Origin of the sequence: Pseudomonas sp. S09G 359 (assembly GCF_002843605.1) — a bacterium.
Lineage (GTDB): Bacteria > Pseudomonadota > Gammaproteobacteria > Pseudomonadales > Pseudomonadaceae > Aquipseudomonas.
In genome coordinates this window covers 4987171-5043634 of record NZ_CP025263.1, presented here as the reverse complement: position 1 = coordinate 5043634, position 56464 = coordinate 4987171, and the positions used below count along the sequence as shown (strand labels likewise).

The 56464-nt window shown below is 60.8% G+C and carries 48 protein-coding genes and 1 pseudogene (2 of these 49 running past the window's edge); 19 read left to right on the top strand and 30 right to left on the bottom strand.

The window, feature by feature from the left end; all coding sequences use genetic code 11:
• Together ccoO and ccoN are read right to left on the bottom strand one after the other, a co-directional pair.
• Window positions 1-388, bottom strand: the 5' portion of a protein-coding gene (ccoO, locus tag CXQ82_RS22975) for a cytochrome-c oxidase, cbb3-type subunit II (protein WP_034108140.1). The gene continues 221 nt to the left of window position 1, outside the view; 388 of the gene's 609 nt are visible here — the first part of the coding sequence; the start codon lies at window positions 386-388; its stop codon lies beyond the left edge, outside the window.
• Window positions 389-398: 10 nt separating this feature from the next.
• Window positions 399-1823 carry a cytochrome-c oxidase, cbb3-type subunit I gene (gene ccoN, locus CXQ82_RS22970; protein ID WP_101272432.1) on the bottom strand — a complete coding sequence of 475 codons (1425 nt, stop codon included), beginning with the start codon at window positions 1821-1823 and terminating at the stop codon, window positions 399-401.
• 79 nt (window positions 1824-1902) lie between these two features.
• On the opposite strand from ccoN, the gene CXQ82_RS22965 reads away from it, so the two are divergent.
• Window positions 1903-2595 (top strand): alpha/beta family hydrolase, encoded by a 693-nt coding sequence (locus CXQ82_RS22965; RefSeq protein ID WP_101272431.1) that lies wholly within the window; start codon window positions 1903-1905, stop codon window positions 2593-2595.
• Window positions 2596-2720: 125 nt separating this feature from the next.
• Here the strand turns inward: CXQ82_RS22965 and CXQ82_RS22960 are convergent, their stop codons facing one another.
• The 8 genes from CXQ82_RS22960 to CXQ82_RS22925 form a co-directional block, all read right to left on the bottom strand.
• Window positions 2721-4286: a PAS domain-containing methyl-accepting chemotaxis protein gene (locus CXQ82_RS22960; RefSeq protein ID WP_101272430.1), complete on the bottom strand. Its 1566-nt coding sequence runs from the start codon at window positions 4284-4286 to the stop codon at window positions 2721-2723.
• A 94-nt stretch (window positions 4287-4380) separates the two neighbouring features.
• Window positions 4381-5562, bottom strand: a complete 1182-nt coding sequence (locus CXQ82_RS22955) for a glycosyltransferase family 4 protein (RefSeq protein WP_371917370.1) — start codon at window positions 5560-5562, stop codon at window positions 4381-4383.
• Window positions 5563-5564: 2 nt separating this feature from the next.
• A complete protein-coding gene (locus tag CXQ82_RS22950; protein WP_101272428.1) occupies window positions 5565-6776 on the bottom strand; it encodes a glycosyltransferase family 4 protein in 1212 nt (403 codons plus the stop codon).
• A gap of 156 nt (window positions 6777-6932) precedes the next feature.
• A complete protein-coding gene (locus tag CXQ82_RS22945) occupies window positions 6933-7550 on the bottom strand; it encodes a hypothetical protein (RefSeq protein WP_157832190.1) in 618 nt (205 codons plus the stop codon).
• A 4-nt stretch (window positions 7551-7554) separates the two neighbouring features.
• Window positions 7555-11925 (bottom strand): methyltransferase domain-containing protein, encoded by a 4371-nt coding sequence (locus tag CXQ82_RS22940; RefSeq protein WP_101272426.1) that lies wholly within the window; start codon window positions 11923-11925, stop codon window positions 7555-7557.
• Between the two features lie 13 nt (window positions 11926-11938).
• Complete coding sequence (wecC, locus tag CXQ82_RS22935) at window positions 11939-13201, bottom strand: UDP-N-acetyl-D-mannosamine dehydrogenase (protein WP_101272425.1); 1263 nt, start codon at window positions 13199-13201, stop codon at window positions 11939-11941.
• Complete coding sequence (gene wecB / locus CXQ82_RS22930) at window positions 13198-14349, bottom strand: non-hydrolyzing UDP-N-acetylglucosamine 2-epimerase (RefSeq protein ID WP_101272424.1); 1152 nt, start codon at window positions 14347-14349, stop codon at window positions 13198-13200. Before wecB ends, wecC begins: the two co-directional genes overlap by 4 nt.
• 258 nt (window positions 14350-14607) lie before the next feature.
• On the bottom strand, window positions 14608-15399 hold the full coding sequence (locus tag CXQ82_RS22925) for a type II CAAX prenyl endopeptidase Rce1 family protein (RefSeq protein ID WP_101272423.1): 792 nt from the start codon (window positions 15397-15399) through the stop codon (window positions 14608-14610).
• 418 nt (window positions 15400-15817) lie between these two features.
• Here CXQ82_RS22925 and CXQ82_RS22920 point away from each other — a divergent pair, with 418 nt between their 5' ends.
• Window positions 15818-16678, top strand: coding sequence for a DMT family transporter (locus CXQ82_RS22920; protein WP_101272422.1), 861 nt, complete (start codon window positions 15818-15820; stop codon window positions 16676-16678).
• A gap of 28 nt (window positions 16679-16706) precedes the next feature.
• On the opposite strand, the gene CXQ82_RS22915 is transcribed toward CXQ82_RS22920, so the two are convergent.
• Complete coding sequence (locus CXQ82_RS22915; RefSeq protein ID WP_101272421.1) at window positions 16707-17591, bottom strand: DMT family transporter; 885 nt, start codon at window positions 17589-17591, stop codon at window positions 16707-16709.
• 64 nt (window positions 17592-17655) lie between these two features.
• A complete protein-coding gene (locus CXQ82_RS22910) occupies window positions 17656-19266 on the bottom strand; it encodes a methyl-accepting chemotaxis protein (protein ID WP_371917369.1) in 1611 nt (536 codons plus the stop codon).
• A gap of 404 nt (window positions 19267-19670) precedes the next feature.
• Here CXQ82_RS22910 and aceK point away from each other — a divergent pair, with 404 nt between their 5' ends.
• The 5 genes from aceK (at window position 19671) to CXQ82_RS22885 (ending at window position 27809) form a co-directional block, all read left to right on the top strand.
• A complete protein-coding gene (gene aceK / locus CXQ82_RS22905) occupies window positions 19671-21386 on the top strand; it encodes a bifunctional isocitrate dehydrogenase kinase/phosphatase (protein ID WP_101272419.1) in 1716 nt (571 codons plus the stop codon).
• Between the two features lie 126 nt (window positions 21387-21512).
• Window positions 21513-25424: an ATP-dependent RNA helicase HrpA gene (gene hrpA / locus CXQ82_RS22900; protein WP_101272418.1), complete on the top strand. Its 3912-nt coding sequence runs from the start codon at window positions 21513-21515 to the stop codon at window positions 25422-25424.
• Between the two features lie 343 nt (window positions 25425-25767).
• Window positions 25768-26889, top strand: coding sequence for a beta-ketoacyl-ACP synthase III (locus CXQ82_RS22895; protein WP_101272417.1), 1122 nt, complete (start codon window positions 25768-25770; stop codon window positions 26887-26889).
• A 66-nt stretch (window positions 26890-26955) separates the two neighbouring features.
• Complete coding sequence (locus tag CXQ82_RS22890) at window positions 26956-27570, top strand: RNA polymerase sigma factor (protein ID WP_101272416.1); 615 nt, start codon at window positions 26956-26958, stop codon at window positions 27568-27570.
• A complete protein-coding gene (locus CXQ82_RS22885; RefSeq protein WP_101272415.1) occupies window positions 27564-27809 on the top strand; it encodes an anti-sigma factor in 246 nt (81 codons plus the stop codon). Before CXQ82_RS22890 ends, CXQ82_RS22885 begins: the two co-directional genes overlap by 7 nt.
• Before the next feature lie 119 nt (window positions 27810-27928).
• Here the strand turns inward: CXQ82_RS22885 and CXQ82_RS22880 are convergent, their stop codons facing one another.
• Window positions 27929-29272, bottom strand: coding sequence for a putative porin (locus CXQ82_RS22880; RefSeq protein WP_101272414.1), 1344 nt, complete (start codon window positions 29270-29272; stop codon window positions 27929-27931).
• A 283-nt stretch (window positions 29273-29555) separates the two neighbouring features.
• Here CXQ82_RS22880 and CXQ82_RS22875 point away from each other — a divergent pair, with 283 nt between their 5' ends.
• Complete coding sequence (locus CXQ82_RS22875) at window positions 29556-30680, top strand: GNAT family N-acetyltransferase (RefSeq protein ID WP_101273855.1); 1125 nt, start codon at window positions 29556-29558, stop codon at window positions 30678-30680.
• An 11-nt stretch (window positions 30681-30691) separates the two neighbouring features.
• Here the strand turns inward: CXQ82_RS22875 and aqpZ are convergent.
• From aqpZ to CXQ82_RS22850, 5 genes and pseudogenes are all read right to left on the bottom strand, one after another.
• Window positions 30692-31392 (bottom strand): annotated as a pseudogene (aqpZ, locus tag CXQ82_RS22870) (aquaporin Z).
• Window positions 31393-31639: 247 nt separating this feature from the next.
• Window positions 31640-33472: an ABC transporter ATP-binding protein gene (locus CXQ82_RS22865; protein ID WP_101272413.1), complete on the bottom strand. Its 1833-nt coding sequence runs from the start codon at window positions 33470-33472 to the stop codon at window positions 31640-31642.
• A gap of 95 nt (window positions 33473-33567) precedes the next feature.
• Window positions 33568-34164, bottom strand: coding sequence for a peptidylprolyl isomerase (locus CXQ82_RS22860; RefSeq protein WP_101272412.1), 597 nt, complete (start codon window positions 34162-34164; stop codon window positions 33568-33570).
• A gap of 3 nt (window positions 34165-34167) precedes the next feature.
• Complete coding sequence (locus tag CXQ82_RS22855) at window positions 34168-34971, bottom strand: alpha/beta fold hydrolase (RefSeq protein WP_101272411.1); 804 nt, start codon at window positions 34969-34971, stop codon at window positions 34168-34170.
• A 14-nt stretch (window positions 34972-34985) separates the two neighbouring features.
• Window positions 34986-35909: a LysR family transcriptional regulator gene (locus tag CXQ82_RS22850; RefSeq protein WP_101272410.1), complete on the bottom strand. Its 924-nt coding sequence runs from the start codon at window positions 35907-35909 to the stop codon at window positions 34986-34988.
• Between the two features lie 49 nt (window positions 35910-35958).
• On the opposite strand from CXQ82_RS22850, the gene CXQ82_RS22845 reads away from it, so the two are divergent.
• The 3 genes from CXQ82_RS22845 to CXQ82_RS22835 all read left to right on the top strand — a co-directional run bounded on the left by CXQ82_RS22845 (window position 35959) and on the right by CXQ82_RS22835 (window position 38108).
• Window positions 35959-36273 (top strand): 3-phosphoglycerate kinase, encoded by a 315-nt coding sequence (locus CXQ82_RS22845; protein ID WP_101272409.1) that lies wholly within the window; start codon window positions 35959-35961, stop codon window positions 36271-36273.
• 151 nt (window positions 36274-36424) lie between these two features.
• Window positions 36425-37024: an FMN-dependent NADH-azoreductase gene (locus CXQ82_RS22840; RefSeq protein WP_101272408.1), complete on the top strand. Its 600-nt coding sequence runs from the start codon at window positions 36425-36427 to the stop codon at window positions 37022-37024.
• A gap of 202 nt (window positions 37025-37226) precedes the next feature.
• Window positions 37227-38108, top strand: a complete 882-nt coding sequence (locus CXQ82_RS22835) for a carboxylate/amino acid/amine transporter (RefSeq protein WP_101272407.1) — start codon at window positions 37227-37229, stop codon at window positions 38106-38108.
• Here the strand turns inward: CXQ82_RS22835 and CXQ82_RS22830 are convergent.
• On the bottom strand, window positions 38053-38958 hold the full coding sequence (locus tag CXQ82_RS22830) for a LysR family transcriptional regulator (protein ID WP_101272406.1): 906 nt from the start codon (window positions 38956-38958) through the stop codon (window positions 38053-38055). The genes CXQ82_RS22835 and CXQ82_RS22830 overlap by 56 nt on opposite strands.
• A gap of 141 nt (window positions 38959-39099) precedes the next feature.
• Between CXQ82_RS22830 and CXQ82_RS22825 the strand changes: the two genes are divergently transcribed.
• On the top strand, window positions 39100-39744 hold the full coding sequence (locus CXQ82_RS22825) for a hydrolase (protein ID WP_101272405.1): 645 nt from the start codon (window positions 39100-39102) through the stop codon (window positions 39742-39744).
• A gap of 48 nt (window positions 39745-39792) precedes the next feature.
• On the opposite strand, the gene CXQ82_RS22820 is transcribed toward CXQ82_RS22825, so the two are convergent.
• Both CXQ82_RS22820 and CXQ82_RS22815 read right to left on the bottom strand, forming a co-directional pair.
• Entirely contained in the window at window positions 39793-41070 is a 1278-nt protein-coding gene (locus CXQ82_RS22820; RefSeq protein ID WP_101272404.1) for an OprD family porin, read from the bottom strand.
• Window positions 41071-41153: 83 nt separating this feature from the next.
• Entirely contained in the window at window positions 41154-42452 is a 1299-nt protein-coding gene (locus CXQ82_RS22815; protein WP_101272403.1) for a mechanosensitive ion channel family protein, read from the bottom strand.
• 193 nt (window positions 42453-42645) lie between these two features.
• Here CXQ82_RS22815 and CXQ82_RS22810 point away from each other — a divergent pair, with 193 nt between their 5' ends.
• Window positions 42646-43992 carry a DEAD/DEAH box helicase gene (locus CXQ82_RS22810; protein ID WP_033900634.1) on the top strand — a complete coding sequence of 449 codons (1347 nt, stop codon included), beginning with the start codon at window positions 42646-42648 and terminating at the stop codon, window positions 43990-43992.
• Window positions 43993-44041: 49 nt separating this feature from the next.
• On the opposite strand, the gene CXQ82_RS22805 is transcribed toward CXQ82_RS22810, so the two are convergent.
• Window positions 44042-44317, bottom strand: coding sequence for a hypothetical protein (locus tag CXQ82_RS22805; protein WP_101272402.1), 276 nt, complete (start codon window positions 44315-44317; stop codon window positions 44042-44044).
• 156 nt (window positions 44318-44473) lie between these two features.
• On the opposite strand from CXQ82_RS22805, the gene CXQ82_RS22800 reads away from it, so the two are divergent.
• Window positions 44474-44863, top strand: a complete 390-nt coding sequence (locus tag CXQ82_RS22800) for a transcriptional regulator (protein WP_101272401.1) — start codon at window positions 44474-44476, stop codon at window positions 44861-44863.
• 50 nt (window positions 44864-44913) lie between these two features.
• On the opposite strand, the gene CXQ82_RS22795 is transcribed toward CXQ82_RS22800, so the two are convergent.
• The 3 genes from CXQ82_RS22795 to CXQ82_RS22785 all read right to left on the bottom strand — a co-directional run bounded on the left by CXQ82_RS22795 (window position 44914) and on the right by CXQ82_RS22785 (window position 46954).
• On the bottom strand, window positions 44914-45780 hold the full coding sequence (locus CXQ82_RS22795) for a DUF6279 family lipoprotein (RefSeq protein WP_101272400.1): 867 nt from the start codon (window positions 45778-45780) through the stop codon (window positions 44914-44916).
• 66 nt (window positions 45781-45846) lie between these two features.
• On the bottom strand, window positions 45847-46569 hold the full coding sequence (locus CXQ82_RS22790; RefSeq protein WP_101272399.1) for a TorF family putative porin: 723 nt from the start codon (window positions 46567-46569) through the stop codon (window positions 45847-45849).
• Between the two features lie 205 nt (window positions 46570-46774).
• Window positions 46775-46954, bottom strand: a complete 180-nt coding sequence (locus CXQ82_RS22785) for a hypothetical protein (RefSeq protein WP_003193095.1) — start codon at window positions 46952-46954, stop codon at window positions 46775-46777.
• 323 nt (window positions 46955-47277) lie between these two features.
• Here CXQ82_RS22785 and CXQ82_RS22780 point away from each other — a divergent pair, with 323 nt between their 5' ends.
• The 3 genes from CXQ82_RS22780 to CXQ82_RS22770 all read left to right on the top strand — a co-directional run bounded on the left by CXQ82_RS22780 (window position 47278) and on the right by CXQ82_RS22770 (window position 50194).
• On the top strand, window positions 47278-48114 hold the full coding sequence (locus tag CXQ82_RS22780) for a S1 RNA-binding domain-containing protein (RefSeq protein ID WP_017845295.1): 837 nt from the start codon (window positions 47278-47280) through the stop codon (window positions 48112-48114).
• A 52-nt stretch (window positions 48115-48166) separates the two neighbouring features.
• Window positions 48167-48565, top strand: a complete 399-nt coding sequence (locus tag CXQ82_RS22775; RefSeq protein ID WP_101272398.1) for a DUF2177 family protein — start codon at window positions 48167-48169, stop codon at window positions 48563-48565.
• 186 nt (window positions 48566-48751) lie between these two features.
• On the top strand, window positions 48752-50194 hold the full coding sequence (locus tag CXQ82_RS22770) for an NCS1 family nucleobase:cation symporter-1 (protein ID WP_101272397.1): 1443 nt from the start codon (window positions 48752-48754) through the stop codon (window positions 50192-50194).
• Here the strand turns inward: CXQ82_RS22770 and CXQ82_RS22765 are convergent.
• Complete coding sequence (locus CXQ82_RS22765) at window positions 50106-51311, bottom strand: YbfB/YjiJ family MFS transporter (protein ID WP_101272396.1); 1206 nt, start codon at window positions 51309-51311, stop codon at window positions 50106-50108. The genes CXQ82_RS22770 and CXQ82_RS22765 overlap by 89 nt on opposite strands.
• Window positions 51312-51414: 103 nt before the next feature.
• On the opposite strand from CXQ82_RS22765, the gene CXQ82_RS22760 reads away from it, so the two are divergent.
• Together CXQ82_RS22760 and CXQ82_RS31705 are read left to right on the top strand one after the other, a co-directional pair.
• A complete protein-coding gene (locus tag CXQ82_RS22760; RefSeq protein WP_101272395.1) occupies window positions 51415-52308 on the top strand; it encodes a LysR family transcriptional regulator in 894 nt (297 codons plus the stop codon).
• A gap of 142 nt (window positions 52309-52450) precedes the next feature.
• Window positions 52451-52573 (top strand): PA1414 family protein, encoded by a 123-nt coding sequence (locus CXQ82_RS31705; RefSeq protein WP_256347311.1) that lies wholly within the window; start codon window positions 52451-52453, stop codon window positions 52571-52573.
• Window positions 52574-52777: 204 nt separating this feature from the next.
• Here the strand turns inward: CXQ82_RS31705 and CXQ82_RS22750 are convergent, their stop codons facing one another.
• The 4 genes in view from CXQ82_RS22750 to speB are tightly spaced (at most 24 nt apart) and all read right to left on the bottom strand, a layout consistent with a single transcriptional unit that may run on beyond the window.
• Window positions 52778-54160 (bottom strand): sodium:solute symporter, encoded by a 1383-nt coding sequence (locus CXQ82_RS22750; RefSeq protein ID WP_101272394.1) that lies wholly within the window; start codon window positions 54158-54160, stop codon window positions 52778-52780.
• Window positions 54161-54184: 24 nt separating this feature from the next.
• Window positions 54185-55696: a cytosine permease gene (locus CXQ82_RS22745; protein ID WP_101272393.1), complete on the bottom strand. Its 1512-nt coding sequence runs from the start codon at window positions 55694-55696 to the stop codon at window positions 54185-54187.
• 21 nt (window positions 55697-55717) lie between these two features.
• Complete coding sequence (locus CXQ82_RS22740) at window positions 55718-56137, bottom strand: nuclear transport factor 2 family protein (RefSeq protein ID WP_101272392.1); 420 nt, start codon at window positions 56135-56137, stop codon at window positions 55718-55720.
• Window positions 56137-56464 carry the 3' portion of an agmatinase gene (speB, locus tag CXQ82_RS22735; protein WP_101272391.1) on the bottom strand. It continues 623 nt past the right edge of the window, so 328 of the gene's 951 nt are visible here — the last part of the coding sequence; its start codon lies beyond the right edge, outside the window; its stop codon occupies window positions 56137-56139. Before speB ends, CXQ82_RS22740 begins: the two co-directional genes overlap by 1 nt.

Here is a 56464-nt window from a genome sequence, read left to right as displayed (position 1 = left end):
CGTTGCGCGGGTTGTACAAGTGCGCGCGGTGCCAGTCGTCCGAATAGCGTGCGCCGACGCGTGCCAGGTCCGGCCCGGTGCGCTTGGAGCCCCACAGGAATGGGTGGTCCCACACGCTTTCGCCGGCGACCGAGTAGTGGCCGTAGCGCTCGGTTTCGGCGCGGAACGGGCGGATCATCTGCGAATGGCACTGTACGCAGCCTTCGCGGATGTAGATGTCGCGGCCTTCCAGTTGCAGCGCGGTGTAGGGCTTCATGCCTTCCACCGGCTTGTTGGTCACGTCCTGGAAGAACAGCGGGACGATCTGGGTCAGGCCGCCGATGCTCACGGCGAGCACCATGAGCAGCATCAGCAGGCCGACGTTCTTTTCAATCGTTTCATGTTTCATCACTGACTCCTCAGGCCATCTGCGCGGCGTTGGCGACTTCGACGGGTTGCGCCGAGCGCACGGTGCGCCAGGTGTTGTAAGCCATCAGGAACATGCCGCTGAGGAACACTGCACCGCCCACCAACCGCACGATGAAGCCTGGGTGGCTGGCCACCAGGGTTTCGACGAAGGAGTAGGTCAAGGTGCCGTCTTCATTGACCGCACGCCACATCAGGCCCTGGGCGATGCCGTTGACCCACATCGAGGCGATGTAGAGCACGGTGCCGATGGTGGCCAGCCAGAAGTGCGCGTTGATCAGGCCGAGGCTGTACATCTGCTCGCGACCGAAGATTTTCGGGATCATGTGGTACAGCGCGCCGATGGAGATCATCGCCACCCAACCCAAGGCCCCGGCGTGGACGTGGCCGATGGTCCAGTCGGTGTAGTGGGAGAGGGCGTTGACGGTCTTGATCGCCATCATCGGGCCTTCGAAGGTCGACATGCCGTAGAACGCCAGGGAGACCACCAGGAAGCGCAGGATCGGGTCGCTGCGCAATTTATGCCAGGCGCCCGAGAGGGTCATCATGCCGTTGATCATGCCGCCCCAGCTTGGCGCCAGCAGCACCAGTGACATCACCATGCCCAGCGACTGCGCCCAGTCCGGCAGCGCGGTGTAGTGCAAGTGGTGCGGGCCGGCCCAGATATACAGGGTGATCAGCGCCCAGAAGTGCACGATGGACAAGCGATAGGAATACACCGGGCGTTCGGCCTGCTTGGGCACGAAGTAGTACATCATCCCGAGGAAGCCGGCGGTGAGGAAAAAGCCTACCGCGTTATGCCCATACCACCACTGCACCATGGCATCCGTCGCACCGCCATAGAGGGAGTAGGACTTGGTCAGGCTGACCGGGATTTCCAGGTTGTTGACGATATGCAGGATGGCCACGGTGATGATGAACGCACCGAAGAACCAGTTGCCGACGTAGATGTGCTTGGTGTTGCGCTTCATCACCGTGCCGAAGAACACGATGGCGTAGGCCACCCAGACGATGGTGATGAGGATGTCGATCGGCCATTCCAGCTCGGCGTATTCCTTGGAACTGGTGTAGCCCAGCGGCAAGGTGATCGCGGCCAGCAGGATGACCAGTTGCCAGCCCCAGAAGCAGAACGCGGCGATTTTCGGCGCGAACAGCTGCGTCTGGCAGGTACGCTGCACCGAGTAGAACGAGCTGGCGAACAGCGCGCAGCCACCGAACGCGAAGATCACCGCGTTGGTGTGCAGCGGGCGCAGGCGGCCGAAGCTGGTCCAGGGCAAATCGAAGTTGAGCGCGGGCCAAACCAATTGGGCGGCGAGAAAAACCCCGAGCCCCATGCCGACGATGCCCCACACCACCGTCATAATGGCGAATTGGCGGACCACCTTGTAGTTATAGGCGGTACTTAAAGTAGTGTTCATGGTTCCCCATCCACGGTTCAACCCAAGCAAGTGCGGCACTTGGGCTGGAGTTATAGGCAGACTAAATAGCGAGGCAAGCATGGGCAAAGAGCACAAGGCCAGTATTGACGGGGATCAATGGGCGCAGTGTGTGCGGGAACACGGCTGGTTGTGTGATGCGGCCAAAGGGTCTATCGCGCGTGAGCCTGCCACCCTGATCCTGGCCCACGGCGCCGGCGCACCGATGGACTCGGCCTTTATGCACGACATGGCTGCACGCCTTGCCGGGCACGGCGTGAACGTGTTGCGCTTCGAGTTTCCGTACATGGCCCAGCGGCGGCTGGATGGCGGCAAACGCCCGCCCAACCCGACGCCTAAATTGCTCGACGCCTGGCGCGAGGTGTATGCCGAGGTGCGACGTCATGTCGCTGGGAAACTGGCGGTTGGCGGTAAATCCATGGGCGGGCGCATGGCCAGCCTGCTGGCCGATGAATTAGGCGCAGACGCGCTGGTGTGCCTGGGGTACCCGTTCTATGCGGTGGGCAAGCCGGAAAAACCACGGGTCGAGCATCTGGCAGGGTTGAAGACGCCGACGTTGATTGTGCAGGGGGAGCGCGATGCGTTGGGTAATCGGACGGCGGTGGAAGGCTATGACTTGGCGCCGGGCATCGAGGTGATGTGGCTGGTGGCGGGGGATCATGATTTGAAGCCGTTGAAGGCTTCGGGGTTTAGTCATGAGCAGCATTTGGAGGCTGCTGCTGGGAAAGTGGCTGGTTTTTTGGGTGGTCTGTAAGGCCCCATCGGGGGCAAGTCGAATCGTCGCACCGCCCCTCCCACATTTAACCGCGTACATCTTTTGGAATGCGGTCAAAATGTGGGAGGGGCGGTGCGACGATTCGACTTGCCCCCGATAGCGGTCTACCGGTTAAAACGCTCTACCAACGAGTACTGAGTATTCGCGGTATGGGTCAGCTCTTCACTCAACTGCGCCGAGTTCAACGCCTGCTCCGACGTCTGGTCCGCCAACAGCGCAATCGTGCTGATATTGCGGCTGATCTCTTCAGCCACCGAGCTTTGCTCTTCAGTGGCGGCAGCGATCTGCGTGGTCATGTCGGTGATATGCGCCACCGCTTCGCTGATACCCACCAGCGCCTGGTCGGCTTCCATCACCCGCGCCACACCTTCTTCGGCCTGGCGATGCCCGGCGTCCATGGTTTGCACGGCTGCGGCGGCGGTTTGCTGCAGTTTGGCGATCAGGGTATGGATCTGCCCGGTCGACTCGGCCGTGCGCTGCGCCAGTTGACGCACCTCATCGGCCACTACCGCAAAACCACGGCCCATCTCACCGGCACGGGCCGCTTCGATGGCGGCGTTGAGTGCCAGCAGGTTGGTCTGGTCGGCAATGCCTTTGATCACGTCGACCACGCCGCCGATTTCATCGCTGTCCTTGGCCAGTTGGGTGACGGTCACGCCCGTCTCGCCCACCGCCACCGACAGACGCTGGATCGCCTCGCGGGTTTCCCCGGCGATGTCGCGGCCGCGACCGGTCAGGCGATTGGCTTCCTGGGTGGCGTCGGCCGTGCGCTGCACATGGCTGGCAACTTCCTGGGTGGTGGCCGCCATCTGGTTGACGGCGGTGGCCACCTGCTCGGTTTCCACGCGCTGGCGTTCCAGGCCGCTGGAGCTGTTATGCGCCAGGGTGTTGGACTGCGCCGCCTGGTCGTTGAGGTGCTCGGCAGTGTCCTGCAAGCGGGTAAGGCACGTCTTCAGACGCGCCTCCTGGCTGAGGATCGACATCTCCAGGCGCGCCTGGGCGCCACGGCTGTCGGTGTACATCTGCGCGATCAACGGGTCGGAGGTGGTCTGCTCGGCCAGGCGCAACAGGCGCTTGAGGCCGCGCTGTTGCCAGCTCAGGCCCAGCAGGCCGAGCGGCACCGACAACCCGGCCGCCAGGGCAAAGCCCCAATGCGAGTTGAGCGACGCACCGATCATGAAGCTCAGTTGGCTCACCAGGATAAACGGCAACCAGTCCTGCAACACCGGCAGCCACTTGTCCCGCTGGGGAACGGCCGACTTGCCCTGGTTGATGCGTTGGTAGAGCGCTTCGGCGCGGCGGATCTGCTCGGCGGTGGGCTTGATGCGCACCGATTCGTAGCCGACCACCTGGTTGCCTTCGAAGACCGGCGTTACATAGGCGTTAACCCAGTAGTGATCACCGGTCTTGCAGCGATTCTTGACAATGCCCATCCATGGCAAGCCTTGTTTGAGCGTGGCCCACATGTGCCCGAACACCGCTGCCGGTACATCCGGGTGACGCACCAGGTTGTGGGGTGCGCGCAGCAGTTCTTCGCGGGTGAACCCACTGATCTCGACAAACGCGTCGTTGCAGTAGGTGATCACACCCTTGGCATCTGTGGTGGAGATCAACCGTTGCTGAGCGGGGAAGGTACGTTCGCGCTGGGTAACGGGTTGGTTATTACGCATGATTGTTCTAATCCGCAAGGCTTTCAGGGGGTATCGGCCGTAGCGGGCATTTATTTAACTTATTTTTGCAACAATCGCCGGGCTGGCGAGTGACTCACGGTTGCTCACCCTTTCCTGTCTTGAGTATCTCGATCGCCATGTTTTTGTGGATGGTGTTCCGGGAATACTCGCGTATGAATGCCCCGCGGTCAGTGGCGCTCAGTTTCAACCCGGTCAGCGCTGCAACGGCGGCATTGGGGTTTCCAGGGGTAAACACACACGCATTGGGAATGTGCTGGAGTGTAAACGCTTTTGAATAGCCCTCGAGGCCTGCCAGGATAGGCTTCCCGGTAGCCGCATATTCAAACAGTTTGGACGGAATGACCTTGAAGAACGCCTTGAAGCTGTTGAGGTGCAAAAAAAGCACATCCGCCTGCTGGTAGTAATGAATCAGCTTGTGGCGAGGCATGGGCGCAATGAGTTCGACATTTTTCACTTGCCTCTTGCTCAGCGCTTTGCTCAGCGCTTTCATCGTACTGCCGTCACCGATGACATAAAAATAGGCGCTGCTTGCCAGCTGTTCGGCGAGTGCCGGCAGGATTTTTTCCAAGCCTTGGCCGGTGCCGATATTGCCTGCGTACACGATGGTCAACGGGCGTGTCGGTTCGTTGCGGGTGTCCGGGTAGAAGGACGTCTCCAGGAACAGATCGTCCACGCCGTTGGTGTAGGTGGAAAAGGTTTTGTGCGGGTAACGTGTGGAGAAGTAACCCAGGAAACCAGGCGATACCAGGTTGACCTGCGTCGCGTGCTTGAGGGTGCTTTTTTCCAGCTGGGAAAATACCCGCGCCAGGAGCTTGCCGGGGAGGCCGGGAAACAGTTCAGGCAATACGTCGACAAAGATGTCGCGAATATCAAGGTAGAGTGGCGTCTGCGTCTTGCGCGCGATCGAGGCTGCCAACGCGGCCGTCATCAGTCGAGAAGAGGTCGCCAGAATCAAGTCATACTGCTTGCCTTTCACCGCTTTATGCACGCCGCGTGCGTAATGGATAAACCCCCAGGCCTGGCCCCATACACCAAAACCGCAGGAGGGCAGGGCGATACGCTTGATCGACAGTTTCGGCTCAGCCGTAGCGCTGGCCTCGGCAGCGTGATAGGACGCGTACCGGTTGGGCTGGGTGGTCACCACATCGATCTCCACCTCACCGTCACCATGGGTGTGCAGGGCATTGACCAACGCTTCGACGCGAAATGCGGACAAATCCGGTGGGAAGTAGTAGCTCAACAGGAGGATGCGCATCGTCATGGGCGCACCTCGGTTTTCCCCGCCAGCACGCGTTGATACAGCGTCACCAATTTGCTCTCCTGTAGCTCCCAATTTAACTGCAGCGCTGCGTTTTTCGCATTGCAGGCAAGTTGCTGGCGTAGCGAAGGGTCATCGATCAAACGTTTGAGTTGCAGACGCAGTGCGTGATCCGAGCCTGCCGGCACTAACAGCCCTATCGCGCAGGTGCTGACAACCTTGCGAATCTCCGGGAAGTCCGTCGCCACCACGGGTAGGCCGGCGATGACATATTCGAACAATTTGTTCGAGTCGGTGCTGAAGTGGTTCAGGCAGGTGTTTTCGATCGGCTGCACACCGATATCGGCTGACGCGGTATAGCTGGGTAGATCGGCCAGTGACACCGTCGGGATAAAATGCACGCGCTGCGCCAAGCCCAGTTCCTCACTCAACCTCATCAAGGGCTGGGTCAGCCTGCCACCGCCGATCAAGACGAAGTAAGCACCGGGCAAGGTGGCCGCGACGCGTAGTAACCGCTCCAGGCCACGGCCCTGTTGCAGGCCGCCCTGATAGAGGACGATGGGCCAGGGCTGCTGCAAGCCCAGCTCATTGCGAATCCTCTGGGTGGAAGGGCTGGCACTCAAGCGCGGGCGGTTTTGCAGCACCAGCGGGCGGGCGATCCCATACGCCCTGGCAAAGAACCTGGCGCGTGTGTCGGTGGTGGTGATCGTGCCGTCGGCTCGCGGCATCAGCGTCGTTTCGATGCAAGCCACCCACTTGCGAAAGCGCGCATAACCCTCACGGCTGGTACTGATTTCGTGGGCGTCATACACCAGCCTGGCGCCGCTTGACCTGGCTGCCAGCCAGGCGGTGGGCAGGGTGTTGACGTCATGGGCATGCACCACGGCGGCGCGATGCAGGGCGACCCGTACCATCAGCCCGGCATGCACCCACAGTCGCGAAAAAATACGCCGCATCGTCAGCGACGGTTTGGCGGGCAAGGGCGCGGCCAATCCGCCAGAACCCGCAGTTGCAGGGCGCCATCGCAGGCTACGTGCCACGCGAACTACACGGATGCCGTCGGCCAGGACTTCTTTGCGGCACGTGATGCCGGGCGTATGCAATGCGAATACGGTGACGTGATAACCGTTTGCCTGGAGTGTCTGTGCTTCTTTTAACACGCGGGCATCATTGCGAAATTCATTCCAGACGAGCATGGCGATACGGGGCACGGGTAAAGGTTCCTGTTGAAGTGAATAACGTTCAGCGATGGGCGGCGGCGGCGAGCAACATCAGGTTTATTTTTGCGGCGTGGGCACTCAGGTACAGGATGTCCTGGCTCAGAACCTTCAGCCTGCTGAAACTCTGGCGCACCAGAATCAGGGATATCAGGGCGATATACAGGGGGGCGGTGCCAGGCAGAGAAAGTCCACGATGATGAAGCCGAACGTCACCAGGAACCCCACGGAATAGAACGCATCGGCAACCGTGAGCGGGTGACGGCACAGCACCGAGTGCACGCGTTTGTTGCGATTGTTCACGGTAATCAGGGTTGCTGCGGCGAGTGCGCAGTAGGCCAGGCAGATGGCCAACAGGGATGGGTAGAGATAGAGCAATACCATGAAGACGATCAGTGCAAACAGGGCGTCCGATAAGCCGCGGGTGAGCCTGGAAAATGCTCTGGCCGCCAACGGCAATTGGGTGTTCAGCTGCGCAGGCTCGGCGCAGCGGTTTATAAGGGCGCGTGCACCGTCCCTTGAAGAGCGCGTGGCAAAAAAGACGGCGGCCAGATAACACACGTAGAGGATCACCGTGAGCACCCCGAGCCCAATGATCAGGCAGGTCTTGTCGAGCGCTTTCAACAAGGGCGGCAAGTAGGCGGGGACGGTCTCTGAGCCGAGCAGGATGACAATCTTGATCGGCAGGAAATAGGTCGTGATCAATAGCACTTGTGCGCAGAAGTGTGCGACATGCGCCGTCAACGTAGCGCGTGGGGCGATGCTCATGAAGTTATGGCCCAACTGTGCGCACCAACTGAGTGTCGACAGGATGCTGTGTTGCAGTGCCTTTACTTCTTTGCTCACCGTGGGGGTCTCTTATAAGGCTCAGTTCGGAGGCTGTGACCAATGGCATAGCTCTTTGCGCAAGCACTCGCTGCCTGGCGCTCAACGACTTTGCCCTGAACATTTGCGGGTTGAAAAACAGTGTTTCGATTGCCTCGCAGAGCCCGATGAAATGTTCCGGCTCGGACAAAAAGCCACACGCGTCATCCACAAATTCAGGAATCGCCCCGACCCGATTGGTAACAGGAACCAGGCCCGAAGCCATTGCCTCATCCCGCGACACCCCTTGAGTGTCCATTCGGCTGGGACACAGAAACACCCCGTAGTGCTTGTGCAAGTCGGCGATCTCGGTTTGTTTCAGGTAACGCTTTTCAATCTTGATGTTCGGGTATTGCCGCAGCGGCGCGAGTGTCTCTTCGAATAACGGCCCGTCGCCGACCAGCAGGAATTCAAGCTCGTTGAACCATGGCTTGGTCGCCAGCAGTTGAATGGCTTTGACGCTCAGGTCGTTGGCGTAGGTGCGTGATACATAGGGGCGGATCGAGAGGATTTTCTTGCGCTGCTCCAGAGGTTTTTCCTCGAAGGAAAACAGCCGCGTATCGATGGGGTTGTGGATTATCCGATATTGGCTCTGCGGTAGCCTGAACCCCAGGTCCTCCATCACTTCTTCGGCAAACTGCTGGGACACGAATACCAGTTGCAGGTTAGGCGACATGGGGTTCAGGAGGCTGCGCCAGAAACTCATGCGGCGTTCACTGTCGAGCTTGGCCAGTTGCAACTGCTCATCGCTGCTGTAGTTGTAAGCCCGGCGCCACCAGGGTTGGATCTCCGCGCCATGCACCCAGGCAATTACCTGAATACCAGGCAGATACCGGCGAAGTGTTTCCCACATCTGCGGGTCGAGGAAGTGCACCAGTATCGACCTGTAGTGCCCGGCGTCGAGCAGGTTCGCCAGGGCCATACCGGGGCCGCTCATCACATCGACATTTTCAAACTCGTGATAACTGACCGGCTCGTTGGGGCGCAGGCGAAAGATGTCTACTGCCAGTCCCTGTTCCTGATACGCCTTGATGCGCGTATGAATAAAACCATTGCGGTACAGGTCGTCATTGGCTGGGTAGTGGTTAGTCAGCAATAGGTGCGTGGCCTGAGTGAGCAGGGTGGAGGGCGGGGTGTCGCGTTGCCCTTGAATCAGCGCCTTGATCGTCGTGCTGCCGCTGCCAAAGGCGCGCAAGCCCAGGCGAAGGTAAGCGGTTTCCGGCGGCACATCCCAGGTTTGGTTGCGATTAGCCAGTTGCATGACGTAGCTGATACGTTGTTTCTGCGCATCGAGAAACAGCACAACCAGCTGCAGGTTCAGGCCTGGGGAGGCATCGAGCAGCAGCCTTAACGTGCAACCATCCCCCTCCAGTTCGTTAATGCACAATTCTTGGCGGGCGTAGTAGTACTCGTGTTTTCCGTCCGCGAGCGACGAGTGCAGCTGCCAGGTATTGCCTTCGACCTGCGCTTGCAGGTGCTTGCTGCGCAGCGGGCCGAACAGTTGCGCCAGGCCCGGGCCTTGGGTCTGCGGGCCGTTGGCGGTCAGGCCCTGTGCGGGGATGGCTTCACTGCTGCATTGGAGCTGGTGAAGGCTGATGCCCGTGTTCAGAGCAAGGTCGTCCACCACGCCGACGACATGCTGCAGGTCGTTGCCGGCGGCATTTTCACAGTAGTTGAACGCGTCGATCGCCAGGGATTGCGGGTGGCTATAGGTGAGGGCTGGGAGCTTTCCCAGCCAATCATGGGCGAGCGCCTGAGCCACCGACGAAGTGCTGATCAAGGCGCGGCGTATCGCTATCTCTTTGACGCAGCGGTATTCCTGGCCAGGATTCTTCAGATGGATGCCCAGTGTGTCTGCGCTATGGTAGGTTGTTTTGCCGATCACCTGCGCCTTGCTGTAACGCGTAGCCAAGGCGAGGTCGAGCAGGTAGTTGGGGCCGTAGTAATCCACGGCCACCAGGAAACCCAGCCACTGCGCACCGTTTGCCAGTTCGCCGAGGGTGAGCTGGCCCAGTTGTTTGCGGGTGATCAGGTGCAACCGAGGATCACCGCAGAGGGGCTGCCTGGTGGTCGAGTCGTTTACCACCACATGCAGGGTGACGTGGGTGTAGCGCTGACGTTGCAAATGACCGGTGAGCGCCTGCAGCTGGGCCTCGTTGACAGCCTCCGCGACCAGGCAAATCGTCGGCAGAGCCACCTCCTGCAGGCGGCTTGTCACCTTGCTCATCACATAGTTCAAACGGTGGGCGTAGGTATGTTCCTGCATCACCTTGCGCAGGCCGGCCAAGCGCAGTTTGGCGTGTTCAGTGGGAGAGGCGAGGCGTCGTAATGCTTCCTGGCTGCTGTCGGTACAAATCACCAGATCCCCGAATAGCACACGCAGGCCGCGAGAAAAATTACTCACGGTCAGGGTGTTGGACCCAAGCAGTTCATACACGCGGCGGGCGAACATGGATTGCGATTGCTTGATCGAATTGAGGTTGAGCGCATACCGGTAGCCCTTGTAGGCCAGGTCCATCTGCGCCGCATTCAAGGTGCCGACGATGTGGCCACGATAATCGGCCGGAAACTGATAGTTGGCGTCTGGTTTACCGAGGTTGCGGTCGAATATCTCCAACGGCCGCACGCCACGCAGGTCTCTGACGAAGTGTTCCAGGTCCCGGGCCCGCTCGGTGTAACGGGTGTAATAAGCACCCGCGAAGCAGAACGCATCCTTGCGCTCATACAGCTCGATCGGGTTATGCATCGCCGGTTGGCAGGCGAAGGGCAGCAGGTAGACACGCTCATGCCCCAGCGCGGCTTTATAGCGGTGAATACAGTCGATATCCGTAGTGAACACCAGGTCGAACTGCTTGGCGGTACCCAGGAACGTCTCGAAATGCACCGGGTCTTCTTTGTTCCAGAACACCGTAGGGACTTTATGTTCCCGGCACCACTGCAGGGCGGCGCGAAGTTCTGCGCTGTTCTGGGCGATTTTGTTTTTCCAGCGGTCATCCTGGCCGCGCCAGGCGGACTCGATAAACAGCAGGTCGGGACGGAACGCTTGCAACTCGGCCAGGCTCTGGTCCGGGGTCAGTTGCACCAAGTCGCTTTCATACCGGTAGGCTTCATGGGTAAAGCTGTCCATCACGCAGGCAATCTTGAAGGGCTTGGCCGTGTCTTCGGGGCCGATCAACAGTTGCTTGCGTACGTATTTGGCATCCGCCACAGGCATGGGGGCCGGCGTTACGGGCAAAGGGGTGTGGCTCGGTGATGAGGGGGTGTGCGTCTCAATCCCCGTGGATGATTTTCGGCGTGTGCGGGCCTGCAGGTACAGGTTGAACAGGGCCGTCGGCAACTGCAGGAACTCGCGAAGCGAATTCGCCCCCATCCGCAGTTGATAACCCAGTTGATAGGTCGTGCTTGCCAGGGTCTTGATCAATCGGTTTTGCAGCAAGTGGCACTTGGCATCCGCACGCTGCAGGCTGGCGGTAAGGGCCGCTATTTGCTGTTGTTGCCCGGCGTTGTACTCGGTAGACAGCGCAAGGTCGGTTTTAAGCTGGTGCAGGTGTTCGGTGACCGCGCGGTACTTCTGGTTGGCCTGTTCGAGTTGTTTTCGTGCGACGTCCGCGGTGCTACGCAGGCTGCGCTCGACTGACTCAAAAGCACGCTCCAACTGGCGAATATGCGCTGTTCCCAGCGCGTCGGTCCCAGGCTCGGTCTTGGCCGCGACCATTCCCACCCACTTACCGAGTATTTCGACCTGCACCACCTGCAAGTGTGTGCTCAGCAACCGAAACGGCTCCAGCAGGTAGAACGTGTGCTTGTGGTCAATGTAATCATTCACCCCGAACGGCACGGTAATGATCAGGTGGCCACCGGGCTTGAGCATTGACGCGGCCTTCTCGATGAAGGCGTGCGGGTGGATCAGATGTTCAAGCACTTCACTGATCACGATGCTGTCGGGTTCGGCCCCCTGGGTGTCCAGCGACATAAAGTCTGCGTGCACGTAGCCAACCTTCTGCTGCACATGTTCGGGCTCTGCACGCAGGTAATCGCTGGCCTCTTCGATGGCCTTGGCGTTGTTATCCACCCCCGTGACCCTGTGACCTTCGCGGGCCAGCAGCACGGGGATGATGCCTTGGGAGCAGCCGACGTCGATGACAGTTTGGCCGACGACCTGCGCGCAGATCCAATGGATCCGTGCCCGTGTCTGCCGCATGAAATCATCACCCAGCTTGCCGTAATAAGCTTCCATCACGCGGTCGTGGGTATTGGCAAGCGGTTGTGGGTTATCCATCCTTGATACTCGCTCAGTACGCCAGCACGCCGGCGGCATCGATGACTGTCTCGCTGTCACGCGACGCGGGTATGGCGCTGAACTCACGGTGCCGCACCAACAGCACGTGAATGTGTGCGTTACTCCAGGCACTGGCGGTATCGGCCAGGGAATGCTCGAGCAGGTCGGCGGGCAGCACCTCGATATTCGGTTCAACCAGTAGCAGCTTTACGCCCAGCTCCTTGGCCAACCGGCGGGCGATGCCCAGCGCGGGGCTTTCGCGCAGGTCATCGATATCCGCTTTGAATGCCAAGCCATAACAGGCAATTCGTACGTCATGCGCATACAAACCCGGTCGCCTGAACAACAGGTTCGCCACCGCCAGCTTGACCTGTTGGATGACCCATTGCGGTTTGCTGTCGTTGACCTCGCGCGCAGTGCGGATCAACCGCGCCAAGCCTGGCGTTTTAGCCACGATGAACCACGGGTCGACCGCAATACAGTGCCCGCCGACCCCTGGCCCCGGCTGCAGGATGTTTACGCGTGGGTGATGGTTGGCCAGGCGGATCAGCTCCCACGGGTCGATCTTCAACTGCGCGCAGATCATCGAGAGTTCATTGGCGAAGGCGATATTGACGTCGCGAAAACTGTTTTCCGTCAGCTTGCACATCTCGGCGGTGCGTGCGTCGGTGACGATGCACTGGCCTTTTACAACCTGCTGGTATAGCTGTGCGGCGGCGGCTGAGCAGGCAGCGGTCATGCCGCCGATAATCCGATCATTGGTGACCAGCTCGCGCAAGACATGGCCCGGCAATACACGCTCGGGGCAGTGGGCTATACGAATGTTGCTGGCTTCTCCATGGGTTGTAGGAAAGGTCAGGTCCGGGCGGGCATTGGCCAGCCATTGCGCCATGAGTTCGGTGGTGCCGACCGGCGACGTCGACTCCAGTACCACGAGGTCGTTCTTTTTCAGCACGGGGGCAATGGCACGACTGGCGGCTTCGATATAGCTCAGGTCCGGCTCACGGTTTTCCAGGAAGGGCGTGGGTACCGCAATCAGGAAGGCATCCGCGGCTTCCGGCCGGGTGGTTGCACGCAGGTAACCTTGGCTGACCACCGAGTGCACCAGGCGGTCCAGCTCCGGCTCGACGATATGCACCTGGCCACGGTTGATGATGCCCACGGTGCGCGGGTTGATATCCACGCCAACGACCTGCCGTTGATGGGCGGCAAAAATAGCGGCGGTAGGCAGGCCGATGTAACCCATGCCGATCACACATAGCTTCAAAACGCTCATGCCGCCGCCACGCTTTTGCTCCAGGTGGCGGCGAGTATTTCGCCAATGCGTTTGCACGCATTGCCGTCGCCGTAGGGGTTGTGGGCAGTGCTCATTGTTCGATAGGCCGCTTCGTTGCTGAGCAACTCTTTGAGGTGATGAGCAATGTTCGAAACCTCGGTACCCACCAGCCTGACGGTCCCGGCAGCGACTGCTTCGGGGCGTTCGGTGGTATCGCGCATCACCAGCACGGGTGTACCCAGCGCGGGTGCTTCCTCCTGGATGCCGCCGGAGTCGGTGAGAATCAGGTAGGCGCGGGTCATCAAGTACACAAACGGCAGGTAGTCCTGCGGCTCGATCAGGTGCACATTGCTGATGCCCGCCAGCAGCCGTTGCACCGGCTCCTGCACATTCGGGTTCAGGTGCACGGGGTAAACGAAGGCGACTTGCGGGAAGCTGGCGGCGGTTTCAGCCAGGGCCTGGCAGATACGTTCCAGGCCGCCGCCAAAGTTTTCCCGGCGATGGCCTGTCACCAATACCATCCGCTGGCCGTGGGGCAGGAAGGCAAATTGCTGGTCCAGGCGGGTACGCAGTGGCGATGTCGGGGCGCGCAGTTTTTCTACCACACTGAGCAACGCATCGATCACCGTGTTGCCCGTCACATGAATACGCTCGGCTGCAGCACCCTCGTTGAGCAAGTTCTGCCGGCAGGTTTGAGTGGGTGCAAAATGCATCGACGCCAGGCTGCCGGTCAGGCGCCGGTTGCCTTCCTCGGGCCAGGGCGAGTAGAGGTCATGGGTGCGCAACCCGGCTTCGATATGCGCGACAGGTATCTGTTGGTAATAAGCTGCCAGGCTTGCGGCGAACGTGGTCGCGGTATCGCCATGCACAAGGATCACGTCCGGTTTGAAGTCCGCCAGTACGGTTTGCAACCCCTGAATAATGGCCGTCGTCACGTCCGTCAGGTTCTGATCGGCCTTCATGATATTCAGGTCATAGTCCGGCACCAGTCCGAACAGCTCAAGCACTTGATCCAGCATTTCCCGGTGTTGCGCCGTGACACATATTTTCGAGTGAAAACGGTCGTCGTTCGCGAGGTGGATAACCATCGGTGCCATTTTTATGGCTTCCGGGCGGGTACCGAAAATGGACAGTGTCTTGAGGGGCATGAGCATGGCTTCTTGTATAACGATCAATAAACGCTGCCCCTGAAACGCGGGTGCACAGCAGCCTTCAACGCAGTGCCAGGCGTGTGAGTGCGTGGAAACCGGGTCGTGTGGGGTGGGTTGAGTACGAAGGGGCGATTCTGCCCAACGGGGCGGCGGCCGACTACTGACCGTTCGGCTAGGTAAGAGGGGTTGGCGGGGTGGTAAAAACGCCAAAGCCGCCTTTAAGGCGGCTTTAGTGTCGGGTCAAAACGAGTGGGTTCAGCCCGCCAGCATCGGATAGGTGAACAGCCCGAAGTGCAGCAGGTTCAAGCCAAAGTGCGTGGCCACCGCCGCCCCTAACCCCCCGAAGCGATACGCCAGCCCATAACCGACCCCGGCGATGCTCGCCAGCAGCACCCAGTGCCAGCCTGCGCCGAGGTGCGCCAGGCCAAACAGCAGCGAGGCCAGCAGCAAGGCGAGGTTCTCGCCGTAGGGCAGGTGCTTGAAGCGCAGGCGCAAGCCGCCCTGGATATAGCCACGGAACAGGGCCTCTTCCACCAGGGTTACCAGCAGCAGGTTATTGAGCACCCACAGCCAGGCCTGTTCCGGCCATTTCGGTGCCCAACTGATCACGCCCAGCAAGGTGGCGCCGCCCAGCGCGGCGATGGCGGTGAGGGTCAGGGCTACGGCGGCGACGCAGATCGACAGGCGCAGGCTGCGCCGCGCCACGATCCACGGGCAGGCCAGCAGCAGCCAGAAGCCGATCAGCGGTTTGTCCTGGTTCAGGTACATCGAGAACGGCACCGCGTCGGCGGTAAAACGCTGCGAGCCGATGCCGCGCCCGTTGTAGAAGCCCGGCAGCCAGTGCATCGCCAGGCTCAAGGCCAGCACGATAAACAAGCCGTGTCCGAGGTAGCGCGCCCAAGGGGTGCGCTGCTGGCGCACGGCGTACCCGGCGATCAGCAGCAGGGCGACCGACACCAGCGCCAGCGCGCCCAGTTGCCCGTAGGCCAGGGCCAGCCCATAGCCGAGGGAGAGAAGCGCCAGGTACAGCCAGGGCAGTGCAATCATGGGTAATCCTTGGAAAAAACGGCTCGGCATTATAGCGACGGCTCGCCCCGCTCAACGTGAAAACTCCTCCACGCAAAACCCGTTGGGCAAGTGATTGCAAAACATGTCGCGGGCTGGTTATAGTCCTCTGGTCTTTCTCCCTTCAAAAAGATCAGCACATGCCAGCTTCCCTGCGCATAGCGGTAGTCGATTCAGCGGTCAACGCTGCAGTCGTGCCGTGCGCGAACAAGCAGCCTGCGCAGATCAGTCACTACCCCCCACCTGTCAGTAGCACGCCGGTGTACGCAGTCGTATCACCGCCGGGTGTTGGCATTTCGGGCTGATCAGCGCGTTGCTGGTCCCCTCTGCCTGCCTGAAAAACTACTGAATCTCAGCAATTGCTGAATCGGCTTTTTTTGCCTGATTACAGGTGGTAACCATGTCTGTTGTTTCGAAACAATCCGTGGCCGCGGCGGCCTCGACGAGCCTGTTTGTCTTGCTGTGGAGCAGCGGGGCGATCTTCTCCAAACTGGGCCTCGCGCATGCTTCGCCCTTTGCCTTTTTGCTGGTGCGTTTTGCCATTGCCCTGGTTGGGCTGGTCATCCTCGTGCCGATCCTCAAGTTGCAATTGCCACGCCCCGGCAAGCCCATGCTGTATGCGGCGGCGACGGGGTTGGTGTTGCTGGGGGCATACCAGATTTTTTATCTGCTGGCCCTGGACCTCAAAGTCACTCCGGGGGTGATGGCGACCATCATGGGCGTGCAGCCGATCCTTACCGTGGTGCTGATAGAGCGCCGGCGGTCATTAAGTCGGATGTTCGGCCTCGGCCTGGGCTTGGCGGGGTTGATCATGGTGGTTTACCAGGGCATCGGGCTGTCGGGCATGTCCCTGGCCGGGATGGTGTTCGGGCTGCTGGCCCTGGCGAGCATGACCTTCGGCTCGATCATGCAGAAGCGCATCACCGACAACCCCCTGGGCACGCTGCCGGTGCAATACCTGGCGGGGCTGCTGCTGTGTTCGGTGTTCGTGCCGTTTCAGCCGTTGCACTTTGAACACAGCAGCGGCTTTTACCTGCCGGTGCTGTGGATGGGCCTGGTGGTGTCGTTGCTGGCGACACTGTTGCTGTACCGCCTGATCGCCCGGGGCAACCTGGTCAATGTCACCAGCTTGTTCTACCTGGTGCCGGCAGTAACGGCGGTGATGGACTACCTGATCTTCGGCAACCGACTGGCGCTGCTGAGCCTGCTGGGGATGGGGTTGATCATCATTGGCTTGGTATTTGTGTTTCGTAAACGTTGATTGACCGGCCTAGGCGCCGCACTGGCGCCTAGGCTTTTTTCGGCCGCAACACTAGCCACAATGCCCCCGCAATCAACACCCCGCCATACACGTGCGCCATGGACAGCGGTTCATCCAGCAGCAGCGCGCCCCACAGTACGCCGAACGGCGGAATCATGAACGTCACGGTCATGGACTTCACCGGGCCAATGGACGAGAGCAAGCGGAAGTACAGAATGTAGGCCAGCGCCGTACACACCAGCCCCAACCCCAGCAGCGACACCCACACCTGCCAACCGCCCCAGCTCGCGGGCGGATGGCTGATGGCGCTGTAGGCAAAAAACGGCAGCAGGAACAGGGTGGCGCCGAGCATGCTGCCCAGCGCTGACAGGCGACTGTCCAGCCCACCGCGCTGGTCCAGCCAGCGCCGTGCGAGGAAACCGGCAAAGCCATAGCAAGTGGTGGCGAGCAGGCAGGCGAGGGCGCCCATCAACAGTTCCAGGTCAAACGCTACCGGGCCGGCGCGGGTGAGTACGCCAACACCCAACAGGCCCAGGCATACCCCGGCGACCTTCGAGGCGGTCATGCGTTCGTGGAAAAACAGCCCGCCAATCAACACACCCATCAATGGCGTGGTGGCATTGAAGATCGCCGAGTAACCCGCCGGCAGCACTTGGGCCGCCACTGAATACATGGTCGCCGGGATGCCGGAGTTGATCACCCCCAGCAGCAGGACTGTGTTGAACTTGCCCTGGAAATCCCAGCTCACGCGCAGCATCGCCAGGATCACCAGCAACCCGGCGGCGGCAATCGACACGCGGAAAAACGCGGTCGGTACCGCGCCGATTTCCGGCGCGATGATGCGCATGAACAGAAAGCTCGCGCCCCAGATGGCAGCGAGCCCCAGCAGGTACAGGGTGTCGACGGGTTTCACGGAAAAGTCCTAGGAAATTAAGCCCGCGAGTGTTGCCCAGTGGCCTGCCCGACACAATCACTGTTTACAGCACAAACCGCGTGACCATGCCATTCAGGTCCACCGCCAGGCGCGACAGCTCCTGGCTGGCGGCCGAGGTCTGCGTGGCGCCGGCGGCGGTTTGCGTGGACAGGTCGCGAATGTTCACCAGGCTACGGTCCACATCCCGCGCCACCAATGCCTGCTGCTCGGCGGCACTGGCGATTACCAGGTTGCGTTGGCTGATCTGCGAGATGGCGGCGGTGATTTTTTCCAGCGCGCTGCCGGCGCTGTTGGCGCGTTGCAGGGTTTGGCCGGCATGTTCGGCGCTGCTGTTGAGCGCTTCGACGGTGTCCTGGGTGCCTTGCTGGATACCGTTGATCATCTGCTCGATTTCTTCGGTGGAATCCTGGGTGCGCTGTGCCAGCGAACGCACCTCGTCGGCCACCACCGCAAACCCACGCCCGGCTTCACCCGCACGCGCAGCTTCAATCGCCGCGTTGAGCGCCAGCAGGTTGGTTTGCCCGGCAATGCCACGGATCACTTCCAGCACCTTGCTGATGTCCTGGGCCTGCACCGCCAGGCCTTCGGCCTTGTTGGAGGCGCCGAGCACTTCGTCCACCAGGTTCTGGATCGAACTGATGGTTTCGCTGATCTGGTAGTGGCCGTGCTTGCTGTCTTCATCGGAAGCCTTGGACGCTTCGGCGCTGGACACCGCATTGCCCGCCACTTCGTCGACGGCCGCGCTCATCTCGGTCACGGCGGTGGCGGCCTGTTCGATTTCGTCGTTTTGCGCTTGCAGGCCACGGGTGCTTTGTTCCATCACCGAGCTCATTTCTTCGGCGGCAGAGGCCAGCTGTTGCGCCGACTCGCTGATGCCACGGATAGTGCTTTGCAGCTGGGTCTGCATAGTGGCCAGGGCGGTGAGCAAGTGGGCGGGTTCGTCGTTGCCGCTGACGGCAATCGGCTGGCTCAAGTCGCCGGCGGCGATGGTGCGTGCCACGCTCAAGGCCTGGCTAAGGGGGGCGGTGATGCTGCGGGTCAGCAGCCACGCCAGCAGCAGGGTGGTGATCAGCGCGGCCACGATGATCACGCCAACAACCCACTGTGCGTTCGTATACATTTGTGCCGCCGCGTCGGCGGCGGCTTCCACGCCTTTCTGATTGAAGGTGATCAGGTCTTCCAGGCTCTTGTTGAGGATCACCCCTTGCGGGGCCAGGCGGTTGTTGAGCAGGTCGATTGCGTCCTGCTGCTGGTCCTTGTCCACCAGGGCGATCATCTGCGTGACGATGTTGAGGTAGCTGGCCACATTGGTTTTCACCTGCGTGAGCATCTCGCGCTCGTCGTCATTGCTCAGCAGGGTTTCGTGGCGCTCGAGCAGGGTTTGCAGCTCGCTGCGATGGCGGGTGAGCAGGCTTTTGCTGCTGTCACGAATTCGCGATTCATCGGTCGTGGCCATGCGCAAGGCCTCCAGACGGATGCTGGCCACGAAGGCCGCACTGTCATGGATATTCTCGATGCTCGGCATCCACGACTCTTCGATGACCAGCGCGCTTTCCCGCAGCTTGGCCATCTGGCCCAGGCCAAACAGGCCGACAATCACCAGCAAGCTGGCCAAAACCGCAAAACTCAGACTGGCGCGCAGACCGATCCGCATGTTCCTCAATGACATCTCAATGCTCCTTGGGCGATTAGAACCTGTTCCCGGATCGGTCTTTTGACCTTGTTAGGGTGGGAAAGGGCGCGCTATATATCAAAGTGCCATCAAGGTGTTAATCAGGGTTTCCCTTAGTTGGATCCAAAGTTCGACTATGAGACTGCTTTCAGCAGGGCTGGCGGTTTTCCTGGCTCACGCTGACAAGCCACGGCCGTGAAGGCCTGTGGTTAAAACGGCATGCGAGTTTTTGGTGCGTTTATTGACCGGGCGGTCGAAATAAAAAAATTGAAAGTAAATGTACAAACTGAACGAAGTTGTACAACGCAGCGCCAAAGATGGCCCTTCTCCTGCCCCCCTACACTGGCTAAGCTCAGGGCTTCCAGATGCCCGTAGAGGTTTGCCGCATGTCGCCAGCCACGCCCGCCCTCGCCATTGCCCGTACGATCCTCGAAGGGTTCGACGATTACCGCGAACACTTCCGCCAGATCACCGATGGCGCCCGTGAGCGTTTCGAAAAGGCCCAGTGGCAGCAGGGCCAGGCAGCCTCGGCGGCGCGCATCAACCTGTATGAAGAGAAAGTCTTTGCGGTGACCAGCGGCCTGCGTGCCCGTTTCGATGAGGCGGACCTGCTGGATATCGACCTCTGGCCCCTGGTGAAAAGCGCCTACATCGGCCTGATCGACCTGCGCTTTGACGATGAACTGTCCGAGACCTGGTACAACTCGATCTTCTGCGGCCTGTTCAGCCATGACCTGATCAGCGACGGCTGCATGTTCATCCACACCACCCGCCCGAGCCTGCGCCGCGCGCGGGCCGCGCAAACCCGCACCTACGCGCCGGCCGGGCAGATCGCCGAGATGCTCGCGCAAATTTTTGCCGACTACCGTTTCAGCGAGCCCTATGCCGACCTGGCCGCCGACCTGCAGCGCCTCGAAGTGCAGCTGCGCGAGAACCTGCCCGACTGGGTGTGCAAAGACCCGGACCTGGGCGTCGAGCTGTTTTCCTCGGTGCTCTACCGCAATAAAGGTGCGTACCTGGTAGGCCGCATCTACACCCGCGACGAACAATGGCCGCTGGTGATTCCGCTGTTGCACCGCGAAGGGCGGGGCATCCAGATCGATGCGCTGATTACCGACGAAGCCGAGGTGTCGATCATCTTTTCGTTCACCCGCTCCTACTTCATGGTCGACGTGCCGGTGCCGGCGGAATTCATCGGTTTTCTCAAGCGCATCCTGCCGGGCAAGCACATCGCCGAGCTGTACACCTCGATTGGTTTCTACAAGCACGGCAAGTCGGAGTTCTACCGCGCGCTGATCAACCACCTGGCGACCACCGACGACCAATTCATCATGGCCCCCGGCGTGCGCGGCATGGTCATGAGCGTGTTTACCCTGCCGGGTTTCAACACCGTGTTCAAAATCATCAAGGACCGTTTTTCGCCGTCGAAAAACGTCAACCGCGCCACGGTCATCGAGAAATACCGCCTGGTAAAGAGCGTCGACCGCGTGGGGCGCATGGCCGACACCCAGGAGTTTGCCGACTTCCGTTTCCCCCTGAGCAAATTCGAGCCCGACTGCCTGGCCGAATTGCTCGAAGTGGCCGCCGGCACCGTCGAAGTCGAGGGCGACACCGTGCTGATCCGCCACTGCTGGACTGAACGGCGCATGACCCCGCTCAACCTTTACCTGGAAAACGCCAACCCCGCCCAGGTGCGCGAAGCCCTGGAAGACTACGGCCTGGCGATCAAGCAACTGGCGGCGGCGAATATCTTCCCCGGCGACATGCTGCTGAAGAACTTCGGCGTCACCCGCCACGGCCGCGTGGTGTTCTACGACTACGACGAAATCTGCTTTCTCACCGAAGCCAACTTCCGACACATCCCCGCACCGCGCACCCCAGAGGATGAAATGGCCTCCGAGCCCTGGTATTCCATCGGCCCGCTGGACGTGTTCCCGGAGGAGTTCCCACCGTTCCTGTTTGCCGACGCCGGCCAGCGCAAGCTGTTCGATGAGCTGCATGGCGAGCTGTACAACGCCGATTACTGGAAGGGCCTGCAGGCAGCGATTCGCGCCGGCAAGGTGATCGACGTGTTCCCCTATCGCCGAAAAGACCCGCTTTAAGCTGCACACACATCCATGTGGGAGGGGACAAGCCCCCTCCCACATTTACATCGCCGTCTGCCAGATAAGCTGCTTTTCTGCCACACTTGCCGGCCGTGCATAAATCGACGACCCGCAAAGTACCTGATGACCGACCAAGCGCCCACTATCGACCAACTGCTGAAGAACCTCGATCACGCCATGCTCGCCGACCGCCACCGCTTGCGGCGCCAGTTGCTCGAGCTGCGCAAGAAGCCCGATGAGGACAAGCTGGCGCAGTGGGTCACGCGCATGCAAGCGTCCTGCGCCCAGGTCACGGCGCGGCGCGCCAGCCTGCCGCTGATCCGCTATGACGACAGCCTGCCCATCGCCGCCAAGCGCGACGAGATCAAGGACGCGTTGCTCAAGCACCAGGTGCTGATCATTGCCGGCGAAACCGGTTCGGGCAAGACCACCCAGCTGCCGAAAATCTGCCTGGAAATCGGCCGTGGTCAATACGGCCTGATCGGCCACACCCAGCCGCGCCGGATCGCCGCGCGCAGCGTCGCCAGCCGTGTTGCCGAAGAACTGGCCACGCCACTCGGCGCGCTGGTCGGCTACCAGGTGCGTTTCGAAGACCAGAGCGACTCCAACACGCTGATCAAGCTGATGACCGACGGCATCCTGCTGGCGGAAACCCAGAACGACCGCTACCTGGAACGCTACGACACGATCATCGTCGACGAAGCCCACGAACGCAGCCTGAACATCGATTTCCTGCTCGGCTACCTGAAAACCCTGCTGCCGCGCCGCCCCGACCTGAAAGTCATCATCACCTCGGCGACCATCGACCTGGAGCGCTTTTCCAAGCACTTCGACGATGCGCCGATCGTGGAGGTGTCGGGCCGTACCTTCCCGGTGGACACCTGGTACCGCCCGCTGACCCTGGAGCAGGACGAGGAGGGCAACCGCGTCGAGGACGACTTGACCGTCGACCAGGCGATCCTCGCCACCCTCGATGAAATCGCCGCCTATGAGCGCAGCGAGCGCCGCAGCCCTGGCGATGTGCTGGTGTTCCTGCCGGGCGAGCGCGAGATTCGCGACGCTGCCGAGATGCTGCGCAAGGCCCAGCTCAAGCACACCGAAATCCTGCCGCTGTATGCGCGCCTGTCACCGGCCGAACAGCAGCGCATTTTCCAGTCCCACCCGGGCCGCCGCGTGGTGCTGGCGACCAACGTCGCGGAAACCTCGCTGACCGTGCCGGGCATCCGCTACGTGATCGACAGCGGCACCGCGCGCATCAGCCGCTACAGCTACCGCGCCAAGGTGCAACGCCTGCCGATCGAGGCGATTTCCCAGGCCAGCGCCAACCAGCGTAAAGGCCGTTGCGGGCGGGTCGAGCCGGGCATCTGCATCCGTTTGTACAGCGAAGAGGACTTTATCGGGCGCCCGGAATTTACCGACCCGGAGATCCTGCGCACCAACCTCGCCGCCGTGATCCTGCAGATGCTGCACCTGCGCCTGGGCGAAATCACCGATTTCCCGTTTATCGAGCCGCCGGACGGCAAGGCCATCAGCGACGGTTTCAACCTGCTGCAAGAGTTGTCCGCCGTCGACCGCAACAGCCAGCTCACCCCGCTGGGCCGCCAGTTGGCGCGCTTGCCGGTGGACCCGCGCATGGGCCGCATGTTGCTTGAAGCCGCCAAGCTGGGCAGCTTGCAGGAAGTGTTGATCGTGGCCAGTGCCATGTCGATCCAGGACCCGCGCGAGCGCCCACCGGAGCGTCAGCAAGCTGCCGACCAGGCCCACGCCCAGTGGAAAGACCCGGATTCGGATTTCGCCGGGCTGGTCAATCTATGGCGCGGTTTTGAAGAGCAACGCCAGGAACTGACCGCCAGCCCGCTGCGCAACTGGTGTCGCAAGAACTTCCTGAATTACCTGCGCCTGCGCGAGTGGCGTGATTCCCATCGCCAACTCAGCCTGATCTGCCGCGACATGCAATTGACCGTCAACAAAGAGCCGGCGGATTTTGCCAAGCTGCACAAGGCGGTGCTCTCCGGGTTGCTCAGCCAGATTGGCCAGAAAACCGAAGACGGCGACTACCTCGGCGCGCGTCAGCGGCGCTTCTGGATCCACCCGTCGTCCGGCATCGGCAAAAAGCGCCCGCAATGGCTGATGACCGCCGAGCTGGTGGAAACCACCAAGCTCTATGCGCGCATGGTGGCGAAGATCGATGCCGACTGGATCGAGCCGCTGGCCGGGCACCTGATCAAGAAGAACCACTTCGAACCGCATTGGGAAAAGAAGCGCGGCCAGGTGGTGGCGTTTGAGCAGATCACCCTGTTCGGGCTGATTGTGGTGGGGCGTCGGCCGGTGCATTACGGGCCGATTGATCCGCTGGTGTCGCGCGAACTGTTTATCCGTGAAGGCCTGGTGCGTGGCGAGATTCAATCCCGGGCCAAATGCCTCACGGCCAACCAGCAGTTGCTGGAACAGCTCGACGAACTGGAAGCCAAGGCCCGCCGCCGCGACATCCTGGCCGATGAAGAAACCCTGTACGCCTTCTACGATGCGCGCCTGCCGGCAGAGATCCACCAGACGGCGACCTTCGACAGCTGGTACAAGGTCAACAGTCAGAAAGACCCGCAATTGCTGATCATGCGCGAAGAAGACGTGCTGGCCCGCGAGGCCAGCGAGGTCACCGCCGCGCATTACCCGGACACTCTGCACCTGGGCGACCTGGCGCTGGCCCTGAGTTATCACTTCGAGCCCAACCACCCGCGCGATGGGGTGACCCTGCGCGTACCGGCGCCACTGTTGCCGGCGTTACCGCCGGAGCGCCTCGAGTGGCTGGTGCCGGGGGTGATCGAAGCCAAGTGCATCGCCCTGGTGCGCAACCTGCCCAAGGCGCTGCGCAAGAACTTTGTGCCGGTGCCGGATTTCGTCAAGGCCGCGTTGCAACGCATCGAATTCGGCCAGGGCTCGTTGCCCCAGGCCCTGGGCCGCGAATTGCTGCGCATGACCGGCGCGCGGGTCAGCGATGAAGCCTGGGCCGAAGCCGCCCAGCAGGTGGAAAACCACCTGAAGATGAACCTCGAAGTGGTCGACGCCCAGGGCAAGTTCCTCGGCGAAGGCCGCGACCTGGCCGAGCTGACGGCGCGTTTTGCCGAAGCCAGCCAGGCCGCCCTGGCCGTGCCGCAGACCGCGAAAAGCCAGCAACCGGTGGAAGCCAAGGTGTTTGCCGCGGTGGCCGAAACCACCCAGCAAAATATTGCCGGCCTGAAAATGACGGTTTACCCGGCGCTGGTGGAAGAAAACGGCACGGTCAAGGAAGGGCGCTTTTCGACGGCCGCCGAGGCCGAGTTCCAGCACCGCCGCGCCTTGCAGCGCCTGCTGATGCAACAACTGGCGGAACCGGCCAAATTCCTGCGCGGTAAATTGCCTGGTCTGACTGAGTTGGGGCTGATGTACCGCGAGCTGGGGCGCATCGACGCATTGGTCGAAGACATTCTGCTGGCCAGCCTGGACACCTGCGTACTGGAAGGCGAAACCAGCCTGCCACGTGACGGTGCCGGCCTGGCAGCCCTGGCGGAACGCAAGCGCGGCAGTTGGAGCGAACACGCCGAGCGCCTGGCGCGCCTGACCCTGGAAGTGCTGAAGCTTTGGCACGGCCTGCAAAAGCGCTTCAAGGGCAAGATCGACCTGGCCCAGGCCGTGGCCCTGAACGACATCAAGCAACAGCTGAGCAACCTCGTGTACCCCGGTTTTGTGCGCGAAACCCCGGCGCAGTGGTTCAAGGAATTGCCGCGTTACCTCAAGGCCATCGAGCTGCGCCTGGAGAAGTTGCCGAGCCAGGTGCAAAAAGATCGGGTCTGGAGCAGCGAGCTGGGAGGGTTATGGGCGCAGTACCAGAACCGCCTGAACAAGCATGCCCAGGAAGGCAAACGCGACCCCGAGCTGGCGCTCTACCGCTGGTGGTTGGAGGAATATCGGGTGTCGTTGTTTGCCCAGCAGTTGGGCACCAAAGTGCCGATTTCCGATAAGCGTTTGAGCAAGCAATGGAGCCAGGTCGACGCCTGAATCCTTTCCCGGTTTCCCAGGCAAAGCAGGTCCAAATGTGGGAGGGGGCTTGCCCCCGATAACGGTCTATCAGTTACAGAGTCTGTGTCTGACACACCGCTTTCGCGAGCAAGCCCGCTCCCACATTAAAATGGGCTTGTCGGGGATATGGCGCCAAATCCCAGGGTTTGTGGCAAACTTCGCGGTTATAAATGCCGGGATCGTCGTATGGGCTGTTAAGTAGCCACGACGCGATGGAATAAAGCGATGCCAGTTTGATGTCCGCCAGGCGGAATAAAACTACTTACAGTTTGGTACGTCGGTACCAATATCTTCTCTGCCTGACAGATTTAGAGGAACGACCGTGCATAACGTCGTCATCAGCGGCACTGGCCTGTACACCCCGGCCAACAGCATCTCCAACGAAGAGCTGGTGCAGTCTTTCAATGCCTATGTGCAGCAGTTCAACAGCGACAACGCCGCGGCCATCGAGCGCGGCGATGTGCAGGCACTGACTGAGTCGAGCGCCGCCTTTATCGAAAAGGCCTCGGGCATCAAGAGCCGTTTTGTGATGGACAAGGACGGTATCCTTGACCCGCAACGCATGGCCCCACGCTTGCCCGAGCGCAGCAACGAGGAATGGTCGGTGCTCTGCCAGATGGCCGTCGGCGCTGCCGAACAAGCCCTGCAGCGAGCCGGCAAGACCGCCGCCGACATTGATGGCGTGATCGTTGCCTGTTCCAACCTGCAACGTGCCTACCCGGCCATCGCCATCGAAGTCCAGGAAGCCCTGGGCATTGCCGGCTTCGGTTTCGACATGAACGTGGCGTGCTCCTCGGCGACCTTCGGCATCCAGAACGCGGCCAACAGCATCCAGCTGGGCCAGGCCCGGGCGATCCTGATGGTCAACCCGGAGGTCTGCACCGGCCACCTCAATTTCCGTGACCGCGACAGCCACTTCATCTTTGGCGACGCGGCTACCGCCGTGGTCCTCGAGCGCGCCGACCTGGCCACCTCCGAGCACCAGTTCGACGTGGTGAGCACCAAGCTGCTGACCAAGTTCTCGAACAACATCCGCAACAACTTCGGCTTCCTCAACCGCACCGCGGAAGAGGGCATCGGCGCGCCCGACAAGCTGTTCGTGCAGGAAGGCCGTAAGGTTTTCCGTGATGTCTGCCCGATGGTCGCCGAGCTGATCGGCGTGCACCTGGAAGAAAACCAGTTGAGCGTCGCCGATGTGAAGCGCTTCTGGCTGCACCAGGCCAACCTGAGCATGAACCACCTGATTGTGAAGAAACTGCTGGGCCGCGAGGCCACGGTGGAAGAAGCGCCGGTGATCCTCGATACTTACGCCAATACCAGCTCGGCGGGTTCGGTGATTGCGTTCCACACCTACCAGGACGACCTGCCCAAGGGCGCCGTCGCGGTACTCAGTTCGTTTGGCGCGGGTTACTCGATCGGCAGCGTGATCCTGCGTAAACGCTGATATCGAAGCACGATACGGTCAATGTGGGAGCTGGCTTGGGTTGGCCCTTTGAAATTGAGGTCTTGAATGGCAGCAGCGGACGACGCGCACCTGCTTGAACGCCTGCTCAAGGGTGAGCAGCGGGCCTACAAGGAGTTGGTCAGCACCTACCAAAGCGCGATGCGGGCGGTGGCGTATGCCATCGTCGGCCAGCGCCATGCCGACGAAGTGGTGCAAGACGCCTGGCTGTCGGTGGTACGCAACCTGGCCAAATTCGAGGGGCGTTCCAGCCTCAAGACCTGGCTGCTGACCATCACCGCCAACGCTGCCAAAGGCCGTTATAAGCAGAATCGCCGGGAAGTGCTGCTCGATGATTTGCCGTCGCCCCATGGCACCATCGGCGATGACCGTTTTGTGCCCGACGATGGTCACTGGGCCGTCGCCCCCTACGCCTGGCATCAGGACACCCCCGAAGCGCTGCTGACCGAGGATGAACTGCGCAAATGCCTGGAACATACGCTGCTGAGTCTGTCTGAACTGCAAAGCAGCGTGCTGGTACTGCGCGAGCGCCAGGGGTTGGAGTTGGAAGAGATCTGTAATCTTCTGACCCTCTCGCTCTCCAATGTCCGTGTGCTGTTGCATCGAGCACGGCTTAAAGTCTTCGCCACGGTGGAGCATTTTGAGGAAACGGGCGAATGTTGACCTGTAAAGAACAAGTAGCGCGTTCCAGTGACTATCTCGATGGGCAATTGACCTTTCGCGAGCGCCTGCTGGTGCGTCATCACTTGATGTTCTGCGCCAACTGCCGCCGGTTTATCCGCCAGATGCGCCTGATGCAGGCGACCCTGAAGATAATGCCCGAGGAGCCGGTGAAGGATGTGGATGCCTTGGCGCAACGGCTGGCCGAAGAGCGGCTCAAGGATCAGAAAGGCGGGGAGTAAAGCAGCCTCGCGTGGGTGACGCGGACGGATGATGGGGACCGATCCACCCACGCGAGGCTGTAGCAGCTACCTCGGGCCGTCCTGGCCCAAGGCGTTTGACACTCAGATTAGAACTTAGATTAGAACTTCGCTTCTGCGTCCAGCTGGAAGGTGTTGGCCTTGGCGCTACGGTCAACGAGCGTGCGGCTGTAGGTATCGGTCTTGGTCAGGAAGTAGGTGGCGCCGATGGCGAAGTTCTTGTCGATGTCATAGCCGACTTTGAACTTGTGACCACGGGAACCGGTGAAGCCGCCGCCGAAGTCCGAGTCGGTGAAGGCACCCACCACGGCGTTTTTCTCAACGTCGCGATAGTTGTAGTCCAGGTTGAAACCAAACACCTTGGACTTGGCACCCAGCAACCAGGCAGTGTCCGCATCGTCGATAGCGTCGTTGTTTTTCACGTACTGGCCGTAGAACGCCAGAGGTACTGCCAGGCCGCCGATATCGACTTGGCTGAAGCCTTCATACAGGCGGAATTCGCCATTGGGCGTGTTGCCGTTGGTCGCCAGTACGTTCGGGGTACTGGTCCCGGCGGCGCGGCTGTCTTCGTCGTTCTGGTAGGCGTAGATACTGCCGCCCAGGGTCACTTTCAGGTTGTCGGTCAGCGAGAAACGGCTGCCCAGTTGGCCGGTGGTCAGGCGCAGGTCGTGACGGTATTGCACGCCGTCGCCGTCCACGTTGTCCTTGAGGTTGTAGTTACCCAGGCTGCCGAACAGTTCGGCACTGCCGCCCAGTGGGTACTTGTAAGTAACGGCCAGGCCTTCTGGGTTGATGTCGCTATCCCAGATCACATCGCCCATGTTGACCCACGGCTGCAGCATTTTGCCGCCGATGATGTGCAGGTTTTTGATCTGGTCGGGGTGGTAGTCGATGTAGCCGAGGTCCAGCCAGATCGATTTTTTATCGAAGTAGCCGTCCAGGTCCTGGTTGGTGGAGCGCGCATCGCTACCGCCGCCGGTGGCGATACGGATACCGGTGTCCACCTGTGGGTTGATTTCGGTGTAGGCGCCGAGGCGCGCGCGGATACGTTCGCGATCCTTGTCACGGCCGGTGACGCCGGCGCGGGTGACGCCATTTTCGCCTTCGACCTTGATGGTCTCGTGACGCATGCGCACATCGCCCTTGAACTGAGTCTTGGCGGCCCAGGCCAGCTTCTGGTCGAAGCTGCTCAGCTCGTTGGTTTTTTTCGCGGTGGCCGCGATCTGTTCGTTGGTCTCTTGTTGAGCTTGCCGTGCGATCTGCTGTTCTTTCTGGTCTTTGGCCAATTCATTTTGCAGTTCGGTGTACTGCGCAGTGGTGATCTGGCCATTAGCCTTGAGCATGTCGAGCAATTTAGCGTCGACTGCAGCGCTGGCCGGAACGCTCAGGGCCAGCAACAGGCCGCCACACAGGACCGCCGCAGTTTTAGTGGAAGCAAGACGCATATCAATCTCCGAAAGTGAGGAGGGATGGCAAACCATCCAGGACACAACCGACCGATGACGGACGGAAAAATAACCACCTGTTAGAACCAGGCGCTCTAAAAACAGGCGTCAGTATCACGATCGTTTATGACGCAGCAGTGGCGAACTGATGTCATCTACATGACAAATTATTTAAGAATGGAACTATTGATTTAGAGCCTTGTCGTGCGAATCGGGGGTGTGTTGGGCCCGGCGATAAGCGATACTCGCGAGGCTTTCACGTCATGATTCAGTGAGGATGCCGATGCCGTTGCAACGCCTGGACAGCCTGTCCGAAATCTCCCCGCAGGTCTGGGATGCGCTGGTGCCACAGGCTCAGCCTTTTGTGCGGCACGCCTTCCTCAGTGCACTGGAAGACAGCGCCAGCCTGGGCCCGCATTCGGGTTGGCAGCCGGAGCATCTGTTGCACTGGGAGGGCGATCGACTGGTAGCGGCCTTGCCCAGCTATCGCAAGTGGCATTCCTATGGCGAGTACGTGTTCGATCACGGCTGGGCCGATGCTTGCGAGCGGGCCGGCATTGATTACTTCCCCAAGCTGCTGACGGCGGTGCCGTTCAGCCCGGTCAGCGGGCCGCGCTTGCTGGCGCGCAGTACCGAGGACGGTTACGAGCTGCTCAAAAGCCTGCCGGGCTACCTGGAAATCGAAGGCCTCTCCAGTGCCCACATCAACTTCACCGACGGGCTCGCCGATGCGGCCCTGGCTCAGCAGCCGGGCTGGCTACAGCGCCTGGGCTGTCAATTTCACTGGCAGAACCGGGGTTATCGCGACTTCCAGGATTTCCTCGACGCCCTCAGTTCACGCAAGCGCAAACAGATGCGCAAGGAGCGCGAACAAGTGGCGGGGCAGGGCATCGAGTTCGAGTGGTTGCAAGGCCATGAACTGAGCGAGGCGCAGTGGGATTTTGTCTACGCTTGCTACGCCAATACTTACGCAGTACGCCGGCAAACGCCCTACCTGACCCGCGCGTTTTTCAGCCTGCTGGCCGAACGCATGCCTGAAGCCATTCGCGTGGTGCTGGCCAAGCAGGGTTCACGGCCGGTGGCCATGGCCTTCAGCCTGATGGGTGGCGACAGCTTCTACGGCCGCTATTGGGGCTGCCTGGCGGAGTTCGACCGCCTGCATTTCGAAACCTGTTTCTACCAGGGCATGGACTACGCCATCGCCCACGGCCTGCAACGCTTCGACGCCGGCGCCCAAGGCGAGCACAAGCTGATTCGCGGGTTTGAACCGGTGATTACCCACTCATGGCATTTCCTGCGTCATCCTGGATTGAAGAATGCCGTGGAGGATTTCCTCGAGCGCGAGCGGGTAGGAATAATGGCCTATGCCGAAGAGGCGAGGGCAGCCCTGCCTTATCGACAGGGCTGAACTCATTTGCGTCAGGCCGGCTCCTCCTTGCCCAGCCATCGATAAGCCAAACCGCTGATCACCGCACCGAGGATCGGCGCGAGCCAGAACATCCACAACTGCTGGATCGCCCAGCCGCCAACGATCAGTGCCGGCCCGGTACTGCGGGCCGGGTTGACCGAGGTGTTGGTTACAGGAATGGAGATCAGGTGGATCAACGTGAGGGCCAGGCCGATGGCGATGGGCGCCAAGCCCGTGGGCGCACGGTGGTCGGTGGCGCCGAGAATGATCAGCAGGAACATCGCCGTCATTACCACTTCACTCACAAACCCCGCTGCCAGCGAGTAGCCCCTGGCGAATGCGCGCCGTAGCCGTTGGAAGCCAGGCCGGAGGCCAGTTCAAAGCCCGGTTTGCCGCTCGCAATGAAGTACAGCAACGCGGCAGAGACGGCGCCGCCAATGACCTGGGCCACGATATACGCCGGTAACTCCCTGGCCGGAAACCTCCCGCCCACCACCAGCCCAACCGAAACCGCCGGGTTGAGATGACAGCCGCTGATATGGCCGATTGCAAATGCCATGGTCAGCACCGTCAGCCCGAACGCCAGGGACACACCCAGCAACCCGATCCCAACAGCGGGAAACGCAGCGGCCAACACCGCACTCCCGCAACCGCCCAACACCAGCCAAAACGTACCCAACCCCTCTGTGATTGAACGTTTGAACAAAGACATGCAACACGTCCTTGATAGATAACTCTACCGAATCAGTAAATCAGTGATGCTCCCTGCAGATTTACTTCAGCGCCCGTCTGGGCACTGCACTGAGTACAGCAGAGTTTTTACGCAAATGCTGCTGAACGACTGCGATCAAATGTGGGAGGGGGCTTGCCCCCGATGGCGGCATGTCAGTCAGCTCGTCTGCCACTGATACAGCGCAATCGGGGGCAAGCCCCCTCCCACATTTTGAACGGTGTTTGCTTCAGTCGATGCCGACAAACCCGCCGGTTTGATGCTGCCACAACCGCGCGTACAACCCCTTGTGCGCCAGCAACTCGGCATGGCTGCCGCTCTCGGCGATCTGGCCTTTTTCCAGCACCACCAGGCGGTCCATCCGCGCAATGGTCGACAGCCGGTGCGCGATGGCTATCACCGTCTTGCCTTGCATCAGGGTTTCCAGGCTTTCCTGGATCGCCGCTTCCACTTCTGAGTCCAGCGCTGAGGTGGCTTCGTCCATGATCAGAATCGGCGCGTCCTTGAGCAGTACGCGTGCGATGGCGATCCGCTGACGCTGCCCGCCGGAGAGTTTCACGCCGCGCTCACCCACATGGGCATCCAGCCCGGTGCGGCCTTCGGCGTCCGACAGCAGTGGGATGAACTCATCGGCGCGAGCCTTGTGCACGGCGGCCCAAAGCTCTTCGTCGGTGGCGTCGGGCTTGCCGTACAGCAGGTTGTCGCGGATCGAGCGGTGCAGCAGGGAGGTGTCCTGGGTGATCATGCCGATCTGTTCGCGCAAGGACTCCTGGGCCACCTCGGCGATGTTCTGGCCGTCGATCAGGATGCGCCCGCCTTGCAGGTCGTACAGGCGCAGCAGCAGGTTGACCAGGGTCGACTTGCCCGCGCCGGACGGGCCGATCAGGCCGATTTTTTCACCGGCCTTGATCTCCAGGTTCAGGCCGCCAATGATCCCGCTCTTTTTGCCGTAGTGGAAATCCACCTGTTCAAAACGTACCTCGCCCTCGGGCACGCTCAGGCGCGGGGCATTCTCGCGGTCGATCACCGCCAGCGGTTGGGCGATGGTTTTCAGGCCGTCCTGAACTTGGCCGATGTTTTCGAAAATGCCGTTGACCACCCACATGATCCAGCCGGACATGTTGACGATACGAATCACCAAGCCTGTGGCCAGGGCGATGGCGCCCACGGAGATCAGCGACTGCGTCCACAACCACAGCGCCAGGGCGGTGGTGGTGACGATCAGCAGGCCGTTCATGGTGGTGATCACGATGTCCATGCTGGTGACCACGCGGCTGGCCAGCTGGGTTTTTTCGGTTTGTTCGATGATCGCTTCCTTGGCGTATTCCTGCTCGTAATGGGTGTGGGCGAATAGCTTCAAGGTGGTGATATTGGTGTAGCCGTCGACGATGCGGCCCATCAATTTGGAGCGCGCTTCGGAGGAAATCACCGAGCGCTCCTTCACCCGTGGCACGAAGTAACGCAGGGCCAGGCTGTAGGCGATGATCCAGGTCACCAGTGGGATCATCAGGCGCCAGTCGGCCTCGGCAAACAGCACCAGCGAACTGATGGCGTAGATCGCCACGTGCCAGATCGCGTCCACCGCCGCCACGGCGGAATCGCGCAGGGAGTTGCCGGTTTGCATGATGCGCTGGGCAATACGCCCGGCGAAGTCATTCTGGAAGAAGTTCAGGCTCTGCTTGAGCACGTAGCTGTGGTTCTGCCAGCGGATCAGGCTGGTCATGCCGGGGCTGATGGTCTGGTGCACCAGCAGGTCGTGCAGGGCGCCGAAGATCGGGCGCAGCAGCAGGGCGACCACGGCCATCCAGATCAGCTCGGTGCTGTGGATCTGGAAGAAATTGGCGGGCGGCGTGCCCTGGGCCAGGTCGATGATGCGGCTCAGGTAGCTGAACAGCGCCACTTCGATCAACGCACCGATCAGGCCCACCACCAACAGCGCGGCAAAACACGGCCACACCTGGCGCAGGTAGTAGAGGTAGAAGGGCAGGACTTTGTCGGGAGGGGCCACGCTGGGGGCGTCGCGGAAAATATCGATCAGTTGTTCAAAACGACGATAGAGCATTAGGGTTGACGCCCGCCTGGCGGGCTCTCCTGTTCAAATGCGCGCGGTGCCTTGTGAGCCTCGCGCGGGGCTACTTAAAGAGCGCCCTGCAGACCTCAGTCGATGCGCTTGGCCGACTTGATCAGGACAGGATCGATAGGCACGTTCTGCATGCCTTGCTTGGTGGTGGTCTGCGAGTTGACGATGATGTCGACCACATCCATGCCCTTGACCACTTTGGCGAATACGGCGTAACCGGCATCGCGGCCCGGGTCGAGGAAGGCGTTGTCAGCCACGTTGATGAAGAACTGGCTGGTGGCCGAATCCGGGTTCGAGGTGCGTGCCATCGACAAGGTGCCACGCACGTTGTGCAGGCCGTTGCTGGCTTCGTTCTTGATCGGCGCTTCGGTCGGCTTTTGCGACATCTGCGCGGTGAACCCGCCGCCCTGGACCATGAAGCCCGGGATCACACGGTGGAAAATCGTGTTGGTGTAGAAGCCCTTGTCGACATAGGCCAGGAAGTTCTTGGTGCTGATCGGCGCCTTGACCGGGTCCAGTTCGATTTCAATGTCGCCGTTGGTGGTGCTGATCAGTACGTGTGGCGCGCTGGACTTGGCCGGTGCAGCAGGTTTGGCCGGTGCGGCTGCGGTGGCGGCCATCAGGTTGGCAGCGAACAGAAAGGAGCCGGCAAAGAAGGCGATTTTTTTCAGCATGGGTCAGTGATCCTGGGTAGTGGTTTCGACTGTCTTTAGAAAATCGAGCAGTGTGGTGTTAAAGACTTCGGGTTGATCCAAGGGCGTGGCATGGCGGGAATCTTCGATCACCACCAAGCGCGCATCGGGCAGCAGTTTTACATAGATTTCTTTGTGCGCCACGGGGGTGTAGTCGTGGTCGGCGCTGATGACCAGGGTTGGACAGGTAATTCGGGAAAGTCGTTCCTGCACACCCCAGCCCACAATCGCATCGAAGCTGGCGAGATAAGCACGTTTGTCGTTTTTTGCCCAGCGTTCGGCCATCTTGCGGCGCAGGTCGGCCTGTTCTGGTTTGGGGAACAGCCGGTCGCCAAGGGCCTTGCCGATGGTGGCCAGGCTGAGCACGCGCGCCAGCGTCCAACGCTGCACCCACCACCAGTATTCATGGGGCTTACGCAGCTTGACCTCGGGTGCGCTGTTGACGATGCACAGGCTCTTGACCCGGCCCGGTTCGCTCACCGCCAACTGGAAGGCGATCATGCCGCCCATGGACAAACCCACCACATGGGCGGGAGGCAGGTCCAGGTGTTCGATCAGGGCGACCAGGTCAAAGGTGAAACCCTCGATGCTGTAGCGCTCGCGGGGTTTATCGGAGCGCCCGTGGCCGCGTACATCCACCACGACCAGGCGGTAGTGCCTGGCCAGTACCGGGATCTGCAGCTCCCAATCCTGGCAGCTGGAGCCCAGGCCGTGGATCAGGATCAGCGGGGTGCCCTGGCCATATTCCTCGTAGTGCAGGCTGCATCCTTCATGGTCGAACCAGGCCATGGGTGAACTCCGTTTCAGGCTTGCTGCGGGGCGGCGAAAGGCGCGTCCAGAGGGGCGGTGTCAAAGGTGCGCAGCAACTCCACGAGGATCTGCGTCGCCGGCCCCAAGGGTTTGTCCTTGTTCGAGTACAAGTAGAACGTAGGGTGGCGGCTGCCGCCCTGTTCCAAGGGTAGCTGCTTGAGCACGCCTTCGGCGAGTTCGCGTTCGATCATGTGCCGGGGCAGCCAGGCAAAGCCCAGGCCGCTGCCGACAAAGGCGGCGGCGGTGGCCAGGCTGCCGACGGTCCAGCGCTGTTCGGCGCCGAGCCAGCCGACGTCGCGGGGTTGCTGGCGGCCGGAGTCACGGATCACCACCTGCATCTGGCTTTCCAGGTCCTGGAAGCTGAGTTCACGCTTCATGCGGTGCAAGGCGTGTTCGGGGTGGGCCACGGCGACGAATTCCACGTCGCTCATTTCCGTGCCCAGGTAGCCGGGGATGCTGAAGCCGCTGATGGCCAGGTCGGCCACGCCTTCCATCAACAGCTCCTCGACACCGGACAGCACCTCTTCACGCAGGCGCACCCGGCAGCCACGGCTTTGCGGCATAAAGGCGGTGAGGGCGCGCACCAGCCGCGCGTTGGGGTAGGCGGCATCCACCACCAGGCGCACTTCGGCTTCCCAGCCCTGCTCCATATGGTGGGCGAGGTCTTCGAGCTGGCTGGCGTTTTTGACCAGTTGCCGGGAGCGGCGCAGCAGCACCTCACCGGCCTCGGTGAGGACCGCCTTGCGCCCGTCGATGCGCAGCAGCGGCACGCCGAGCTGGTCTTGCATGCGGGCCACGGTGTAGCTCACCGAAGACTGCGAACGGTGCAGTGCTTCGGCCGCCTGGGCGAAGCCGCCATGGTCGACCACGGCTTGCAGCGTGCGCCATTGATCGAGGGTAACGCGGGGCGCTTTCAAGATGTGTTCCTCTTGTCCTAAGCTGGCAGTCCTTATTGGAGACTGCCGAATGAGAAAATTCTGTTGTGTAGTGCTGGCGCTGCTGCCGCTGAGCGCGTTTGCCTACCCTATCGACGTGACTAAAAAGATCGACGGCGTAAGCCTGGACTACACCGCGTCCGACGTGGACGGCGACATCAGCTCGATCCAACTGAACAACTACGGCACCAATGACGCCGTGTGTTCGGTCATCTTCACCAACGGCCCGGAATCGCCACGCCGTCGCACGGTGACGGTACCGGCGGGTAAAAGCACCAACACCACGGTCAAGTTCAATCGCGCCATTATCAAGATGCGAATCGCCCTGACGTGCGCCCCAAAATAAAGCAGCAGCGGAGCATGTCTACAGGAATACTCCGCATATAAACAAATTTCTAGATGGGTTGTAGCAGTTTTTTGCGCTTTTTTATCGAATTGGCTCTGTTTAATCTTCACTCCATCGACTTACAGCAAATACAGATGGAGCCTACGAAGCCATGTCCAATGTTCTGATCATCGAAAGCAGCGCCCGCCAACAGGATTCGATTTCCCGCCAACTGACCCGGCAGTTCATCAGCCAATGGCAAACGGCCCATCCGGCGGATCAGATCACCGTACGTGACGTGGCCCTCAACCCGGTGCCGCATCTGGACGCCGACCTGCTCGGCGGTTGGATGAAACCGGCAGATCAGCGCAATGGCAGCGAACAGGCTTCCCTCGACCGCTCCAACGAATTGACCGATGAACTGCTGGCCGCCGACGTGCTGGTACTGGCCGCGCCGATGTACAACTTCGCCATCCCCAGCACCCTCAAAGCCTGGCTGGACCACGTGTTGCGGGCCGGTGTGACCTTCAAGTACACGCCTACCGGCCCTCAGGGTTTGCTCAGCGGCAAGCGCGCCATTGTGTTGACCGCCCGTGGCGGCATCCACACCGGTGCCAGCTCCGATCACCAGGAACCGTACCTGCGCCAGGTGATGGGGTTTATCGGGATCCACGACGTCACCTTCATTCATGCCGAGGGCGTGAACCTGAGCGGTGACTTCCAGGAAAAGGGCATCAACCACGCCAAGGCCCTGCTGGCACAGGTGGCCTGATCGTTTAATCGTCACATAATCGGCGGGTGTTTATATTCACCCACGCAAACCCTTCAAGTACGCGTAACGAACCTCCCTTTGCACTTTTGCTCCTGAGTGCTCCTGCCCGACTGACGCTTTAGCGAGGTCGGGTTTTTTTTGCCCCGAGTTTCTTCAAACGTCGAAAACCTTTAATGTCCCGCCCATTCGAAACGAGGCGCGCATGGGCTATCTACTGGTTGTCACCCTGATTCAGGCATTTTCCTTCAGCTTGATCGGCGAATACCTCGCCGGTCATGTCGACAGCTACTTCGCCGTGCTGGTGCGCGTCGTGCTGGCTGGGCTGGTATTTATCCCGCTGACCCGCTGGCGCTCGGTGGAACCGGGCTTCATGCGCGGCATGCTGGTGATCGGCGCGTTGCAGTTTGGTGTGACCTACGTGTGCCTGTACCTGAGCTTTCGTGTGCTCACGGTGCCCGAAGTGCTGCTGTTCACCATCCTCACGCCGCTGCATGTCACCCTGATCGAAGACGCCCTCAACCGCCGCTTCAATCCTTGGGCGCTGATCGCCGCACTGGTGGCGGTGGCGGGCGCGGCGGTGATCCGCTTCGACCAGATTACCCCGCACTTCCTGATGGGCTTCCTGCTGCTGCAACTGGCCAACTTCACCTATGCCGCCGGGCAGGTAATGTACAAGCACCTGGTGGCGCGTTACCCGAGCGACCTGCCGCATTACCGGCGCTTCGGGTATTTCTACCTCGGCGCCTTGATCGTGGTGCTGCCGGCGTTCCTGTTGTTCGGCAAGAGCAACTTCCTGCCGGATGCACCGCTGCAATGGGGCGTGCTGGTGTTCCTCGGCTTGGTCAGCACCGCGCTGGGCATGTATTGGTGGAACAAGGGCGCCTGCCTGGTGCAGGGCGGCACGCTGGCGGTGATGAACAACCTGCATGTGCCGGTGGGGCTGTTGCTCAACCTGCTGATCTGGAACCAGCACGAACCGCTGGGCCGCTTGGCCCTCGGCGGGGTGGTGATTGTGGGGGCGGTGTGGATCAGTCGCCTGGGCGTGCGTTCGGCGGCGCCAATTGCGCCAGCAAAAACTCAATGAATGCCCGGGTCTTCTGCGGCACCCGCCGCGCCGACGAGTAGACCGCATTCACGCTGATCGCCGGGGCCTGCCACTCGCAGAGCACCGGCACCAGGCGCCCGGCGGCCAGGGCGTTTTCGACGATAAAGTCCGGTAGCAAGGCAATGCCCATGCCGGCCTCGGCCGCCTGGGCCAGCAAGTCGCCGTTGTTGGCGTGCAACGGGCCGGTGACGTTGACGCGCTGGGTGTCCTTGCCGTTGCTCAGTTGGAGGCTGACGCCGCTTTGCAGGTAGCCGTAGTTCAAGCATTGATGCTGGCGCAGATCCTGCGGCGTTTGCGGGGTGCCGGCACGCTCCAGATAGGCCGGCGACGCGACCATGATGCGCGGCGCGGGTGCCAGCTGGCGGGCAATCATGGTGGAGTCCGGCAGGCTGGCGATGCGGATGGTCACGTCGAAACCGCCGCGCACCGGGTCCACCTGCTGGTCGCTGAGCACCAGTTGCAACTCGATGTTCGGGTGTTGCTCATGAAACAGCGGGATCAGCCGCCCCAGCCGGTGCAGCCCGAACGACATCGGCGCATTCACCCGCAGTACCCCGCGTAACTCGCCAACCCCGTCACGTGCGCGCTGCTCGGCTTCGTCCAGCGCCGCGATCACTTCCCGCGCCGCTTCGAAGTACTCCGCGCCGGCTTCGGTCAAATGCAGGCTGCGGGTGGTGCGTTGCAGCAATTGCACGCCGATGGCTTCTTCCAGCGCCTGGATCTGCTTGCTCACTTTTGAACGTGGCACGTCCATGGCGCGGGCCGCGGCGGCGAAGCCGTTTTCGCCGACGGTGACGACGAACGCACGCATGCACTCGATGCGGTCCATAATTGTCCCTTTTTTAGAATCAATGAATCCAGATTTTAGGTAATTGTCTCGATATTGGCCAGCCCGTAAAGTTACTTCCAAGCCGCCAGCAACGCTGGAAGCACTTTGAAACCAACTGCAGACCATTAAAGGGAAATCACCATGTCCATTCGCGAATTGCTCAACCCAGCCAACTCCACCCTGATCCTGATCGACCACCAGCCACAGATGGCCTTCGGTGTGCAGTCCATCGACCGCCAGACCCTGAAGAACAACACCGTGGCCCTGGCCAAGGCGGCCAAGATCTTCAACGTTCCGACGATCTTCACTTCGGTGGAAACCAAAAGCTTCAGCGGTTACATCTGGCCGGAACTGCTCAGCGTGTTCCCCGACCAACAACCGATCGAGCGCACCTCGATGAACTCCTGGGAAGACAAGGCGCTGGTCGCCGCGGTGAAGGCCACTGGCCGCAAGAAACTGATCATGGCCGCGCTGTGGACCGAGGTCTGCCTGAACTTCCCGGCCCTGGAAGCCCTGGCTGAAGGCTACGAGGTGTACATCGTCACCGACGCGTCCGGCGGCACCACCAAGGAAGCCCACGACATGTCGATCCAGCGCATGATCCAGGCCGGCGCGGTGCCGGTGACCTGGCAGCAAGTACTGCTCGAATACCAGCGCGACTGGGCCCACAAAGACACCTACGACGAAGTCATGGACCTGGTGCGCGACCACAGCGGCGCCTACGGCATGGGCGTGGATTACGCCTACACCATGGTGCACGGCGCGCCGCAGCGTCAGGTCAAGTAAGGCGACCTAAAAAAACGGCACACCGTGAGGTGTGCCGTTTTTGTGCGTCTAGAGTTTGATCGGGTATTCGACCACCACGTACACGCGGTCGATATCGTCGCCGGCCTGGGCGTTGTTGGCGCGATGGCTGACATGGGACAGTTGCACCGACAGGTCCTTGGCCGGGCCGGATTGCACCACGTAATGCAGGTCGATATCGCGTTCCCAATGGCGTCCGCCTTGGCCTTGCTGCGGCTGGTAGGTGCCGCTGTCCGCATCCAGTGGGTTGTAGGCGCCGCCCTGGGGCGCGTGGGTGCCGTCGATGCCGCGGCCGGTCACGTAGCGGGTCATGAACTTCATGCCGGGAATGCCGAAGGTGGCCAGGTTGAGGTCATAGCGAAGCTGCCAGGAGCCTTCGCCGGGTCCGTTGAAATCGGCGTATTTGATCGAGTTGGCGAGGTAGATGGAGTCACCGCCGACAAAGTCGAAAGGCGTGTTGCCGTTGATCTTCTGATAGGCCAGGGTCACCGACTGTGCGGCGAAGCTGTATTTGCCGGCCAGGCTGTAGGCAGTGTTGGCGATGGCGCCAGCCACCGCGCGGCCTTGATCCTCGCTACGGTAGATATTGCCGTCGAACAACCAGCCGGCCGGCGACCAATGCAGGTTGGCGTAGTACTGGCGCCAGGTGTCGCTCAATTGCGAGGTGTACAGTGCGCCACCCACCGGCTGGCCTTCGAAGAACTGCCCACCGAGAAAATCGATGGCGCCACTGCGGGTGCTCGCGCCATAACCGTTGAAGTCGCCATGCCCGCTGGACGCGTCCTGGTTCTTGAAGGCAGTGAAGTGGCCGGCCTGCCAATGCAGGGCGTCGATGTCTCGGCTGTCCAGCAGCAGGCCGCTGGCGTATTCGGGTTGCAGGCGTTTGTCCGAGGTGTCGAACACCGGCGTTTCGACAGTCATTTCGCCCACCGACAGGGTGGTTTTCGCCAGGCGCAGCTTGAGTGTGCCGCCTGCACTGGAATAGTCGCGCTCGCTGCGGCCGTCGCTGTCCACGGGCAACAGGCCGGTGCCGGAATGGCCTCTGCCACCGTCGAGTTTCAGGCCGACAAAGGCATGGGCGTCGACCCCTACGCCCAGCGTGCCCGGTGTGAACCCGGAGGCGAACGTGGCGATAAAGCCCTGGGCCCATTCCTCTTTGTGCGGTTTGCTCGCAGGCGAGCGCTCTTTGTTGTCGAGGTAGAAATTGCGGCTGAGCACATCGAGGCTTGAGTCCTCGATAAACCCCGCCGCCATCACGCTGTTGCAGGTGCTGGCCAGCAGCAGTGAGTACAAGGTTGGAGCGCGCATCGGCGTTGCCTCAAAGGATTCCCAATGAGGCCAAGGGTCGCCAAATGTTCAGCGCAGCGATTGGATGGCTGTGCTGAATCGCTCTAGATCGCGGCTTTTTCCGTGGCAGGCAGGTAGCTGGCGCCCAGCACGGCGGGCAATCCGCCCGCGCGCAAATCATTGCCGCTCGGCTGCTGATACAGGCTCAAGCCAAACTCCGGCAACACCGCCAGCAGGTAATCGAAGATATCCCCCTGGATGCGCTCGTAATCGGCCCATGCCGTGGTTCGGGTGAAGCAGTAGATCTCCAGCGGCACGCCCTGGGCGGTGGTTTGCATCTGGCGCACCATGCAGGTCATGTTCGGCTGGATGTCCGGGTGGCTCTTCAGGTAGGCCAGGGCGTAGGCGCGGAAGGTGCCGAGGTTGGTCATGCGGCGGCGGTTGGCCGACAGTTGTGCACTGTGCCCCTGGGCTTCGTTCCAGGCCTTGAGTTCGGCCTGTTTGCGGCCGATGTAGTCGGTGAGCAGATGCACTTGGGTCATGCGCACTTCTTCGTCGTCGCGCAAAAAGCGCACGCCGCTGGCGTCGATATACAGGCTGCGCTTGATCCGGCGCCCGCCGGAGGCCTGCATGCCGCGCCAGTTCTTGAACGACTCGGACATCAGGCGCCAGGTGGGGATGGAGACAATGGTCTTGTCGAAGTTCTGCACCTTGACCGTATGCAAAGTGATGTCGACCACATCGCCGTCGGCGCCGACCTGGGGCATTTCGATCCAGTCGCCGACGCGCAGCATGTCGTTGCTGGTCAGTTGCACACTGGCGACGAACGACAGCAGTGTGTCCTTGTACACCAACAGGATCACCGCTGACATCGCACCCAGCCCCGACAGCAGCAACAGCGGCGAACGGTCGATCAAGGTGGCGACGATGATGATCGCGGCAAACACGAACAGCACCATCTTGGCCAGTTGCACGTAGCCCTTGATAGAGCGCGTGCGCGCATGTTCGGTGCGCGCGTAGATGTCCAGCAGGGCATTGAGCAGGGCGCTCACGGCCAGCGTCATGAACAGGATGGTGAGTGCCAGGGCCACGTTGCCGATGAACAGGATGGCGGTTTTGCTCAGGTCCGGCACCAGGTACAGGCCGAACTGGATCACCAGCGACGGCGTCATCTGTGCCAGGCGATGGAAGACTTTGTTGTGGCGCAGGTTGTTGAGCCAATGCAGCGCCGGTTGCCGGCCGAGCAATTTGACGGCATGGAGGATGAGGTAGCGTGCCACCCGTCCGAGCAACAGGGCCACCACCAGCAACACCAGTAAACCGAGGCTGGCATGCAGCAGCGGGTGTTCATCGAGGGCGCCCCAGAGATCCTGGGCGTTGAGCCAGAGCTGTTTGATATCCATGGGTGGAAGCAATTCTTCTTTAAGACATGACGGGCCGATTAGAGCATTTAAGTGCGACAAAGTTGACGTTCCGGACAAATGTCCTGACAAAAAAGCAGCTGATTAGCGCCGTTCGCGTAAAGACACTCGGTTTGGGCGCCCGAAACCGGTACCCTATGCAGCTGATTTTTTGTATTTCTTCGAGGTAGCACCCGTGTTTTCCCAATTCGCCCTGCACGAACGCCTGCTCAAAGCCGTGGCCGAGCTTAAATTTGTCGAGCCTACGCCTGTGCAAGCAGCGGCCATCCCGCTCGCGCTCGAAGGGCGTGACCTGCGGGTGACGGCGCAAACCGGTAGCGGCAAGACCGCCGCTTTCGTCCTGCCGGTTCTGAATCGCCTGATCGGCCCGGCCAAGGTCCGCGTCAGCATCAAGACCCTGATCCTGCTGCCGACCCGCGAGCTGGCCCAGCAGACCTTGAAGGAAGTGGAGCGCTTTTCGCAGTTCACCTTCATCAAGTCCGGCATCATTACCGGCGGCGAAGACTTCAAGGTCCAGGCCGCCATGCTGCGCAAGGTGCCGGATATCCTGATCGGTACTCCGGGCCGCATGATCGAGCAACTCAACGCCGGCAACCTCGACCTCAAGGAAGTCGAAGTGCTGGTGCTGGACGAAGCCGACCGCATGCTCGACATGGGCTTTGCCGACGACGTGCAGCGTCTGGTGGCCGAGTGCGTCAACCGCCAGCAGACCATGCTGTTCTCCGCCACCACCGGCGGTTCGACCCTGCGCGACATGGTCGCCAAGGTCCTGAACAACCCTGAGCACCTGCAGGTCAACAACGTCAGCGACCTGAACGCGACCACGCGTCAGCAGATCGTCACCGCTGACCACAACGTGCACAAAGAGCAGATCCTCAACTGGCTGCTGGCCAACGAGACTTACCAGAAAGCCATTGTGTTCACTAACACCCGCGCTGCGGCTGACCGTATCTACGGTCGCCTGGTGGCCCAGGAATACAAGGCGTTCGTGCTGCACGGCGAAAAAGACCAGAAGGATCGCAAGCTGGCCATCGACCGCCTGAAGGCTGGCGGCGTGAAGATCCTGGTGGCTACCGACGTCGCCGCGCGCGGCCTGGACGTTGACGGCCTGGACCTGGTGATCAACTTCGACATGCCGCGCAGCGGCGACGAATACGTGCACCGTATCGGCCGTACCGGGCGTGCCGGTAACGATGGCCTGGCCATCTCGCTGATCTGTCACGGCGACTGGAACCTGATGTCGAGCATCGAGCGCTACCTCAAGCAGTCGTTCGAGCGCCGCACTATCAAGGAAGTCAAAGGCACCTACACCGGGCCGAAGAAGGTCAAGGCGTCGGGCAAGGCCGTTGGCGTGAAGAAGAAAAAGACCGACGCCAAGGGTGACAAGAAGAAAACCGGCGCCAAGTCGCCGACCAAGCGCAAGATCGCCAACCGGCCGAAGACCGACAACCTGTCGCTCGTCAGCAAGGACGGCATGGCACCGCTCAAGCGCCGCAAGCCTGAAGCACCGGCTGCCGAGTAAGGCTTAAGGGCTGTGAAAAAACCGGACATTGTCCGGTTTTTTTATGCCCTCAGTTTTTTGCCTTGGCGGCGGCTTCCTTCAATTCTTGCATGCGTGCGTCGATCAACTGGCACTTGTCGGGGAATTCCGCGCTTTCGGTGTCCAGGTCCATCTTCTGTAGCTCGGCATTCATTTCCTTGGCTTTGGTCGGGTTCTGCTCGGTCAGTTGGGTCACTTCCTTGGCCAGCGCTTCGCGCTTGGCCGTGGCCTCTTCGGGTGTGCAGGCCCACACGGGCAGGGCGGTGAGCAGTGCGGCGGCGATGGCCAGGTTTCTCAGGGTTTTCATGTTTCGGACCTCCTTGGCGATGATGTACGGTTGAGGGCGCGAACGTCTGGAAAGTTCAGAGAAATGACGCCCGTCCGGCCGGTTGAACGGTGGATGGCGCACTGGGGTCACACCTGTAGACGGGCTACTTTCCACCGGCCTGCAGGAGGAATCAGGATGACGACTTACAACTGGGATTTGATCGAACGTTTGCTGCACGAAGTGCAGAACGGCGAAGGCAGCTTCGCTCCGCGCAAATACGCCGAGCAGGAAGCCGCCGAGAAGGCCACGGCGGGCGAAGACACGGGTAACCTGGACACACTGAAAAAGACTGCTGCGGATTACGAGGCGCTGCTGTTCAAGCGTGGGTTTATTGAGACGCGACCAGAGGATGAGGGCGGCAACGGGGAGAATTTCATTTTGACCCCGTTGGGCGCGCAATTGCTGGCGCTGATCGACAGCTCGATCCCGGGCAACGACCACCCACGCCAGGTCCTGGATGAACAGGCGGATGCGCTGGACCCGGCGACCTTTGCTGAAGTGGCCTCCAAGGCACAGATAGCCTGACTGGTAAGACGCGGATCAAAATGTGGGAGGGTGCAAGTCCCCCCACATTTTTAAATTGCGGCGGCCTTGAAGCATTTGAGGGCTTTGAAGTCGCTGCGCACGCCGTCGATTTTTTGCGTCAGCTTCAGCCGCTGCTGCACAGTACTTTCAGCCATCAAGTCGACTATCAGGCTACGCGCCGCAGCTTCTGTCTGTGCATAGGCCGCGCGATACTCCGGGGTCCACAGGCTCTCGCGATCCACCAGCAATTGCCGCATCTTCTGCGGGAAGTCGGCGCTTTGGCGTTGCTGCACCGCGTCGATAAATTGCGCCTGCCACCGGGCCCGGTTGCCGATCCACTCTTGATTCTGATCACCCAAGGCAATGGACCAGGCGGTCACGCGGTTTTGCTGGCTGGTACTCAGCGGGCCCATCCACGTGTCCAGGCGTTTGCTCATGCGCGTGGCGCGCTCCTTGATCTGCTGCTCCAGCGGCGGCTTGAGGTATTCGTCCTGGCGTTTGCGCAGGTCCTTGGCCAAGGCGTTGTTCATCTCTTGGACCTGTTGATCATCCAGCCCTTTGAGCAGCTCGATGGCTGACGGGGTGATCTCACGGGCGACGTCGGCGATGGCTTGCTCGGCTTCGACCGTACGGGCCTTCAACGCGGCATCGGTGACCTGGTTGTCATCGGCCATTTGTTGCAGGCGGTCCAGCCAGTCCAGGTAGCCGGGCAATTGTGTGGTGCAGTGCCAGGCCAGGTGTTCCTTGAGTTTGTCGTTGAACCAGCTCTTCTGCCCGGCATTCATGTCCAGGTAGTCATTGAGGGTCCAGGGAATGATCACATCAAGGTTGCGGTAGGCCAGGCCCACGCGGCTGCAACTGGCGAGCACCAGGCTCAGGCTCAGCAACACCAACAGTAGTTTTAGCCGACGCAGCATGGGCGAATCCTTGGGCTGTGGGAGTTAATTCATGTGAACCTGCGGCGGGCGCGACAGTTCAGCCGATTAATAAAACGACCGCGCAGCCTTCAGCGTCAACAGGCCATCGCATTGCGAATTGTGTCCAGAGTAGGCCGAGCAGTCGCCGCCGCTGAGGCTGGAGTCGCTGTAGATCAGGTTCAGGTCAACGCCCATCCACTGCCGCGAGAACTGCACCGACCAGTCGCTGAAAGTGCTGATGGAACCGCCTGCCACCGAAACCGGGGTGCCCAACTGATGGGTGGTGTATTTCATGCTGACGCCGATGCCGAAGGGCTGCGTACCGCCGAGGTCGGCAAACAGCGTGCTGTCCTGGCGGTCCGGGTCATTGCTGAAGGAGGCGCCGAAGCGGTTGCCCAGCAGGTTCAGGCCGCCGTAGAACTCCTGGCTGTCGAGGGGGCTGAGTTTGGGGTAGCTGTAGTGGATCAAGCCCACTTCGTAGCCCAGGGTCTGGTCGAAGGGGTGTTTGAAGCCCATGTAGGAGTCGACTTCAAGGTTGCTGCTGGGGGACAGGCCCATGCTCGGTGAAAACTGGCCGAAATACAGGCCACTGTCGTGGCTCAGGTCGAGGCCGCCATGAAACGCGTCGCTGCCCGGTGAGGTCGGCTTGACCAGGCCTTGGGCCATGCTGCGGCTGGGCGTGGTGCCTAATTTCAGGTCGAAGTCGCCCAATTCACGCTGGAAAATCTGCGCTTCGGCAAGGGGGCTGGCGGCCAGGGCGGCAAGCAGGAAAATGCAGGGTTTGAGCATGCTTCACTCCATGAAAAGCGAGGAGCAGTAACGAAGAAGGGCGGCAGATGCCCGTGCTAGACGTGTGCAAGGATACCGGCGAATGCCTGGCGGTGAGGCCCGTTCGTCGATTAGGGTGATATTGGATCTGTGCAGAGGGGGTTTCGAGCTCTAGTCCTAGCGCCTTGATGGCAAGGCGCTTAGGGACCAGGTGTGTTGCGTGGTGTTACTTCTTACCCAGGCTGATCTGCTTGGACGGGCCGAAAGTCTGGCCGCTCACGCCCTTGGCAATTTGCTGGATTTCGCCGCCGGACTTGAGGAAAGCAGCAATCTGGCTGTTGATCGATTCGCTGGTTTCAACGGCGGGAGCTGGCTTTGCTTTGCTGTTGGATGCTTTTACGCGCATGGCGGCCACTAACCTGTAGAAAATTAACTTGGCCAGGCATCGTACAGGAAATACTTGACAATTGCTTGGTAAATATCCCCCAGGAATAAGCGGTGCAGCTCGAAATAGGCAAAGTTAATCGTCGAAATAAACCGCTAACTTACTGTTTTAAATCAAAACCACGCCGCTAATCGGCACGTGCGGCGTTGTGGAATTCAGCCGATTGATCGGACGAGCGGGGCGGTGCCAGTAGAACGCCACGCCAGCCCGGGATTTTTCCGGCGCGCGCGCGTGGCGGGCGCAACTCGGGTAGAATGTCGCCCACGCAATGAGGGTAATTGGAAATGGCTTTAGTCGGGCGCTACAACAGTTTGCAAGTGGTTAAACACACTAACTTCGGTTTGTACCTGGACGGTGCGCAAGACGGTGAAATCCTCTTGCCTAATCGGTACATCCCCAAAGATATTCCCAGTGAAGATGAAGACTGGCTTAACGTTTTCATCTATCTGGACAGCGATGACAAACTTATCGCCACGACTGAAAAGCCGAAAGTTCAAGTGGGCGAGTTCGCCAGTTTGAAAGTAGTCGAAGTCAATAGCATTGGTGTATTCCTCGACTGGGGTTTGCCCAAGGATCTGTTGCTGCCGTATTCGGAAGAAAAGCGCCAGATGACCGCTGGTGAATATTGTGTCGTGCATGTCTACCTCGACAAGCACACCAAGCGCATCACCGCGACGGCGCGGCTTGATCGTTACCTGGACAAGACCCCCGCCAACTACCAGGTGGGCCAGGAAGTCGACCTGTTGGTGGCCGAGGCGACCGACATGGGCTTCAAGGCAATCATCAACAACAAGCACTGGGGCCTGATCCACAAGAACGAAGTGTTCAAGTTCCTGCGTCCGGGCAAGGAAGAAAAAGGCTTTATCAAAGAGATCCGCGCCGACGGCAATATCAGCCTGAGCCTGCAACCGGTTGGTCAGGAAGCGGCGTCGAGCCTCAACTCGAAGATCCTCGCCAAGTTGCGTGAAAACAACGGCTCCCTGCCGGTCAGCGACAAGAGCGACCCGGCCGTGATCAGCAACTTGTTTGGCGTGAGCAAGGGTAACTTCAAGAAGGCGATTGGCGCACTGTACAAGCAGGGCCAGATCGTGATCCACGCGGATCGCATTGAACTAAGCTGAGTGCAGTTTGCTCTTCTGTAGGAGCCAATGGGCTCCTACAGAGGTTGCATCCATGTCCAGAAAATCGCTGTTTGCTTACCTCGGCACCTTGCTGGCTTTTTTGCTGCTCGATGGCCTCTGGCTCGGCGTCCTCATGGGGCCGACCTACAAAACCCTGCTCGGCTCGCTGATGCTTGATCAGCCGCGCCTGCTCCCCGCCGTACTCTTCTATCTACTGTATGCCCTCGGTTGCGTGGTGTTCGTGGTCCTGCCAAGCGGCAGTTGGCAACGGGCTGCACGCCTGGGCGCATTACTGGGCCTGGTCGCCTACGGCACCTACGACCTGAGCAACTGGGCCACCTTGCAAGGTTGGTCTGCCGGTTTGGCGGTGATGGACATGGCGTGGGGCACCTTCCTCACGGCGGCATGTTGTACGGTTGGCTATCTGTGTGCACATCGAGTGCACCAATGATTGTGTACAGGATTTTCGTGCACCGTTGCTGAGCGCTGCTGCCGTATATCAACCCTTTGGAACGCCGTTGTAGAGGGATTGTGTGCCATTGGCACGTATTCTGCTGACTGTCTCGTATACAAACTGTGCCGCCTACCGTATGCACCCGCTACGGCAGCGCAGGCAGGTATTTCGAGGAGCCCAGCGATGACCGAACAATTGCCCAAAGGCTACAGCCCGCGCCTGTACAACCAGGACCTGGGCCCACTGCCGCAAAAATGGACCTGGTACAACATCTTTGCCTTCTGGATGAGCGACGTGCACAGCGTCGGCGGCTATGTATTCGCGGCCAGCCTGTTCGCCCTCGGCCTCGCCAGTTGGCAGGTGTTGATCGCCTTGCTGGCGGGTATCTGCATCGTGCAATTGATTGCCAACCTGGTGGCCAAGCCGAGCCAGCAAGCGGCGGTGCCGTATCCGGTGATTTGCCGGCTGGCCTTTGGCGTGTTTGGCGCGAATATTCCTGCGGTGATCCGCGGCTTGATCGCCGTGGCCTGGTATGGGATTCAGACGTACCTGGCGTCGAGTGCCTTGATCATTGTGGTGCTGCGCTTTTTCCCACAAATGGCGGTGTATGCAGAGCCGCATTTCGCCGGCTTGTCTTACTTGGGCTGGTTTGGTTTCCTTAGTCTGTGGGTGCTCCAGGCGGCTGTGTTCTGGGCTGGCATGGAGTCCATCCGCCGCTTTATCGACTGGGCGGGGCCGGTAGTGTACGCGGTGATGTTTGCCCTGGCCGGCTGGATCGTGTGGAAGGCGGGCTGGGCGAATATCAGCTTCACGCTGTCGGAAAAATCCCTGTCTGGCTGGCAGGCATTTGGCCAGGTGATTGTGGCGACGGCCTTGGTGGTGTCCTACTTCTCCGGGCCAACCCTGAATTTCGGCGACTTCAGCCGTTACTGCCGCAGCATGCACGATGTACGGCGCGGTAATTTCTGGGGGCTGCCGGTGAATTTCCTGGCGTTTTCCTTGGTGACCGTGGTGATCGTGTCGGGCACCTTGCCGGTGTTTGGCGAAATGCTCCACGACCCGATTGCCACCGTCTCGCGTATCGATAACAGCATGGCGGTGCTGCTCGGCGCCTTCGCCTTCGTCACCGCGACCATCGGCATCAACATTGTCGCCAACTTCGTGTCCCCGGCGTTTGACTTCGCCAACGTCGCGCCGAGCAAAATCAGCTGGCGTGCCGGTGGGATGATCGCGGCGGTGGCGTCGATTTTCATCACCCCGTGGAACCTGTTCAATAACCCGCTGATGATCCACTACACCCTGGATATCCTTGCGGCGTTCATTGGCCCGCTGTTCGGGATTCTGCTGGTGGATTTCTACCTGATCAAAAAGCAGCAGATCGACGTGGATGCACTGTTCGATGACAGCCCGAGCGGGCGTTATTACTTCGACGGCGGCGTGAACTGGACGGCGGTCAAGGCGCTGGTGCCCGCGACGCTGGTGGGCGTCGCGATCACCTTCACCCCGGCGTTGCAGGGCGTGGCCAATTTCGCCTGGTTTACCGGGTGCTTCCTGGGTGGGCTGTTTTTCCTGGTGTTGGCACGGCGTGAGCGGGTTCGCGAGCCAGCGCCGCTGGTTGCGGGCTGAGCAGAATCCCGCCCGCCAGCAACAAGCCAGCGCCGGCGATCACCAGCGCCGGCTGCAGGCCGCCGCTGAGGCGGCTGCTTACCGACGCCAGCAACGGGCCGCTCAGTTGGCCCATGGCAAAGCTGGCGGTGAGCAGCCCGGTGCTGCGCTGGTAACCGTGGGGCGCCACATCTCGCAGGCGCGCCATCACCAGTTGCATGCACGCCAGGAACGGCGCGCCGCACAGCAACACGCCCAGCGCCAACCCCCAGCCATTGCCCAGCAAGCAGGCGAAGACCCCGGCGGCTTGCAGCCATAAGGTGGTCATCAGCCAGCGGCGGGTGGTGTCTGGGTCTTTGCGACGCAGGCTCGCGACCACCACGCCAAGCGCCGCCGCCAGGCCAAAGCATGGCCAGAACAGGTCGGCCTGCCAGGCCCCCTTGAACTGCGCGCTGGCCATCTGCGACAGGAAGGTCGCCGGAATGATGTAGCCCAAACCGTACAACACATAGATCCAGCACAGGTGTGCAATGCTGCCGTTGCTGCTTGCATCCGTATGGCTGGCCAGCGGTGTGCCAGCGGCGGGCTTCGGTAGAAAGGGCAGGATCGCCAGCAACATCAGCAGCGCGACGACGCCATACACCAGCCACAACGTTGCGGAATCTTGGCCCAACAGGTTGGAGCCCAGCGCCAGCAGGCCGGTCAACAGAATCCCCAGCCCAGGCCCGGCAAACACCAGGGCTCCCAGGCGTGGACGTCCGGCGGCGATCGCCAGCGGCTGGCTCAGGCTGGTGATCATCACCAGCGCCCAGGCACTGGCGACGCCGGTACCAAAGCGCAACAGCAGGTGCGGCCAGAACCCGTGGGCCCAATACGACGCGAACGTCAGCAACACGCACAGCCACAGCCCGCCATACAGGCGGCCGCGCACATGGTGGTGGCTGCGGGCGAAGATCGAATCCACCGCACCGACGAAGTAACCGAGGTAGTTGGCGGCGGCAATCAGCCCGGCGCCGGTCAGGTCGATCTGCCCTTCGCTGAGCAGGTGCGGCAGCTGCGGGGTGAGGGCGAAGCGGCCAATGCCCATGGCCATCATCAAGGCGATAAAACTGGCGAGTAAGCGGATCAGCGGGGACATGCTCAGGTTTCCTGCAAAGAAGCGAAGGCCTCCAGCCTAGAACGCATTGACTTTCTGTAAAAATGAATAATAGTGAGTAACTTGTTCAGTTTTGGAGAAAGGTATGGAGTTCAGTCAATTGCGGATTTTCCAGGCCGTGGCCGAAGAGGGCTCCATTACCCGGGCAGCCGAGCGCCTGCACCGGGTGCCGTCCAACCTGTCGACCCGCCTCAAGCAGATGGAGGAACAGTTGGGCGTAGAGCTGTTCGTGCGCGAGCGTCAGCGTTTGCAGCTTTCTCCTGCCGGCAAGGTGTTGCTGGACTACAGCACCCGTCTGCTGGCACTGCATGACGAAGCCCATGGCGCCGTGCAGGGCGGGCAACCGGCTGGTGATTTTGTCCTCGGCAGCATGTACAGCACGGCGGCGGTGCACTTGCCGAAGCTGTTGGCGCGTTATCACAAGTCGTATCCGATGGTGAACTTGCAGGTGCAATCGGCGCCCAGCGGTGAGCTGCTCGAAGGGCTGATCACCGGGCGCCTGGATGCGGCCTTTGTGGACGGGCCAGTCACGGTCGCCACGTTGGACGGCGTGCCCTTGTGCGAAGAGCGCCTGGTCCTTATCTGCGAGGCTGATCACCCGCCGGTGCGCGGGCCGCAGGATGTTGCCGGGCGTTCGGTGTTCACTTTCCGACGCAGTTGCGCCTACCGTACGCGCCTGGAAACGTGGTTTTCCCACGAGCGGGTGGCCATGGGGCGCGCCATCGAGATCGAGTCCTATCAAGGCATGCTGGCGTGCGTGATCGCCGGTTCCGGCGTGGCGCTGATGTCCGAATCCATGCTTGAGAGCCTGCCGGGCAAGGACAGCGTGTCCGTTCATCCGTTGACAGGGCCTTTTGCCACTGCGACGACCTGGCTGATGTGGCGAAAGGGTATGCTCGGCGCTAACCTCAATGCGTGGATCGACCTGCAACAAGAGGGCAAGGCCGAGTTATTGCCAGACACGCGCGCGATTGCTTGAACGATCAGTCAGGATTCAGATCAATTCAGTAATAGTTCGTTGTGCTTTCGTTCAAGCATTACGTAGGACTTAGGGCTACTATCAATGTAGGAAAGGGCGATAGAACTTGCGCCTACCAGCATTACCCTCAAAGGGGGCAACCATGAAAGAGAAAATCCAAAACTGGCTCCACGACGTTGGAGTTGCACTGGGCTTGATCGAGCCGCCGCTGCAACCGGTGCCCATTCGTACGGATGACGAGCAGCGTCGGCCACGTCGCCGGTAGGCCCTTGTCTTAAGGCCGCCCAGAATTAAAAGGTGGGAGCGGGCTTGCTCGCGAAGGCGGTGGGTCAGTTAACGGCGATGTTGACTGACCCACCGCCTTCGCGAGCAAGCCCGCTCCCACAATTATTTTGTACAAGGCAAAAAAAACGGGCGCGACATCCGACGTCGCGCCCGCTGAAGAAACCCTTCGACGTTCTATGCTTTCTTAAGCCGCCCGAGCCGCCACCGCTTCCGGTCGGCGCGAGAGCAAACTCACCAGCACAAAACTCACCAGGCCTACCGCCAGGCTGTAGTAGATCGGCGTGTTCGCGTCCAAGCCATCCTTGATCATGAACGCCAGTGCGGTCGCAAAGCCCAGGGTCATCGAGGTGATTGCCCCCGACGTCGTTGCACGTTTCCAGAAAATCGCCCCGATCAGGGGGATCAGCATGCCGCCCACCAACAGGTTGTAGGCCAGGGTCAGGGCGCTGATCACATCGCTCACCACCAGCGCAATGCCCAGCACGGCAATACCGGTCAGCAGGGTGAACAGGCGATTGATGTTCAGGCTCGATTGTTTACCCCCGCGCAAACGCGGCAGCAGGTCTTCGGTCAATACAGTGGAGGCCGCCAGCAGGCCGGCGCTGGCAGTGGACATCATCGCGGCCAGTGCAGCGGCAATCACCAGGCCCCGGATTCCGTCGGGCAGCGACATTTTCACGATGGCCGCAAACGCGTTGTTGACGTTATCCAGGTCTGGAATCAGCACATGGGCGGCCATGCCGATCAGTGCGCACGCCAGGCCATAAAGGATGCAGTAGAAACCCGCGAAGGTGCCGGCATACTTGGCAACCTTTTCGTCACGGGCGGTGAACACCCGTTGCCAGATATCCTGGCCGATCAGGATGCCGAAGAAGTAGATCATGAAGTAGGTGATGATCGTGTCCCAGCCGATCGCGGTGAAGCTGAAGCTTGACGCCGGTAGCTTGGCCACCAGTTCGTCCCAGCCGCCGACGCGGTACAGGCAGATCGGCAGCAGGATAAACATCAGGCCGACGGTCTTGATCACGAACTGCACGATGTCGGTGAGGGTCAGCGACCACATGCCGCCGATGGTCGAATACACCACCACCACGCCACCGCCCAACAGCACCGAAATCCAGAACGGCAGGCCGAACAGCACTTGCAGCACGGTGCCGATGGCCAGGATCGAGGTCACACCGATCATCAGCGCGTAGGCCAGCATGATCACTGCACTGGCCTGGCGGGCCATGGGGTTGTAGCGTTTTTCCAGCACCTGGGTCACGGTGAAAATCTTCAACTTCAGCAGCGGCTTGGCCAGGAACAGGTTCAGCGCAATGATCCCCATGCCCAGCGCGGCGCATAGCCAGAAGCCGGAGATGCCGTGCACATAGCCCAGGCGCACGGTGCCGACGGTGGATGCACCGCCCAATACCGTGGCGGCCATGGTGCCCATGTACAGCGTCGGGCCCAGGTTGCGCCCGGCTACCAGGTAGTCTTCGTGGGTCTTGGCGCGGCGCATGCCGTAATAGCCGAGCACAAGCATGCCGGCGGCGTAGATGAGTACGACGAATAAATCCAAAGCCATGACGGCGGTTCTCCGATTATTGTTTTATGCAGTGGGGACGCTTGCAGTGGCTACAGAGTCTTGTGGGGTGAGGGGGCTTGTGCCTCTGGGTCCATACACCTCAGCCGGTTCCGGGAACACGCGCAGCAAGGTCAGGTACACCACCGAGGCCAGTCCCAAGGTCACCGGCAAGCTGATATCGATGCCATCGGCCAGGTTGCCCAGTGGCCCCACAAACTGCCCCGGCAGGTTCACAAAGCACAAACCCACCAGCGCACTTGGAATCCATGCCCCCAGCCCGCGCCAGTTCCAGCCATGGCTGAACCAGTAACGGCCACCGGTTTCACCGCGGGTAAAGACCTGCAGGTCATCCGGGCAGTAGAAGCCGCGACGTACGATCAGGCCGATGATCATCATCACCATCCACGGCGTGGTGCAGGTGATGATCAGCACGGCGAAGGTCGACACGCTCTGCACCAGATTGGCGGCGAAACGTCCGATAAAAATGAAGGCAATCGACATCACCCCGATCAGCAGCGTGGCCTTGACCCGCGACAGCAGGCGCGGGAACACACTGGACATGTCCAGCCCGGTGCCATACAGCGAGGTGGTGCCGGTGGACATGCCGCCGATCACTGCAATCAGGCACACCGGCAGGAAGAACCAGGTCGGCGCCACCGCCAGCAAACCGCCGACATAGTTGTTGGCCGCGATGTAGTCCGGTGCCTTGATCGCCACGATGGTCGCGGTGGCCAGGCCGAACAGGAACGGGATCAACGTGGCGATCTGCGCCAACACCACGGCCAACATGATGCGCATTTTCGGTGTTTCACGTGGGATGTAGCGCGACCAGTCGCCGAGGAACGCACCGAAGGAAATCGGGTTGCTCATGGCCACCAGCGCGGCGCCAATGAAGGCCGCCCAGAAGCCGCTCTGGCCGATGGCGACGGTGCCGGCAAAATGGCTGTCGAAGGCCGGTGCGAAGGCGAAGATACCGAGCAAAAACAGCAGGCTTGCCGCCCACACCGCAATGCGGTTGACCCACAGCATAAAGCGGAAGCCGTAGATGCACACCGTCAGCACCAGCAGGGCGAACAGGCCGTAGGCCAGGCCCAGGGTCAGGTCAGTTTCCGGCAGGCCCACCAGACGTTTCGCACCCCCCACCAGCGCATCGCCTGAACTCCACACCGACAGTGAGAAGAAGGCAATCGCTGTCAGCAGCGACAGAAACGAGCCGACAATCCGCCCATGCACACCAAAGTGCGCACCGGAAGACACGGCGTTGTTGGTACCGTTGATCGGCCCGAACAGGCCCATGGGCGCCAGGATCAGCGCGCCCACCAACACACCCAGCACAATCGCCCAGACACCGGCCTGGAACGACAAGCCGAACAGCACCGGGAACGAGCCCAGCACGGCAGTGGCGAAGGTATTGGCACCGCCGAAGATCAGGCGGAACAGATCCTTGGGGCTGGCGGTACGTTCGTGGTCCGGGATCTGTTCGACCCCGTTGGTTTCTATTTTGCGAATACTGTTTTGGTTGTTTTTATTATTCATGATCAGCTCCGATCACATTGGCTAATGGGGCGGCAGCCCTTCCGGCATAGCGGACAAATGTTCGTGACAGGCCAGCCACAGGCCTTGTTGTTCTACGTGCGAGGCTTGTCGTTTGAAGACAATGGTCTCGCGCTCCTGGCTATGAAATTGCTCCCCGTTCATGCGCAACTCGGTGGTCACGTCATGAATAAATAGCGCCACGTCACCCTGCAGGCTGACAAAGGCGTTGCTCGAAGTGCAGGAAAGCACCTCGAACCCTTCATCCCGACGCCAGCTGTCCCACAACGCCTGGTAGGCATCGCGGCTCAGCAGTGGTTGGGGAAGGGTGTAAAAGACAAAGCTGGCATCCGCCGTGAACGCCGCGAAGTAGGCCTCGCGGTCGTTGCGGGCGAACGCCGACACCAGGTCGGCGGCCGCTTTTAGTACGGCTTGCGCGCTCATCAGCGGTGCGCCACGCCAGGCAGTACGCAGAGCATTTCGTACAGCAGGTTGGCGCCCAGCAGCGAGGTATTGCCGGTGGTGTCGTAGGGCGGCGAAACTTCTACCAGATCACAACCAATCAGGTCGAGGCCCTGGCAGCCACGGATAATCTCGATCGCCTGGATGGTGGTGAGCCCGCCGATTTCCGGGGTGCCGGTGCCGGGCGCCCACGCGGGGTCGATACCGTCGATATCAAAGCTCAGGTACACCGGGCCGCCGCCGACTTTTTCCCGCACTTCGGCCATCAACGGCGCGAGGGAGTGGTGCCAGCATTCTTCAGCCTGGACC

Excerpts from the sequence above, each read along its gene's own strand:
- CXQ82_RS22955 (WP_371917370.1), bottom strand. The coding sequence starts at position 5,562 with ATGCGCATCCTCCTGTTGAGCTACTACTTCCCACCGGATTTGTCCGCA.
- CXQ82_RS22845 (WP_101272409.1), top strand. The coding sequence starts at position 35,959 with ATGAGAAAATTCTGTTGTGTAGTGCTGGCGCTGCTGCCGCTGAGCGCG.
- CXQ82_RS22775 (WP_101272398.1), top strand. The coding sequence starts at position 48,167 with ATGTCCAGAAAATCGCTGTTTGCTTACCTCGGCACCTTGCTGGCTTTT.
- CXQ82_RS22960 (WP_101272430.1), bottom strand. The coding sequence starts at position 4,286 with ATGCGTAATAACCAACCCGTTACCCAGCGCGAACGTACCTTCCCCGCT.
- CXQ82_RS22965 (WP_101272431.1), top strand. The coding sequence starts at position 1,903 with ATGGGCAAAGAGCACAAGGCCAGTATTGACGGGGATCAATGGGCGCAG.
- CXQ82_RS22920 (WP_101272422.1), top strand. The coding sequence starts at position 15,818 with ATGTCTGTTGTTTCGAAACAATCCGTGGCCGCGGCGGCCTCGACGAGC.
- CXQ82_RS22785 (WP_003193095.1), bottom strand. The coding sequence starts at position 46,954 with ATGCGCGTAAAAGCATCCAACAGCAAAGCAAAGCCAGCTCCCGCCGTT.
- ccoN (WP_101272432.1), bottom strand. The coding sequence starts at position 1,823 with ATGAACACTACTTTAAGTACCGCCTATAACTACAAGGTGGTCCGCCAA.
- CXQ82_RS22770 (WP_101272397.1), top strand. The coding sequence starts at position 48,752 with ATGACCGAACAATTGCCCAAAGGCTACAGCCCGCGCCTGTACAACCAG.
- CXQ82_RS22780 (WP_017845295.1), top strand. The coding sequence starts at position 47,278 with ATGGCTTTAGTCGGGCGCTACAACAGTTTGCAAGTGGTTAAACACACT.
- CXQ82_RS22800 (WP_101272401.1), top strand. The coding sequence starts at position 44,474 with ATGACGACTTACAACTGGGATTTGATCGAACGTTTGCTGCACGAAGTG.
- CXQ82_RS22840 (WP_101272408.1), top strand. The coding sequence starts at position 36,425 with ATGTCCAATGTTCTGATCATCGAAAGCAGCGCCCGCCAACAGGATTCG.
- CXQ82_RS22855 (WP_101272411.1), bottom strand. The coding sequence starts at position 34,971 with ATGGCCTGGTTCGACCATGAAGGATGCAGCCTGCACTACGAGGAATAT.
- CXQ82_RS22760 (WP_101272395.1), top strand. The coding sequence starts at position 51,415 with ATGGAGTTCAGTCAATTGCGGATTTTCCAGGCCGTGGCCGAAGAGGGC.
- CXQ82_RS22880 (WP_101272414.1), bottom strand. The coding sequence starts at position 29,272 with ATGCGTCTTGCTTCCACTAAAACTGCGGCGGTCCTGTGTGGCGGCCTG.
- CXQ82_RS22825 (WP_101272405.1), top strand. The coding sequence starts at position 39,100 with ATGTCCATTCGCGAATTGCTCAACCCAGCCAACTCCACCCTGATCCTG.
- CXQ82_RS22925 (WP_101272423.1), bottom strand. The coding sequence starts at position 15,399 with ATGATTGCACTGCCCTGGCTGTACCTGGCGCTTCTCTCCCTCGGCTAT.
- CXQ82_RS31705 (WP_256347311.1), top strand. The coding sequence starts at position 52,451 with ATGAAAGAGAAAATCCAAAACTGGCTCCACGACGTTGGAGTTGCACTG.
- CXQ82_RS22740 (WP_101272392.1), bottom strand. The coding sequence starts at position 56,137 with ATGAGCGCGCAAGCCGTACTAAAAGCGGCCGCCGACCTGGTGTCGGCG.
- CXQ82_RS22745 (WP_101272393.1), bottom strand. The coding sequence starts at position 55,696 with ATGAATAATAAAAACAACCAAAACAGTATTCGCAAAATAGAAACCAAC.
- CXQ82_RS22865 (WP_101272413.1), bottom strand. The coding sequence starts at position 33,472 with ATGCTCTATCGTCGTTTTGAACAACTGATCGATATTTTCCGCGACGCC.
- hrpA (WP_101272418.1), top strand. The coding sequence starts at position 21,513 with ATGACCGACCAAGCGCCCACTATCGACCAACTGCTGAAGAACCTCGAT.
- CXQ82_RS22815 (WP_101272403.1), bottom strand. The coding sequence starts at position 42,452 with ATGGATATCAAACAGCTCTGGCTCAACGCCCAGGATCTCTGGGGCGCC.
- CXQ82_RS22875 (WP_101273855.1), top strand. The coding sequence starts at position 29,556 with ATGCCGTTGCAACGCCTGGACAGCCTGTCCGAAATCTCCCCGCAGGTC.
- CXQ82_RS22750 (WP_101272394.1), bottom strand. The coding sequence starts at position 54,160 with ATGGCTTTGGATTTATTCGTCGTACTCATCTACGCCGCCGGCATGCTT.
- CXQ82_RS22890 (WP_101272416.1), top strand. The coding sequence starts at position 26,956 with ATGGCAGCAGCGGACGACGCGCACCTGCTTGAACGCCTGCTCAAGGGT.
- aceK (WP_101272419.1), top strand. The coding sequence starts at position 19,671 with ATGTCGCCAGCCACGCCCGCCCTCGCCATTGCCCGTACGATCCTCGAA.
- CXQ82_RS22940 (WP_101272426.1), bottom strand. The coding sequence starts at position 11,925 with ATGGATAACCCACAACCGCTTGCCAATACCCACGACCGCGTGATGGAA.
- CXQ82_RS22910 (WP_371917369.1), bottom strand. The coding sequence starts at position 19,266 with ATGCGGATCGGTCTGCGCGCCAGTCTGAGTTTTGCGGTTTTGGCCAGC.
- wecB (WP_101272424.1), bottom strand. The coding sequence starts at position 14,349 with ATGCCCCTCAAGACACTGTCCATTTTCGGTACCCGCCCGGAAGCCATA.
- wecC (WP_101272425.1), bottom strand. The coding sequence starts at position 13,201 with ATGAGCGTTTTGAAGCTATGTGTGATCGGCATGGGTTACATCGGCCTG.
- CXQ82_RS22805 (WP_101272402.1), bottom strand. The coding sequence starts at position 44,317 with ATGAAAACCCTGAGAAACCTGGCCATCGCCGCCGCACTGCTCACCGCC.
- CXQ82_RS22795 (WP_101272400.1), bottom strand. The coding sequence starts at position 45,780 with ATGCTGCGTCGGCTAAAACTACTGTTGGTGTTGCTGAGCCTGAGCCTG.
- CXQ82_RS22830 (WP_101272406.1), bottom strand. The coding sequence starts at position 38,958 with ATGGACCGCATCGAGTGCATGCGTGCGTTCGTCGTCACCGTCGGCGAA.
- CXQ82_RS22820 (WP_101272404.1), bottom strand. The coding sequence starts at position 41,070 with ATGCGCGCTCCAACCTTGTACTCACTGCTGCTGGCCAGCACCTGCAAC.
- CXQ82_RS22790 (WP_101272399.1), bottom strand. The coding sequence starts at position 46,569 with ATGCTCAAACCCTGCATTTTCCTGCTTGCCGCCCTGGCCGCCAGCCCC.
- CXQ82_RS22860 (WP_101272412.1), bottom strand. The coding sequence starts at position 34,164 with ATGCTGAAAAAAATCGCCTTCTTTGCCGGCTCCTTTCTGTTCGCTGCC.
- CXQ82_RS22765 (WP_101272396.1), bottom strand. The coding sequence starts at position 51,311 with ATGTCCCCGCTGATCCGCTTACTCGCCAGTTTTATCGCCTTGATGATG.
- CXQ82_RS22835 (WP_101272407.1), top strand. The coding sequence starts at position 37,227 with ATGGGCTATCTACTGGTTGTCACCCTGATTCAGGCATTTTCCTTCAGC.
- CXQ82_RS22945 (WP_157832190.1), bottom strand. The coding sequence starts at position 7,550 with ATGAGCATCGCCCCACGCGCTACGTTGACGGCGCATGTCGCACACTTC.
- CXQ82_RS22885 (WP_101272415.1), top strand. The coding sequence starts at position 27,564 with ATGTTGACCTGTAAAGAACAAGTAGCGCGTTCCAGTGACTATCTCGAT.